Annotated in this window: 60 protein-coding genes, 1 tRNA gene and 3 pseudogenes (1 of these 64 cut by a window edge); 15 read left to right on the top strand and 49 right to left on the bottom strand. The window is 62.9% G+C overall.

The genetic code is table 11. The annotated features are described in order from the left end of the window. The 14 genes from NOV21_RS02435 to NOV21_RS02370 form a co-directional block, all read right to left on the bottom strand. Positions 1-102: the 5' portion of a MarR family winged helix-turn-helix transcriptional regulator gene (locus NOV21_RS02435; protein WP_283171185.1), read on the bottom strand. 351 nt of this gene lie to the left of the window's left edge; the window shows 102 of its 453 coding nt (coding positions 1-102); it begins with the start codon at positions 100-102; the stop codon falls past the left edge of the window. A 369-nt stretch (positions 103-471) separates the two neighbouring features. After that, positions 472-1,755, bottom strand: coding sequence for a glutamate-1-semialdehyde 2,1-aminomutase (hemL, locus tag NOV21_RS02430; protein ID WP_283171186.1), 1,284 nt, complete (start codon positions 1,753-1,755; stop codon positions 472-474). Then, complete coding sequence (locus NOV21_RS02425) at positions 1,745-2,827, bottom strand: hypothetical protein (protein ID WP_283171187.1); 1,083 nt, start codon at positions 2,825-2,827, stop codon at positions 1,745-1,747. The genes hemL and NOV21_RS02425 overlap by 11 nt, the downstream gene beginning before the upstream one ends. 92 nt (positions 2,828-2,919) lie before the next feature. Continuing rightward, complete coding sequence (locus tag NOV21_RS02420; protein WP_283171188.1) at positions 2,920-4,266, bottom strand: radical SAM/SPASM domain-containing protein; 1,347 nt, start codon at positions 4,264-4,266, stop codon at positions 2,920-2,922. Between the two features lie 12 nt (positions 4,267-4,278). Further along, positions 4,279-5,265, bottom strand: a complete 987-nt coding sequence (gene hemB / locus NOV21_RS02415) for a porphobilinogen synthase (protein ID WP_283171189.1) — start codon at positions 5,263-5,265, stop codon at positions 4,279-4,281. A gap of 57 nt (positions 5,266-5,322) precedes the next feature. Then, positions 5,323-6,567: a 12,18-didecarboxysiroheme deacetylase gene (gene ahbC / locus NOV21_RS02410; RefSeq protein WP_283171190.1), complete on the bottom strand. Its 1,245-nt coding sequence runs from the start codon at positions 6,565-6,567 to the stop codon at positions 5,323-5,325. A gap of 70 nt (positions 6,568-6,637) precedes the next feature. Further along, positions 6,638-8,206: a uroporphyrinogen-III C-methyltransferase gene (cobA, locus tag NOV21_RS02405; protein ID WP_283171191.1), complete on the bottom strand. Its 1,569-nt coding sequence runs from the start codon at positions 8,204-8,206 to the stop codon at positions 6,638-6,640. After that, positions 8,203-9,138: a hydroxymethylbilane synthase gene (gene hemC / locus NOV21_RS02400; protein WP_283171192.1), complete on the bottom strand. Its 936-nt coding sequence runs from the start codon at positions 9,136-9,138 to the stop codon at positions 8,203-8,205. Before hemC ends, cobA begins: the two co-directional genes overlap by 4 nt. A gap of 1 nt (position 9,139) precedes the next feature. Then, positions 9,140-10,666 (bottom strand): glutamyl-tRNA reductase, encoded by a 1,527-nt coding sequence (gene hemA, locus NOV21_RS02395; protein ID WP_283171193.1) that lies wholly within the window; start codon positions 10,664-10,666, stop codon positions 9,140-9,142. Between the two features lies 1 nt (position 10,667). Next, the gene (locus NOV21_RS02390) at positions 10,668-11,345 is read right to left on the bottom strand and encodes a precorrin-2 dehydrogenase/sirohydrochlorin ferrochelatase family protein (protein WP_283171194.1); all 678 of its coding nucleotides are present in this window, start codon (positions 11,343-11,345) and stop codon (positions 10,668-10,670) included. A 192-nt stretch (positions 11,346-11,537) separates the two neighbouring features. Continuing rightward, complete coding sequence (locus tag NOV21_RS02385; RefSeq protein ID WP_283171195.1) at positions 11,538-12,413, bottom strand: substrate-binding periplasmic protein; 876 nt, start codon at positions 12,411-12,413, stop codon at positions 11,538-11,540. A gap of 367 nt (positions 12,414-12,780) precedes the next feature. Further along, positions 12,781-13,482: a ComF family protein gene (locus tag NOV21_RS02380; protein ID WP_283171242.1), complete on the bottom strand. Its 702-nt coding sequence runs from the start codon at positions 13,480-13,482 to the stop codon at positions 12,781-12,783. Positions 13,483-13,985: 503 nt separating this feature from the next. Further along, a complete protein-coding gene (locus NOV21_RS02375; RefSeq protein ID WP_283171196.1) occupies positions 13,986-15,296 on the bottom strand; it encodes a glycosyltransferase family 2 protein in 1,311 nt (436 codons plus the stop codon). Positions 15,297-15,559: 263 nt separating this feature from the next. Beyond that, positions 15,560-16,417: an NAD(+)/NADH kinase gene (locus tag NOV21_RS02370; protein ID WP_283171197.1), complete on the bottom strand. Its 858-nt coding sequence runs from the start codon at positions 16,415-16,417 to the stop codon at positions 15,560-15,562. Positions 16,418-16,576: 159 nt separating this feature from the next. Here NOV21_RS02370 and murJ point away from each other — a divergent pair, with 159 nt between their 5' ends. Next, the gene (gene murJ, locus NOV21_RS02365) at positions 16,577-18,151 is read left to right on the top strand and encodes a murein biosynthesis integral membrane protein MurJ (protein WP_283171198.1); all 1,575 of its coding nucleotides are present in this window, start codon (positions 16,577-16,579) and stop codon (positions 18,149-18,151) included. A 129-nt stretch (positions 18,152-18,280) separates the two neighbouring features. Here the strand turns inward: murJ and map are convergent, their stop codons facing one another. Both map and ybaK read right to left on the bottom strand, forming a co-directional pair. Beyond that, positions 18,281-19,066, bottom strand: coding sequence for a type I methionyl aminopeptidase (map, locus tag NOV21_RS02360; RefSeq protein ID WP_283171199.1), 786 nt, complete (start codon positions 19,064-19,066; stop codon positions 18,281-18,283). A gap of 7 nt (positions 19,067-19,073) precedes the next feature. Further along, on the bottom strand, positions 19,074-19,529 hold the full coding sequence (gene ybaK / locus NOV21_RS02355) for a Cys-tRNA(Pro) deacylase (RefSeq protein WP_283171752.1): 456 nt from the start codon (positions 19,527-19,529) through the stop codon (positions 19,074-19,076). Between the two features lie 86 nt (positions 19,530-19,615). Here ybaK and NOV21_RS02350 point away from each other — a divergent pair. Continuing rightward, positions 19,616-19,689: transfer RNA gene (locus NOV21_RS02350), tRNA-Gln, on the top strand. A gap of 85 nt (positions 19,690-19,774) precedes the next feature. Here NOV21_RS02350 and secY read toward each other — a convergent pair. From secY to rplB, 18 genes are all read right to left on the bottom strand, one after another. Beyond that, the gene (gene secY, locus NOV21_RS02345; RefSeq protein ID WP_283171201.1) at positions 19,775-21,058 is read right to left on the bottom strand and encodes a preprotein translocase subunit SecY; all 1,284 of its coding nucleotides are present in this window, start codon (positions 21,056-21,058) and stop codon (positions 19,775-19,777) included. Next, positions 21,052-21,501: a 50S ribosomal protein L15 gene (gene rplO, locus NOV21_RS02340; protein WP_283171202.1), complete on the bottom strand. Its 450-nt coding sequence runs from the start codon at positions 21,499-21,501 to the stop codon at positions 21,052-21,054. The genes secY and rplO overlap by 7 nt, the downstream gene beginning before the upstream one ends. A gap of 111 nt (positions 21,502-21,612) precedes the next feature. After that, positions 21,613-21,801, bottom strand: coding sequence for a 50S ribosomal protein L30 (gene rpmD, locus NOV21_RS02335; protein ID WP_283171243.1), 189 nt, complete (start codon positions 21,799-21,801; stop codon positions 21,613-21,615). A gap of 2 nt (positions 21,802-21,803) precedes the next feature. Next, entirely contained in the window at positions 21,804-22,331 is a 528-nt protein-coding gene (rpsE, locus tag NOV21_RS02330) for a 30S ribosomal protein S5 (RefSeq protein WP_283171203.1), read from the bottom strand. Positions 22,332-22,343: 12 nt separating this feature from the next. Continuing rightward, a complete protein-coding gene (gene rplR, locus NOV21_RS02325; RefSeq protein ID WP_283171204.1) occupies positions 22,344-22,712 on the bottom strand; it encodes a 50S ribosomal protein L18 in 369 nt (122 codons plus the stop codon). A 23-nt stretch (positions 22,713-22,735) separates the two neighbouring features. Then, a complete protein-coding gene (gene rplF / locus NOV21_RS02320) occupies positions 22,736-23,278 on the bottom strand; it encodes a 50S ribosomal protein L6 (protein WP_283171205.1) in 543 nt (180 codons plus the stop codon). A gap of 18 nt (positions 23,279-23,296) precedes the next feature. Continuing rightward, positions 23,297-23,695, bottom strand: coding sequence for a 30S ribosomal protein S8 (gene rpsH, locus NOV21_RS02315; RefSeq protein ID WP_283171206.1), 399 nt, complete (start codon positions 23,693-23,695; stop codon positions 23,297-23,299). Positions 23,696-23,796: 101 nt separating this feature from the next. Then, the gene (locus NOV21_RS02310; RefSeq protein ID WP_066663243.1) at positions 23,797-23,982 is read right to left on the bottom strand and encodes a type Z 30S ribosomal protein S14; all 186 of its coding nucleotides are present in this window, start codon (positions 23,980-23,982) and stop codon (positions 23,797-23,799) included. A gap of 42 nt (positions 23,983-24,024) precedes the next feature. Continuing rightward, positions 24,025-24,567, bottom strand: coding sequence for a 50S ribosomal protein L5 (rplE, locus tag NOV21_RS02305; protein ID WP_283171207.1), 543 nt, complete (start codon positions 24,565-24,567; stop codon positions 24,025-24,027). A gap of 117 nt (positions 24,568-24,684) precedes the next feature. Further along, positions 24,685-24,993, bottom strand: coding sequence for a 50S ribosomal protein L24 (gene rplX, locus NOV21_RS02300; RefSeq protein WP_283171208.1), 309 nt, complete (start codon positions 24,991-24,993; stop codon positions 24,685-24,687). Between the two features lie 12 nt (positions 24,994-25,005). After that, positions 25,006-25,374, bottom strand: a complete 369-nt coding sequence (rplN, locus tag NOV21_RS02295) for a 50S ribosomal protein L14 (RefSeq protein ID WP_283171209.1) — start codon at positions 25,372-25,374, stop codon at positions 25,006-25,008. 42 nt (positions 25,375-25,416) lie between these two features. Further along, complete coding sequence (rpsQ, locus tag NOV21_RS02290) at positions 25,417-25,677, bottom strand: 30S ribosomal protein S17 (protein WP_283171210.1); 261 nt, start codon at positions 25,675-25,677, stop codon at positions 25,417-25,419. Positions 25,678-25,706: 29 nt separating this feature from the next. Next, on the bottom strand, positions 25,707-25,904 hold the full coding sequence (gene rpmC, locus NOV21_RS02285) for a 50S ribosomal protein L29 (protein ID WP_283171211.1): 198 nt from the start codon (positions 25,902-25,904) through the stop codon (positions 25,707-25,709). Next, the gene (gene rplP / locus NOV21_RS02280; RefSeq protein ID WP_283171212.1) at positions 25,904-26,326 is read right to left on the bottom strand and encodes a 50S ribosomal protein L16; all 423 of its coding nucleotides are present in this window, start codon (positions 26,324-26,326) and stop codon (positions 25,904-25,906) included. The genes rpmC and rplP overlap by 1 nt, the downstream gene beginning before the upstream one ends. Then, positions 26,326-27,048 (bottom strand): 30S ribosomal protein S3, encoded by a 723-nt coding sequence (gene rpsC / locus NOV21_RS02275; protein WP_283171213.1) that lies wholly within the window; start codon positions 27,046-27,048, stop codon positions 26,326-26,328. The genes rplP and rpsC overlap by 1 nt, the downstream gene beginning before the upstream one ends. A 3-nt stretch (positions 27,049-27,051) precedes the next feature. Beyond that, the gene (gene rplV / locus NOV21_RS02270; RefSeq protein WP_283171214.1) at positions 27,052-27,393 is read right to left on the bottom strand and encodes a 50S ribosomal protein L22; all 342 of its coding nucleotides are present in this window, start codon (positions 27,391-27,393) and stop codon (positions 27,052-27,054) included. 17 nt (positions 27,394-27,410) lie between these two features. Beyond that, on the bottom strand, positions 27,411-27,671 hold the full coding sequence (gene rpsS, locus NOV21_RS02265; protein WP_283171215.1) for a 30S ribosomal protein S19: 261 nt from the start codon (positions 27,669-27,671) through the stop codon (positions 27,411-27,413). A gap of 18 nt (positions 27,672-27,689) precedes the next feature. Continuing rightward, positions 27,690-28,520, bottom strand: a complete 831-nt coding sequence (rplB, locus tag NOV21_RS02260; RefSeq protein WP_283171216.1) for a 50S ribosomal protein L2 — start codon at positions 28,518-28,520, stop codon at positions 27,690-27,692. A gap of 1,487 nt (positions 28,521-30,007) precedes the next feature. Here rplB and NOV21_RS02255 point away from each other — a divergent pair. Beyond that, positions 30,008-30,544 (top strand): IS3 family transposase, encoded by a 537-nt coding sequence (locus tag NOV21_RS02255; RefSeq protein WP_283171217.1) that lies wholly within the window; start codon positions 30,008-30,010, stop codon positions 30,542-30,544. A 104-nt stretch (positions 30,545-30,648) separates the two neighbouring features. Here the strand turns inward: NOV21_RS02255 and NOV21_RS02250 are convergent, their stop codons facing one another. From NOV21_RS02250 to NOV21_RS02240, 3 genes are read right to left on the bottom strand one after another with little or no spacing between them, the layout of a single operon-like run. Beyond that, entirely contained in the window at positions 30,649-31,656 is a 1,008-nt protein-coding gene (locus NOV21_RS02250; protein ID WP_283171218.1) for a tyrosine-type recombinase/integrase, read from the bottom strand. After that, a complete protein-coding gene (locus tag NOV21_RS02245; protein WP_283171219.1) occupies positions 31,653-32,585 on the bottom strand; it encodes a tyrosine-type recombinase/integrase in 933 nt (310 codons plus the stop codon). The genes NOV21_RS02250 and NOV21_RS02245 overlap by 4 nt, the downstream gene beginning before the upstream one ends. Further along, complete coding sequence (locus NOV21_RS02240) at positions 32,582-33,769, bottom strand: tyrosine-type recombinase/integrase (protein WP_283171220.1); 1,188 nt, start codon at positions 33,767-33,769, stop codon at positions 32,582-32,584. Before NOV21_RS02240 ends, NOV21_RS02245 begins: the two co-directional genes overlap by 4 nt. Before the next feature lie 132 nt (positions 33,770-33,901). Between NOV21_RS02240 and NOV21_RS02235 the strand changes: the two are divergent. After that, positions 33,902-34,087 (top strand): annotated as a pseudogene (locus tag NOV21_RS02235) (IS3 family transposase); the annotation flags it as partial. A gap of 389 nt (positions 34,088-34,476) precedes the next feature. On the opposite strand, the gene NOV21_RS02230 reads toward NOV21_RS02235, so the two are convergent. The 3 genes from NOV21_RS02230 to NOV21_RS02220 all read right to left on the bottom strand — a co-directional run bounded on the left by NOV21_RS02230 (position 34,477) and on the right by NOV21_RS02220 (position 36,661). Beyond that, positions 34,477-34,794 carry a YbjQ family protein gene (locus NOV21_RS02230; protein ID WP_283171221.1) on the bottom strand — a complete coding sequence of 106 codons (318 nt, stop codon included), beginning with the start codon at positions 34,792-34,794 and terminating at the stop codon, positions 34,477-34,479. 154 nt (positions 34,795-34,948) lie between these two features. Further along, entirely contained in the window at positions 34,949-35,950 is a 1,002-nt protein-coding gene (locus tag NOV21_RS02225) for a GGGtGRT protein (protein WP_283171222.1), read from the bottom strand. An 18-nt stretch (positions 35,951-35,968) separates the two neighbouring features. Next, a complete protein-coding gene (locus NOV21_RS02220; protein ID WP_283171223.1) occupies positions 35,969-36,661 on the bottom strand; it encodes an iron-sulfur cluster assembly scaffold protein in 693 nt (230 codons plus the stop codon). A gap of 493 nt (positions 36,662-37,154) precedes the next feature. On the opposite strand from NOV21_RS02220, the gene NOV21_RS02215 reads away from it, so the two are divergent. Further along, positions 37,155-39,644, top strand: a complete 2,490-nt coding sequence (locus NOV21_RS02215) for an AfsR/SARP family transcriptional regulator (protein WP_283171224.1) — start codon at positions 37,155-37,157, stop codon at positions 39,642-39,644. A 130-nt stretch (positions 39,645-39,774) separates the two neighbouring features. Here the strand turns inward: NOV21_RS02215 and NOV21_RS02210 are convergent, their stop codons facing one another. The 4 genes from NOV21_RS02210 to NOV21_RS02195 all read right to left on the bottom strand — a co-directional run bounded on the left by NOV21_RS02210 (position 39,775) and on the right by NOV21_RS02195 (position 43,694). Beyond that, positions 39,775-41,409 (bottom strand): class I adenylate-forming enzyme family protein, encoded by a 1,635-nt coding sequence (locus tag NOV21_RS02210; RefSeq protein ID WP_283171225.1) that lies wholly within the window; start codon positions 41,407-41,409, stop codon positions 39,775-39,777. Between the two features lie 94 nt (positions 41,410-41,503). Continuing rightward, positions 41,504-41,923, bottom strand: coding sequence for a hypothetical protein (locus tag NOV21_RS02205; RefSeq protein WP_283171226.1), 420 nt, complete (start codon positions 41,921-41,923; stop codon positions 41,504-41,506). Between the two features lie 349 nt (positions 41,924-42,272). Further along, positions 42,273-42,848: a hypothetical protein gene (locus tag NOV21_RS02200; protein ID WP_283171751.1), complete on the bottom strand. Its 576-nt coding sequence runs from the start codon at positions 42,846-42,848 to the stop codon at positions 42,273-42,275. Positions 42,849-43,148: 300 nt separating this feature from the next. Further along, complete coding sequence (locus tag NOV21_RS02195; protein WP_283171228.1) at positions 43,149-43,694, bottom strand: TetR/AcrR family transcriptional regulator; 546 nt, start codon at positions 43,692-43,694, stop codon at positions 43,149-43,151. A gap of 161 nt (positions 43,695-43,855) precedes the next feature. On the opposite strand from NOV21_RS02195, the gene NOV21_RS02190 reads away from it, so the two are divergent. The 3 genes and pseudogenes from NOV21_RS02190 (at position 43,856) to NOV21_RS02180 (ending at position 45,717) form a co-directional block, all read left to right on the top strand. Beyond that, positions 43,856-44,143: a hypothetical protein gene (locus tag NOV21_RS02190; RefSeq protein WP_283171229.1), complete on the top strand. Its 288-nt coding sequence runs from the start codon at positions 43,856-43,858 to the stop codon at positions 44,141-44,143. Then, positions 44,144-44,836 (top strand): annotated as a pseudogene (locus NOV21_RS02185) (heavy metal translocating P-type ATPase); the annotation flags it as partial. 146 nt (positions 44,837-44,982) lie between these two features. Beyond that, positions 44,983-45,717, top strand: coding sequence for an HAD-IC family P-type ATPase (locus NOV21_RS02180; protein WP_346428544.1), 735 nt, complete (start codon positions 44,983-44,985; stop codon positions 45,715-45,717). A gap of 294 nt (positions 45,718-46,011) precedes the next feature. Here NOV21_RS02180 and NOV21_RS02175 read toward each other — a convergent pair. After that, positions 46,012-47,016 (bottom strand): annotated as a pseudogene (locus NOV21_RS02175) (aldo/keto reductase). Between the two features lie 69 nt (positions 47,017-47,085). Further along, a complete protein-coding gene (locus NOV21_RS02170) occupies positions 47,086-47,562 on the bottom strand; it encodes a flavodoxin (RefSeq protein WP_283171230.1) in 477 nt (158 codons plus the stop codon). On the opposite strand from NOV21_RS02170, the gene NOV21_RS02165 reads away from it, so the two are divergent. Further along, positions 47,561-47,779, top strand: a complete 219-nt coding sequence (locus tag NOV21_RS02165; RefSeq protein WP_283171231.1) for a hypothetical protein — start codon at positions 47,561-47,563, stop codon at positions 47,777-47,779. The genes NOV21_RS02170 and NOV21_RS02165 overlap by 2 nt on opposite strands. On the opposite strand, the gene NOV21_RS02160 is transcribed toward NOV21_RS02165, so the two are convergent. Further along, positions 47,758-48,315: a flavin reductase family protein gene (locus NOV21_RS02160; protein ID WP_283171232.1), complete on the bottom strand. Its 558-nt coding sequence runs from the start codon at positions 48,313-48,315 to the stop codon at positions 47,758-47,760. The genes NOV21_RS02165 and NOV21_RS02160 overlap by 22 nt on opposite strands. A 142-nt stretch (positions 48,316-48,457) precedes the next feature. Here NOV21_RS02160 and NOV21_RS02155 point away from each other — a divergent pair, with 142 nt between their 5' ends. Continuing rightward, positions 48,458-49,057, top strand: coding sequence for a MerR family transcriptional regulator (locus tag NOV21_RS02155; RefSeq protein ID WP_283171233.1), 600 nt, complete (start codon positions 48,458-48,460; stop codon positions 49,055-49,057). Between the two features lie 311 nt (positions 49,058-49,368). Here the strand turns inward: NOV21_RS02155 and NOV21_RS02150 are convergent, their stop codons facing one another. Both NOV21_RS02150 and NOV21_RS02145 read right to left on the bottom strand, forming a co-directional pair. Beyond that, positions 49,369-50,727, bottom strand: a complete 1,359-nt coding sequence (locus NOV21_RS02150) for an ATP-binding protein (protein ID WP_283171234.1) — start codon at positions 50,725-50,727, stop codon at positions 49,369-49,371. A gap of 160 nt (positions 50,728-50,887) precedes the next feature. After that, positions 50,888-51,010: a hypothetical protein gene (locus tag NOV21_RS02145; RefSeq protein ID WP_283171235.1), complete on the bottom strand. Its 123-nt coding sequence runs from the start codon at positions 51,008-51,010 to the stop codon at positions 50,888-50,890. Between the two features lie 486 nt (positions 51,011-51,496). On the opposite strand from NOV21_RS02145, the gene NOV21_RS02140 reads away from it, so the two are divergent. Genes NOV21_RS02140 through NOV21_RS02120 form a run of 5 tightly spaced genes read left to right on the top strand, consistent with a single transcriptional unit; the run spans position 51,497 to position 54,945 of the window. Continuing rightward, a complete protein-coding gene (locus NOV21_RS02140) occupies positions 51,497-52,003 on the top strand; it encodes a hypothetical protein (protein WP_283171236.1) in 507 nt (168 codons plus the stop codon). A gap of 22 nt (positions 52,004-52,025) precedes the next feature. Beyond that, positions 52,026-52,568, top strand: a complete 543-nt coding sequence (locus NOV21_RS02135; protein ID WP_283171237.1) for a hypothetical protein — start codon at positions 52,026-52,028, stop codon at positions 52,566-52,568. Then, the gene (locus NOV21_RS02130; RefSeq protein WP_283171238.1) at positions 52,519-52,953 is read left to right on the top strand and encodes a hypothetical protein; all 435 of its coding nucleotides are present in this window, start codon (positions 52,519-52,521) and stop codon (positions 52,951-52,953) included. Before NOV21_RS02135 ends, NOV21_RS02130 begins: the two co-directional genes overlap by 50 nt. 55 nt (positions 52,954-53,008) lie before the next feature. Further along, positions 53,009-53,254: a 4Fe-4S dicluster domain-containing protein gene (locus NOV21_RS02125; protein ID WP_283171239.1), complete on the top strand. Its 246-nt coding sequence runs from the start codon at positions 53,009-53,011 to the stop codon at positions 53,252-53,254. A 14-nt stretch (positions 53,255-53,268) separates the two neighbouring features. Next, positions 53,269-54,945 carry an FAD-dependent oxidoreductase gene (locus NOV21_RS02120; protein WP_283171240.1) on the top strand — a complete coding sequence of 559 codons (1,677 nt, stop codon included), beginning with the start codon at positions 53,269-53,271 and terminating at the stop codon, positions 54,943-54,945. Positions 54,946-55,141: the final 196 nt, after the last annotated feature.

The raw sequence follows: 55,141 nt of genomic DNA, 5'->3' as shown, positions 1-55,141 counted from the left end.
ATCCGAGAGGTGGAGATTGCGCGAGGCCCTGCGATACAGGGCGTCGAACTGCTTCTCCGTCGCCCCGATCTCGCTGAGAAGCCGGCTCTCCTGCCTTTCCATCTGCGGCCCTCCCTCAGTAAGTGTCCGTTTTCGGATACTTTATAGCCCGAATCGGGAATCTCGTCAACACGCGAGAGCTTGAGAGAGCGAGTTGGGGCCATATTCCGAGAGGACGCCGTCTTCTCGACGTCCGTTGCGCTTACTGCACCTTACTGAGGCCTAATGAGCAACGCCGGCAGCGATGTCCTCGCCGCCGGGGTATCCTTTACTCGTATGCACGACCACTTGGACGGCGTGGGTTGTTGTACCCAAAAGCCTAGCTCAGGCTATTCCCGCTCGATCGCTCCTGCCGGCTTGCGAGCATGCATCCTGTAGCATCCATCCAGGATATGCCGCATTCAAGCGTCCTGGCAACCTGAGCCCTCCTCGCTACAAGGACGAAAGGCTTTCTGTCGCCGCAGCGCAGAAAGAGTCGATCTCGTCTTCCGTGTGTGCGGCGCTTACGAACAGCGCTTCGAACTGGCTGGGCGCGATGAGGAGCCCACGTTCGAGCATGCCCGCGAAGTAGCGGGAGAACGCGTCAGTATCGCATGTTGCCGCATCGTCCCAATTGCGCACGGTGCGGTCGGTGAAGAACAGCGTCGCCACGCTGCCTGCACGGTTGACGGTAGCGGACGCGCCGGACTGCTCGATCGCCGCAACCAAGCCCGCTTCCAAACGCGCGCCCAGCATCTCGAGCCGGTCGTACACGCCCGGCTCCTCCAGCGCGCGAAGCTGGGCCAGGCCCGCCTCCATCGCTACCGGGTTTCCGGAAAGCGTTCCCGCCTGGTACACAGGCCCCGTCGGGGCAAGCTCATCCATGATGTCGGCACGGCCCGCGAAGCATCCCACCGGGAACCCCCCGCCGATGATCTTGCCGAACGTGCATAGATCCGGCATTACGCCGTACAGCTGCTGCGCCCCGCCCAGGGAAGCGCGGAACCCGCTGATCACCTCATCGAATATGAGCAGCGCGCCGAATTCGTCGCACAGGTCGCGCAAGCCCTGCAGGAACCCCTCCGCAGGCGGCACGACGCCCATGTTCCCTGCGATGGGCTCGACGATGATGCAAGCGATATCCCGGGGATTCGCCTCGAGCGCCGCCCGCGCCGACGCGAGGTCGTTGTAGCGCGCGACCAGCGTGTCCGCGGCGGCGCCCGCCGTGACGCCCGGCGTTCCGGGAATCGAGAACGTGGCGACCCCGCTGCCCGCCGACACCAGCAGCGCATCGGAATGGCCGTGGTAGTTCCCCTCGAACTTGATGAACTTGTCGCGGTGCGTGTATCCGCGCGCCAAGCGGATGGCGCTCATGGTCGCCTCGGTCCCGCTGGAGGTCATGCGCACCTTCTCGGCGGCGGGCACGAGCTTCACGATCTCCTCCGCAAGCGCGATTTCCGCCTCGCACGGGGCACCGAAGCTCATCCCGCGCGCCAGCTGCGCCTCGACCGCATCGATCACCGCCCGGGGCCGATGCCCCAGGATCATCGGTCCCCAGCTGCAGATGAAATCGACGTACTCGTTGCCATCGACATCCCACACGCGGCTCCCCTGCGCGCGGTCGTAGAACACCGGCGTCCGTCCCACGTTCGCGAACGCCCGCACGGGGCTGTTGACCCCGCCGGGAATCACCTGCTTCGCCGCTTCGAAATCAGCTTCCGACCTGCTAGTTGCCATAGGTACGCTCCCCTACGAAATATCTCATGGAACACTTCTTGTACTCGTGCGTCGTGTTGAGCACGAACCGCTCGTTGAAGGGCACGCCCGCTTCGTTCAGGGCCTCCTCAAGCTCGGCGATTTGCCGCGATTCCTGCTCGACGGTCTTCGCATGAATCATGGCATAGATGTTCGCGCTCCACAATCCCTGGCGCGGGCGGGCATAGCAATGGCTCACGAATACCTTCTCCTTGAGCAGCATGCCGGCACGCTCGACGTGCTCGTCGGGGATGTCCCAAGCGGTCATGCAGTTGAATCCGAATCCGATAACCTGGTGACGGACCATGGCGCCGAACCTGCGGAGGGCGCGGGCGGCGCGCAGCTGCCGCAGCCGCAGCAGCACCTGCTCCTCGGTCGCATCCTCGCGCGTTTCCGCGGATATCTGGCGGGCTCCCCGCTCGAAGGGGAAATCGAGCACCTCCCCCTCGCTCGAACGCGCCATATCGTCCTGCGCCCACCGCACCAAGGCGACGTCGAAGGGATTGCCGGAGTCGAACGGAACCGCTTCGACCTCCTTGTCCTCGCGCCGCAGTGTCGAATCGATCGAATCCGCCTTCCCGGATAGCGCGCGCTGCTGCCTACCGAAGTCCCCGTTGATCTTGAAGATCCGCAGAGCCGGCATGTCGAGCAGATCCTCGCACCCCGAATCCCGCTTGATCTCCGCAAGTATCCGCGCACGGACCTCCGGGCTTGGCGTGATCAGCGTGAACCACAGGTTGTAGCGGTTCTCGCGCCCGTAGTTGTGCGTGATGCCCGTGTACCGGTTGCACACGTCGGCGGCCGCCTGCACGCGTTCGGGGCCGCCGGGAACCGCGAGCGCGCACAGCGTGCTCGTATAGCCCAGCCGCCGGGAATCGAACGAGCCCCCGGTCCTCCGTATGCTCGCATCGGCATACAGATCGACGACCGCCCGCTTCACCTCGTCGCGGTCGAGCCCGAGTTCTGCGGCGAGCTGGCCGTATGGATCGTGGACCAGGGGGAATCGGGATTGGATGGCATCGAGCACTTCCTGTTTGGCATCATCGACGACCATTCTCGCTCCTTAGGACGAAAGGTGCAGGCCCCATGCGGTTCCATGGGCTTTTGATATTCCTTGATCGGGGCGTCGCCCGTGGAGAAAAGCTTCTAGACGGCTCCATCCGCTTCCCCGCGCGCCCTCATCGAGCGCGGCACGTAGGCGCAGTACGGCTCCTCTTCCATGTAGTCGCCGGTAGCGGAAAGGGCGCGCGCACGGCACCCGCCGCAGACGGCCTTGTACTCGCAGGCGCCGCACTTCCCCTTCAGCTTGCCGAAGTCGCGCAGGTCGTTGAACACCGGCGAGTTCGTCCAGATCTCGCTGAAGGGCGTCTCCTTCACGTTTCCCAGCTGCATATCGAAGTACCCGCAGGGCTGCACATCGCCGGTATGGCTGATGAACACGAACGTGATCCCGCCGAGGCAGCCGCGCGTCATGGCCTCGGTGCCGTATTCCTCGGCGGTAACTCGGCTGCCCTCCTCGCGCGCCTTCTGATGCGCGATGCGGTAATACTGGGGGGCGTCCGTGGGCTTGAAATGCAGCGGGCTCGTCTTCGATTTGTAGTATGCCCAGGTGAGCACCTCTTCGTATTCCTCGGGCGTCAGCTCGATATCGCGCAGGTTCTCACCGCGTCCCGTGGGCACCAAAAGGAACGGATGGAACGCAACCGCCCCCAAATCCTTGGCGAGGCCGTGCATCTCGTCGAGCACCTTGGCGTTCTGCTTGGTGACGGTCGTGTTGATCTGCACCCCCACGCCGTGCTGCTGCGCCAGCTTGATCCCCCGCACGGCGTCGTCGTAGGCGCTTTTCTGGCCACGGAACGCATCATGGCGCTCGGCGTCGGGGAAGTCCAGCGACACGCTCATACGGGTGATCCCATGCTCCTGCATGTTCCGCGCGATATCTTCGGTGATGGTGGTGGCGTTCGTGCCGATGACGGGCATGCAGCTGCGATCCCGTGCGTAGTCGATTATCTGCCAGATATCGGGCCGCATGAACGGCTCGCCGCCGGTGAGGATGAGGATGGGGTTGGTGATGCTGGCGATATCGTCGATGAGCGCTTTGCACTCATCGAGCGAGAGCTCGCCCGGATACGCCCCGAATTCCGCCGCCGCGCGGCAATGCGCGCAGGACAGGTTGCAGCTGCGCGTGATCTCCCACGCGACGATGCGGGGGGCCTTGATGCCCGTGCGCTCCTGATACGCCAGCGCCGCCGCACCGCCCCCGGGGCGGGCGCCAGCATGGCTGCCGGGATGCCCACGCGGCGGCGCAGCGTCGGACGCCCTGCGTTCGCCACCCCTTCCCTTCGTCCATTCCGGCCGCTTTCCCGATTTGGGAACCCACGAGGGGTGCCCGCCGTGCGGCCGGGACCCGTCGTCGATCTTCCCCGCGGCCTGCGCGGCATCCTTGGCATCGAGCATCATCTGCCCAAGGCGCATGTTGCGTTCCCCACTCACCGACGGCTCCTCTTATTCGGCCAGCCAGCGGGCGGCATCTTTGGCATGGTAGGTGATGATCATGTCGGCACCTGCCCGCTTGATGCCGCAGAGCAACTCGAGCACCACGCGCCTCTCGTCGATCCATCCGTTACGCGCGGCCGCCTTGACCATCGAGTATTCGCCGCTCACATTGTAGGCAGCCGTGGGGAAGCCGGTTTCCGCCTTCACGCGCTGGAGCACGTCCAGGTATGGCAGCGCGGGCTTCACCATCACCATATCGGCGCCCTCGGCGATGTCGTAGAGCGCCTCGCGCACGCCTTCCTGGGAGTTCGCGGGGTCCATCTGGTAGGCGCGCCGGTCGCCGAACGACGGCGTGCTGTCGGCGGCGTCGCGGAACGGCCCGTAGAATCCGCTGGCGTATTTGGTCGAGTAGCTCATGATGGGCACGCGCTCGAATCCGGCTTCGTCGAGGGCCCGCCGCATAAAGCCGATGCGACCGTCCATCATGTCGCTCGGGGCCACCATGTGCGTCCCTGCTTTCGCCATGCTCACGGCCTCGTTGGCCAGCAGCTGAAGCGTGTCGTCGTTGTTCACGTAGCCGTCTGCGTCGAGCTTGCCGCAATGGCCGTGGCTCGTGTATTCGCACATGCACACGTCGCAGATGATGTACATCTCGGGAGCCTCAGCGCGGATGATGCGGCACGCCTCCTGCACGATGCCGTGCTCGTCCCACGCCGATGACCCGAGCTCGTCCTTGCTCGCCGGGATCCCGAAGAGCAGCACGTAATGGATGCCCAGCTCGAGCAGCTCGCGGATCTCATCCATCAGCATGTCCAACGACACCTGGAACACGCCCGGCATGGAGGCGATCTCGTCGCGCCTGCCCTCGCCCGGCTTCACGAACAGCGGATAGATGAAATCATCCGCCGAAAGCACCGTCTCGCGGATCATGTTTCGCGCCAGCTCGCCATCGCGCATGCGGCGCGGGCGGTAGGCGGGGAATTTGCCGTACTCCATCGAACCCATCTTCCTTCCAACAACGCGCCGGCAGTCCAGCCGCCGGCGCGGACGAACCTAGTTTTCGTATGCGGGCGCCTCGACGACGCGCTTCTCGGGGTCGTCGGCGTGCTTCGCGATCTCCTCATCGGTCAGGTAGCATGCGGGATCGGGAGCCCACAGATCGCCCGTGGCCGCCTCCGCCCGCACGCGGAAATTGCCGCCGCAGATGTCGAGCCAGCGGCACCCGGCGCAGCGGCCTTTCACCCAGGGGCGCTTGTCCTTCAGGCGGAACATCAACTCGCTTCCCTCGGTGGCACGGCTCACGTCGCTCCAAATCTCGCTGAAGGGGCGCTCCTTCACGTTGCCGAAGCTGAAATGCCGCCAAAACTGGTCGGCATACACCTCGCCGTCCCAGCTGACGCACCCGATTCCGTTGCCGCTGCTGTTCCCCTGGTTCCATTGCAGCAACTGCATGACCTTGGCCGCACGCTCGGGATCCTCCTTCAGAAGCTCCATGTACACGAACGGGGCGTCGGCGTGGTTGTCCACCGTCAGGATCTCGGGCGTCCCGCCGGCGTCGAACCACTGCTTCGTGCGGTCCATGATCAGGCGGACCGCCTGGCGCGTCTCCCCGTGGTCCAGATCCTCGTCCATCATCTCGGTGCCTCGACCGGAATACACCAGATGGTAGAAGCAGGCGCGGTTGATGTTCTCGCGCTGCATCAGGTCGAAGATGTCGTTGATCTCGCGCCAGTTGTGCTTGTTGATGGTGAAGCGCAGCCCCACCTTGATGCCGGCTTCCTGGCTGTTCTTCAGCCCGCGCAGCGCCATGTCGAAGGCGCCGTCGACGCCGCGGAACCTATCGTGCGTGGCCGGATCGCCGTCGAAGGAGACCCCCACGTACGAAAGACCCACCTCGGCGAACTTCTCGGCCATGTCCTTGCTGATGAGCGTGCCATTGGTGGAGATCACCACGCGCATCCCCTGCTTCTTCGCATGATGCATGAGCTCGAGCAGGTCGGGACACACGGTGGGCTCACCGCCGCTGAACAGCAGCACAGGGGCGCCGAATGCTGCCAAGTCATCGATCATCGCCTTCGCCTCGTCGGTCGAGAGCTGGTCGTAGGCCTGCGCATCGGATTGCGCGTAGCAATGCTCGCACTTCAGATTGCAGGTGCGCGTGCAGTTCCACACCACCACGGGCTTCTTGTCCTTGCTGAACTGCAGCAGGCCGCTGGGCAGCTCCTTGGACATGCGGCGGTAGCGCAGCACGTCCGCCGGCTCCACGGCACCGCAATAGAGTTTGGAAATACCGATCAACTTGCTTCTCCTTCTCGGTCATCGGGCACGCGGGCAGACCCCTCGGATGCGAATCCGCCCGATGCGCAATCTATTCGTCGGCGAGCGCCTCTTCGACGGTTCGCGCGAGGGCGGGGATGGTGTATTCGGGCGCCTCTGCCGAAACAGGCAGGCCGAGGCTGCGCATCGTCTCACTCGTGACGGGGCCGATGCTCGCGCCCACGACTCCCTCGACGAGGTTCGCACGCTCGCCCGGCGCCGCCCGGTCGAGCAGCGCGGCGAAATTGCGCGCGGTCGAGGAACTCGTGAACGTGACGGCATCGACCGATCCGGCACGCAGGCGATCAACCAAATCGGAGGCCTGATCGGACTCGGCGGGCATGACCGTGTCGTATACGGGCAGCACGTCCACCCGGACGCGCGCCCCCTCCAACAGCCGGGGCAGGGCGTCGCGGGCGGCTGCCGCGTGGGGAATGAGCACGCTGGCCCCCCCGCCCACACCGCTCGCGCGAAGCGCCTCGACGACGCTTTCCGCAACGAAACGAGGTGGGACGAGGTCGGCGGCGATGCCATGCGATGCGAGCGCCGCCGCCGTGGCGGGACCGATGGCGGCAACTTTCACGCCGCCGAACACGCGGGCGTCGCTTTCTGCCTCCTTCAGCATGTCGAAGAAGCACGACACGCCGTTGACGCTGGTGAACACCACCCAATCGTAGGCCTCCCGAACCGCTGCGGCATCGCTTGCAAGGCGGGCGATGGCCTCCCTGGCCCGCGCATCGAGAGGCCGCGGCGCAATCTCGATCGTGGGGAACTCAACCACCTCGGCACCCGCGTCCCGCAGGCGGGCGGACAGCGCGCTCGCCTGCTCGCGCGAGCGGGTGACCACGACAGTTTTGCCGAACAGCGGCTTCTTCTCGAACCAGTTCAGCCGGTCGCGCAGCGCGACGACTTCGCCCACCACGATGATTGCCGGCGCCTTGAATCGGGCGCGCTCCGCCGATTCCACCACGGAGTCCAGCGTGGCGACCAGCGTCTCCTGCCGCACCGTGGTGCCCCAGCGGACCAGGGCGACCGGCGTGCTTCCCGCCCGTCCCGCCTCGGTCAGGCGGCGCACGATGAGGGGGAGGTCCCGGATGCCCATGTAGAAACACAGGGTATCCGCGCCTTTGGCGAGGCTCTCCCAATCGATGGCGGATTCGTTCTTCTCGGGCGTCTCGTGCCCCGTGATCAGCGCGACGCTGCTCGCCACATGACGATGGGTTACGGGGATGCCCGCATACGCCGGCGCGGCAACGCCCGCGGTCACACCCGGGACGACCTCGAAGGGGATGCCCTCCGCGCGCAGGGCGAGCGCCTCTTCCCCACCGCGTCCGAACACGAAGGGATCTCCGCCCTTCAGCCGGACGATGGAGCCCTTTTCCATCCGCGCGAGCTCGACCAGAAGATCGTTGATCTCCGGTTGGGTCACATGCCGGGAGAAGCCCTTTTTCCCCACGAAATGCCGTTCCGCGGCGGGCGACGCGAACCTGATGACGGCATCGCTTGCCAGGTAATCGTAGACGATCGCGTCCGCCCGCTGCAGCAGCTCCTTCGCGCGAAGGGTCAGCAGGCCCGGGTCGCCCGGTCCGGCTCCGACAAGGTACACGCACGTATCGCTCATCGCAGTTCCTCCAGAATCTCCTCGGCGCCTTGCGCGACCAAATCGTCCGTGATGCGACTCGCGACATCCAGCCAGCCGTCGCACGCCCCCTGGCCCGCGGCTTGCAGGAAGCGCGATCCGTCGAGCGAGCTCACGAACGCGGTCATGGCGAAGACGGCACGGTCCCCTTCGCCCGCGATGCCCGCATGGGCACCCATGGGAACCTGGCATCCGCCCTCCAGCTCGCGCAGGACGTAGCGCTCCGCGGACACGCATCGCAGGGTGGAATCATTCGTGATCGCCGCGCATAGCCGACGAACCTCGTCGTCGCCCTCGCGGGCCTCGACGGCGATGGCCCCCTGGCCAACGGCGGGAATCATGGTGGCAGCGGGCAGGACCTGCGCGATGTTCTCATGCAGCCCCAAACGGTGCAGGCCGGCGGCGGCGAGGATGGCCGCGTCGAACTCGCCCGCCATCACGCGGCCGATGCGCGTGTCGATGTTGCCGCGCATCTCGCACGTTTGGATATCGGGGCGCAGGCGCTTCAGCTGGGCGATGCGGCGCAGCGACCCCGTCGCCACGCGCGCTCCGGCTGGCAGGCCCTCAAGCGCGATGCCCGCAGGTCCCACCAGGGCATCGAAGGGGACGGCGCGCTCCGGCACGCCGAGGATCGCCAGGCCGTCGGGCAGCTGCGTGGGCATGTCCTTCATCGAATGCACGCACAGATCGACGCCGCCGCGCATGAGCTCGCGTTCGAGCTCCTTGGTGAACAGTCCCTTGTCCCCTATCTTCGACAGGGCGACATCCAGGATTTTGTCGCCCTTGGTATGGATGACGCGGATGTCATACTCATACTCGGGCGCTCGCTCCGCAAGCAGGTCGCGCACGTGGCTCGCCTGCCAGAGCGCCAGCTTGCTGCCGCGGCTCCCCAGGACGATCTTCCTCTTCGTCAACCTATTCCTCCTTCGCCTTCGCAACCTGCTGCGCGTACGCCTGCACGCGCGCCAGGGGAATCCGGTCGGTCGGCATGCCGCCCTCGGCGTCAAGCGAATCCAATATATGGCGGCACATGGCGATCATGTCCTTGCGGCTCAAGCTCCCGTTCAGTCCCGCGATATGGGTATTGCGGGGAATCGGATGGGGCGGCATACCGCCCTTCGGCGAGCGGGGGCCGCCGATCGCGGCCATGTCATCCGAGATGGAAGCGGCATGCTCCACCATCTCGCCAGGATTCGAATAGCCATACAGGTAGCGCACCGCCTCGACGCATTCGAAATCGCGATTGTGCGCGGCGCTCTGCTTCATGCGCACCGTCGGCTCGTGCAGCATCTTCTTCACGATGGCGCGCGTTGCCGCATCAAGGGAGGCGCGATCGTCGTCGCTCAGGTCCACCGTGAGCTTGCGCACCAGATGGTCCACCTCGGACACGCGCATGGTTTCCGCATCCGCGCGCATCCGTTTGATGGTCGGCGTCACCGCATGCTCGGCGACCCACAAAAGGAAGTTCCGGGTCTCGTTCTCGACGATAGCGCGGGCGGCATCGGCGGCTTTGCGGCGCTTCCGCTGGTTTTCGCTGATGATGCGACCCAGGTTGTCGAGGTCGTACAATGTCACGCCCGGAACGCCGGCGCAGGCGGGATCGACATCGCGGGGCAGCGCGATGTCCAGGATGAGCAGATGTTCCTTGCATCGTTGCAGCATGGCGGGTTCGATGATCGTGCGGGGCGCCGCCGTGGACGAGATGACGATATCCGCATGGCTCAGCAACTCGGGAAGATTCTCGTACGGCTGCGCATCGCCGCCCAGTTCCTGGGCGAGGGTGCAGGCGTGGGCGAACGTGCGGCTGCTGACGATGAAGGATCGCACGCCCAGTTCGCGCAGGTAACGCGCCGCAAGCTCGCTCATCTCCCCCGATCCGACGACCAAGACGGTCTTATCGTCGAAGATGTCGAATTCATCGCGCGCGACATCGATCGCGACCGTCGACAGGGAGATGTGGTTCTCGCTGATCGCAGTTTCGTTTCGGACGCGCTTGCCGCAGGACAGCGCTTGGCGGAACAGCCGCGCGAGGACCATGGTGCAGGTACCGGCCTGCATGCTCTTCTTGAAGGCCTCGCGCACCTGCCCGGTGATCTGCTGCTCGCCTAGCACCATGGATTCCAGCGAGGATACCACGCTGAACAGATGGTGCACCGCCTCGAACCCGTTGCGCTTGTACAGATGGCCTTCGAACACGCTGCGGTCGATGGAGTTGAACGATGCGATGAAATCGCAGATCTGCTCGTGGGCGGCACGGGAATCGTCGGTATCGACGTAGATTTCAGTCCGGTTGCATGTGGACAGGATGACGGCGCCGCGGATCGCGGGCTGCTGGGCGAGCACGCGGTCGGCGCTCTCGCACCTCACATGCGTGATGGACACGGCCTCGCGCACGTCCACTTCGGCGGTCTTATGGGATAGGCCGACCATATACACTTGCATGCTAATCCTCCCGAGCTGCGCGGACCGCTTCAGCATAGGCGTCTTCGGCCGTGATATCCTCGCCTGCGGCCAACCGCTGCCGGAATCCGACGCGGGTCGCGGCTTCGAAGATGGGCTTCCGATGCTCCTCTTGGCCTTCGATGCGCTGCTTCACCAATTGGCGCATCTCATAGAGCAGGTCGAGGTACGCCTCCCAGCTCTCATCGTACTCCTCCTCGAGGTGGCGCCGGATGTTCTTCGCCTCCGTGCAAGCCGACCCGTTGGTGGACACCGCGATCTGCAACCTGCCGCGGCTCATGAACGACGGGAGGATGAAATCGCACTCCGATGGAACATCGGCAACGTTGAGCAGGCAATTCCGCCGACGGGCCTCGTCGTGGACGCGGGCATCCTCCTCGGGCTTGCCGCACGTGCATATGGCCAGGAAAGCGCCCTCCAGATCGCCGGGCTCGTACACGCGTTTTCGCAGCTCGATCCCGCCTTCCGCAGCGAGCCGGGCAATGGGATCGGTGACCTCGGGGGACACCACGCGCACGTCCGCCCCGAACTCGAGCAACGTGGCTATTTTGCGTTCGGCGACCGATCCGCCGCCTATGACGACGACCCGGCGCTGGTTCAAATCGACAAAAATCGGATATCCCGCACCCGTGCGGGAGCCTTCCCCTCGCTTGCTTTGCATGGCGCTCCTCCGCTCTTCCTCCTGCGCTGCAAAAAGCAACATGAGCGTAGAGTATGCCGTCCGTCCGCCCGCGCCTGCCGGAGGGGCTTCGAATGATGCACAGACTACGATACTCCACGGGGGGTAGCAGCGCAGAAGGGATAACCCACCGATGGTAGACGCCCGAATGGGCGTGTCCTCTCTCTCCCGTGCTTACGCGCCTGCGGCGGTCGTCTTGGAATCGGAGGCCTTCTGGGCCGCGACCGACAAGGCGACGTTGGACAGGTCAATCTCCTTGCCCAGCCACTTGGTTTCGATCACGCCGATCACGCCGTTGGACGAAATCGTATCGAGAGCATTGGAAACGGCCGTCTTCAGCTGGTCGTTCGAAGTGGACAGGCCGATGCTGTAGCCGCCGACCTTCTGAAGGGAGCCGACGATGACCGCCGACGAGCCCGAGGTGTGGGCGACGTACGAGCCGATGACGGCATCCGAGGCGACGTACTTCACCTTTCCGGACTCGAGGTCGGAGAAGGCCGTCTTCAAATCGGACACGCTTTGCACCGTCGCAGCCGTGAACTGGTTCGTCGCCTCCCAGGAGCTCAACGACGTGGCCTGGGCCTCGATGGTGGTCTTCGAATCGGAGATGGGCATGCCGGCGTCCGCGGACTGGGCGAACAGGACCACGGCCGTGGGGATGTACGTATCGGAAAGCCACGCGGTGGCCGAGGTGTCGGACTGGCTCATGTTCATGACCACGTCCACCGTTCCGTCGGTGAGGGCGCCTCGAGAATCACTCCCCACGTCCACCAGCTCGAGATCGAGCCCCATCTCGGTCGCAAGCGCCGCGGCGATGTCGACGTCGATTCCCACGAGCCTGCCGGAAACCTGGGTGGAGAATGGCGCGTTCGATGAGTTGACTCCGACGCGGAGCACGCCATCCTTGCCCAAAGCGGGAGATGACACCGTCGCCTGCTTCTTTTCGGGCGAATAGGCAGACGAGCTTGCCAGCACCTGGCAGCCGCATAAGCCGAACGCTATCACGCACATGGCCGCAGCAGCGGCAATTGCCATTAACCGGCGCTTCATAAGCAAGATCCTCCTTGACCCTCACCGTCGTAGTTTCGCGGCTGACCTAGTCTTTGCCCCCACACTCGCGCACCGGGGCTGAGCTTGCACCATCACCCTCTCGCCCGCGCGGCACCGTGCCGCATGATGTAAACGGGCGGTGCGACTTACCTCTAGAATGCGCCATGCTCACGGTTGCCCGCTTACGTGGATCCTTTCGGCCGCATCTGCCATGGAATTGAGATGCGACGAGCGCATCTCGCAACTACAGCCCGCGAAAAACTCTTGAGATTGTATCAGAAGGAACTGCACCGTTGCCGAATTGCCGTATAAATCCTTCCACCCGCGTGAGCGGTGGAAGAGTAAGGGGTGGAAGGCGGCGGAAAAGCTAGCAGACGCGTGCGAAGGCCGCTCCGTACACGCAGCCGACCCCCGCATCCAGCAGGGCCCGAGAGGCCGCCGATATCGTCGCGCCCGTCGTGACCACATCGTCCACCACGATGACCCGCTGCGGCGGAGCTAGATGGACGGCGCGCCGTGCCCGGACCGCCGCGCCCAGGTTGGCGAACCGCTCCTTGCGGGAAAGGGCGCGCTGGTCATGGGCATCCGGGGGAAGGAGCAATTGAACAAGGGGCGCCTTGAGCAAACCGGCCGTATGGCGGGCGATCTCCTCCGCATGGTCGAACCCGCGTCTGCGGTGCGCTTTGCGGGTTGCAGGCACGAAGGTGATGGCGGCCCCCTCCAGCCAACCCGGGGGTATCGCACTCGCGATGAAGTAGGCGATATCCGCGGCAAGCCGCCGCTCCCCCGCATCCTTGTAGACGCGAACCACCTGTGCGCTGCGGTCGTCGAAATGGACCGCGCATGCCAATCCCCGGTAGGGAACGCGGACGTAGCCTGCCTCTTGCAGGACCAGGGCGTTGCATTCCGTGCATTGGTACATCCCCCATGGAGCGCCGCACCGCGGGCAGGATTTCCAGTAGTCCACGAAAGCGAGCTCTCCTTTGCACCGTTCGCAGAGCACTTCGCCCGGGGCGTCGCATATCGCGCATCTCGTCGGCCAGAGCACCTCGGCAAAACTGAGGGCCATCGCCTTCGCATACGCGACGGCTCCCTCGTCCCGCAGTGGCGAAAGGGCGGGGGAACCTGCATCCCTCTTGAATCTATCCCCCTGATCCAAGCTCCCCCTTTCGCCTGTAGACAGGATACCGCCGCGGCGTCACCCCAGAAGCCTCCGCCCCCGGGCGCAAGCACCCCGCGCCGATCCCGTCCGCATCACCGGAACATCCCCGCCCCGACCGCATCCTGCACTCTGCGACAAAAGGACAGGCGACAGGTGACAGGCAACCGTATTGTTTGTCACACGGAATCGCGTGACAAACAATACGGTTGCCTGTCACCCGCGGTTGCCTGTCACCCGGGAGAAGCTCGCTGTCATTCAGCGGGGGTCGAATGTCCGCTCTTCGGAGTCCACATCAAAATGTGACAAACAATACGGTTGCCTGTCACCCAATCTGCGCATGCAGCGATAAAAGCCTCTCGAGATGAAGGGGCAGAGGCGGTTCGATGGAAGCGGGATCCGCCAGCGCTGCGCTAGCGCTGCTGGAGCTGCGCGGTCGAAAACTCGTTCACGTTCACGGAGACGCTGTGCTTGATGGGCTTCCATTCGGGCTTCATGAACAGCGCTGCGATCGCAATGGGGATGTAGGTGATCATGAAGAACGGGAAGGTGAACAGATAGCGCACCTTCTTGGCCGTGCTGGTGTGGATGTTGTCCCATTCAGTGAATATGGTGAGGACGCCGTTCAGGAACATGAACAGCATGTAGCTTGCCAAGCAGAAGACAATCGACGACAGGCTGGATGCGATCATCTGGCCGGTGGACATGAGCCCCATGAACGACAGCGCGATGATGATTGCGTTGAAGATGATCATGACGATGGTGAGCAGCATGCCGGGGGCGATGGTCATCAGCATGTCGTAGCAGGCGAATCGGCGGCCCTTGCCGTTCCTGAAGATGCCGCGCACCAACCCGGCACCGTAGTTGCCGAACACCTGGTAGAAACCCTTCGCCCAACGTTCGCGCTGGTTCCACGAATCGCGGAACGTCGTGGGTTGCTCATCGTAGAGCACGGCCGTGGGACAATAGGCGATGCGCCCGCCGTCGCAGATGGTGCTCGTGGAGAACTCGATATCCTCCGTCAGCAGATGCCATTTCCAACCGCCTGCGCGCTCGAGCACGTCGGCGCGGATGAAGAAGCCCGTCCCGGACACCGCGCAGCTGGTCTGCAGTGTCAAGCGGCTCTGGTTGATGTACTTCCCCTCGCGCAGGAACCACACGCCGTAGCCCGCGGAAATCCAGTTGCTGGCGAAGTTCTTCGAATTGCGGTAGCTGGTGCTTGCTATGGCACCGGAATCGAACGTGTTGTTCATCTCGCGGAAATAGTTGACGTCGAGCACGTTGTCGGCATCGAACACGAAGTACGCCTCGTAGCCTTCATCGCCGTAATATTGCTGGATACGCTTATAACCGTAATCGAGCGCGTATCCCTTGCCCTTCTGCTGAAGGTTCTCGCGCTCGAACACGTTCGCCCCCGCCAAACGCGCGACCTCCGCGGTGTTGTCCGTGCAGTTGTCCGCGATGACGAATACGTCGATCTTGTCGCTCGGGTAATTCTGCACGCGGATGCTGTGGATGAGGTCCCCGATGACGGCGCTTTCGTTACGCGCGGAGATGAGGACCGCAAACTTATGATCGACTTGGGAGATGTGCTTCGGCGGACGGCGCGTCAACGTGACGAACACGTAGAACAGCTGATATGCGTAGCAGCACGTGAAAACGATGAACACGCAGAAGTTGAAGACGTCGACGAACGACACCTGCGCGAACATGAGGTCTATCACATTGCCTCCTTTGCCGGACCGAAGCGCCGGCGGCCGTGCCGCCGAGCGTGTCCGCGGTCATTCCTTCCACGGGAACGCCAAGACGCGCATGTGGGGAATCCCAAACCGCAAACGTATGAAGTATAGAGGGATTCGGCGCCCCATGCGGCGTCATTCATCGATTTTCACCATACCGTGGCTCGCAAGCAGGGTGATTCCAGGTGCAGTGCATACCCACCCCATACCCTCTCCACAATATTCGGGTCGGGGAATGCGGCGAACCTTTAGAAGAACACGCTCGCCGCATGAGCGTAGAAGCCATCGGAGCTGTATCGGAGCAGCGTGGTGGGAACGGAGCCGCGGACGACCCGGACGCGCTTGGCCGGGTTCTCCAAATCCTCGAGAAGACCGTCCACGAACAGCACCGCCTCCCTATCTCCGTCATCATCGCCCATGGCGACTTCGACGACGTCGTTGGGGTCGGTGAGAATCGCCCGCGACATCAACGAGTGCGGCGCGATGGGCACGACGATGAGGCCCTTATAGCCCGGCGCAACCAGCGGCCCACCCGCCGACAGGGCATAGGCGGTCGACCCCGTTGCGCTGGAGACGACGACCCCGTCTCCCCTCACCCGTCCCATCTCGAATCCGTTGAAAAACATCTCGAAATGGACGATGCGCCCTGCGGGCCCACGCGCGATGGCGACCTCGTTCAGGGCGAAGTACGAACGATGCCACGCTCCCGCCGCCCCGGCGCCCTCGAAAGCATCCTCGTCGTCGCCTTCGCAGAGCACGTCGATCCGCAGGTTCGCGCGCTCATCGCGGGCGATGTCGCCCGACAGCGCCGACGCGATCGCCGCGATGACGCCCTGCTCCACGCGATTGGCCAGAAAGCCCAGATGACCGTAGTTGATGCCCAGGATCGGGGTGCCTTCGGCGCTCGCCAGATGCGCCGCGCGCAGCATGGTACCGTCGCCGCCCAGGGCGACCACCAGATCGCACCCGCGCACCGGCTCGCGGCCGCCTTGCAGGCTGGACACGAGCACGCAATCGAACCCCTGCGACGCGCAGTAGGCGGAGACCAGCATCGAGGAATCGACCGCCATCGCGTTCGACGCGTTATAGACCACCACGATGCGCATACCGGCCCCTTCCCTCGGCCCCGTCCAATCCGAGAAGTATACCAGCATTGGAAATTGTGGGGGCATCGCGAAAGCAGCCCGTGCCGGGCGGCGCGCGCTGCTACCATGCACCTTATGCCTGAAGAGGAACAACATCCATCCCACCCGACAGATGCGAGCGTGGTGAAGAACACCGGTCTGATGACCGTGGGCACGTTGCTCTCGCGCATCACGGGCCTGGCGCGCACCTGGGCGATGGCCTTCGCGCTAGGGAACACGCTGCTCACCAGCGCCTACCAGGTCGCCAACAACCTCCCCAACGTGCTGTACGACCTGGTCGCCGGTGGCTTTTTGGCGACGGCGTTCCTCCCCGTGCTGCTACTGGAGAAGGAGAGGTACGGCAAGCGCGGCGCCAACCGCTACACGTCGAATATCCTCAACATCACGCTCATACTGCTGGGAGCGCTCTCGATCCTCTCGTGCGTATTCGCCGATGCGGTGGTCACCACGCAGACGTTCACCGTGGGCGAAGGCGCCGAAGTCCATCGGCGCACCGTGCAGTTCTTCCAGGTTTTCGCGTTCCAAATCGTATTCTACGGCCTAGGCGGCGTGATCACGGGCGTGCTCAACGCGGAGCGCTCGTTCTTCCTCACCTCCATCGCGCCGGCGCTCAACAATTTCGTCGTCATCGCAGCGTTCATCGCCTTCGCCCTCATCCCCGACCAGGAGCTGGGCATCGTCGTGCTCGCCATCGGCACCACGGCGGGCGTCGCCGTGCAGTTCCTCATCCAGATCCCTGCCTTGATCAAGACCGGGTACCGATGGGAACCGTATCTGAAGCTGAAGGATCCGGCGATCATCGAGACCATCAAGATCGCCCTCCCCTCCCTCATATACATCGTCGCGAACCTGGTCGCATACACGTTCCGCAACGCCTTCAGCCTCTCCGCGGCGGATAACGGGCCCTCGGCCCTCGCATATGCCTGGATGTGGTATCAGCTGCCGTACGGCATCGTCGCGGTCTCGCTGTCGAGCACCATGTTCACCGAGATGAGCGACGATGTGGCCCGCGGCGACATCGCATCCTTCCGCAACCACGTGCACCGCGGGCTCGCCGGCACGCTCTTCCTCATCATCCCGCTCACCGGCATGCTGTTCGCCCTGTCCGAGCCGCTTTTCCAGCTGTTCCACGCGGGCGCGTTCGGCGGCTCAGACGTGACGCAAGTATCCAACCTTCTGCGCGTATGGGTCCTGAGCCTGCCCATCTACTCCGTGGGCATGTACATGTACAAAGCATTCGCCAGCCTACGCAAGCTCATGACGTTTGCGGTCGTCAACTGCGCCATCGTGGTCCTCCAGCTCATCCTGTACGCGGTGCTATGCCAGCCCGGCGTGCTGGGGCTCTACGGCGTGCCGGTGTCCGACATGATCTACTACACGCTGCGATGCGCTGCCAGCATCGTGCTCTTGCGGCACTATGTGGGCAAGGGCGGCGCCAACGCCGTCTGGCGCACCGCCTTCCTCACGGTAGCGGCCACCGCCGTCGCCGTCGTGGCGGATATCGCCCTGCTCGCCGGCGACCCCCTGCTCTCCGCGACCATCGGAGCGGCAATCGGCCATATCGGCGTCGCCGTCGTGGAGATCGCGATCTGCGGCATCGTCGGGCTGGGCATCGCCTTCGGCTTGACGAAGGTGTTCAATGTCGGGGAATTCGCCACCCTCGCCCGCATAGCCTCCCGCCTGCGCCGCCGCTAAACAGCGTACGTGGCCCCGGAGGCCCGCCGCATTCCGATTTCATCGCATTCCAAAGACGGCGCCTCCGCCTTTTCACTCTGAACGCCATCGCATTTAGGATTTCATCCGAAGGCAGCCCGGCGGTCCGTCTTACCCGTTCGGCTCGGTGACCGGGCGCTTGTAGCCCGGTTCGACGCTGATCAATTCGGGGCCGTCGGGCGTGATGGCGACCGTCTTCTCGAAATGCGCGGCGGGTTTGCCGTCGGCGGTGCAGACCAGCCAGCCGTCGGCGCCTTGCACGGTCGAGCATGTCCCCATCGCGACCATCGGCTCGATCGCCAACACCATGCCGGCCTTCAGCTTCTTCCCCCAATGCCGGTGCCCGAAATTCGGCACCGGGGGGCTCTCGTGCATGTCGTGGCCGATGCCGTGCCCGGTGTATTCCCTGATAACTCCAAACCCCGCGCTTTCGGCGACCCTCTGGCAGGCATGCCCGATATCCCCGATGCAGCGCCCCTCCCGGGCGGCCGCGATCGCGGCCCACATGCTCTGCTCCGTCACATCGAGCAGCCGCTGCACCTCCGGGGACACCTCCCCCACGGGGAACGTCCAGGCATTATCCCCCGCCCATGAACCGACGGAGGCTCCCACGTCGATGGAGACGATATCCCCCTCCTTGAGCACGGTCTGGGAACTGGGGATCCCATGGACGATCTGCTCGTTCACGGAAGCGCAGATGCTGCCGGGAAATCCCCCGTACCCTTTGAAGGTGGGCACGCCGCCGTTGCCCCGTATGAACCTCTCCGCGAATCGGTCGAGTTCGAGCGTGGTGATGCCCGGCTCGACGCGCATGCCCACCTCGCGCAGCACGGCGGCGGACAGCCATCCTGCCTCCTTCATCTGGGCAACCTCCGCCCGCGTCTTCAATGCGATCATGGAAACCTCACTCGGCGATCAAATCGACGAGCTGCGCGCCGATGAGCTCGGCAAGCGCCTCGCCGTTCACGATGATCTGCTCGCCACGTTCGCCCGCGCTCACGTATATCTCGTCATAGAGGATAGCGGTCTCATCGATGAACGTGGGGAACCGCTTCTTCATCGCGAGGGGGCTGCAACCGCCACGCACGTACCCGGTTACGGCGGTCAGCTTCCTCAGGGGGAGCATCTCGACTTTCTTGTCGCCAGCGGCGCGTGCGGCCTTCTTCAAGTCGAGGTCGGCGTTCGTAGGTATGCAGCAAACCAGGTAACCGGTGCGCTCGCCGCTGAGCACCAACGTCTTGAAAAGCATGTTGGGGTCTTGCCCGAGCTGCAGCGCCACATGCATCCCCGAAAGGTCGCGCTCGTCCACCTCGTAGGCTGCGCTGCGGTACGGAACGTCTGCGGATTCCAGTTCTCGCATCGCATTTGTCTTGTGAATCTTAGCCATGGAACCAGTTTAGCCCAATTGACGGATCCCGCCCACCACGATAGACTCGTGCAACGCACTGGGCCATCGTCCAACGGCAGGACTCTGGTTTTTGGTACCAGCTATGTAGGTTCGAATCCTGCTGGCCCAGCCACGGAACGTCGAAGGGGGCGGCGGATTTTCCGCTGCCCCCTTTCATGCGTACGTTTGGGAATCCGCATGCCGCCTTGCGACTGCGCCTACTTGAAGAAGCCGTCGTAGTTGTACATCTTCAGCTGGCTTTCCACCTTGCTCATGGTATCGAGCGCAACGCCGATCATGATGAGGATGGACGTGCCCCCGAACGCCTGGATCAGGTAGTTGTTCGTGAAGGCGAACAGGATCGACGGCACCACCGCCACCGCGCCGATGTACATCGCACCCGGCAGCGTCACATGGTTGATCACGTTCTTGATGTAGTTGACCGTCGCCGTGCCGGGACGGATCCCGGGCACGAACCCGCCCTGCTTCTGCAGGTTGTCGGAAAGCTCCTGGGGATTGAACACCATCGACGTGTAGAAATACGCGAAGAAGATGATCAAGCCGAACGTCAGGATCCAGTTCAGCCAGCCGGAGCTGATCGCGTTTGCGAACGCGTCGAGCCAGCCCACGTTGAACAGGGCGGCGATCTGCGCCGGGAAGTAGATCAGACAGCTTGCGAAGATGATGGGGATGACGCCCGCGGCATTCACCTTCAGGGGGATGTAGGTGGACTGGCCACCCATCATCTTGCGCCCCTGCACGCGCTTGGCGTAGCTGACGGGGATGCGCCGCTGCGCGCGTTCCATGAAGATGATCGCCGGGATGCATGCCACAATGACCGCGAGGATGAGCAGGGTGACCGCGATGTTCATGCCCGCATCATCGGTGCTGGTGCCGCTCGAGAAAATCGCGGAGGGCACCCGCGAGATGATGCTGGTGAAGATGATCAGCGACATGCCGTTGCCGACGCCGCGCTGGGTGATGAGCTCGCCCATCCACATGATGAAGGCGGTGCCCGCAACCAGCGTGAACACGACGAGGACGCTCGTCAGCCAATAGGGCATCTCGGTGGTGAACGTGAGCCCGTAGCGGTCGGACTGGAACAGCAGCAGGTAGCCGACGGCGTTGATCAGGCCGAGGCCCAGCGTCAGCCAACGCGTGGTCTGCGTTATCTTCTTGCGGCCGGTTTCGCCCTCGCGCGCCCAGCGGCCCACGGCGGGGATGACGCTCTGCATCAGCTGCATGATGATCGATGCGGTGATATAGGGCATGATGCCCAGGGCGAAGACGCTGAAATTCGAGAGCGCGCCGCCGCTGAAGACATCGATCATCGTCATCGCAGCGCCGCCGGCTTCCGAATAGGCGTCAGCGAACGCCTTGAACGGGATGCCGGGCACTGGAATGAAAGATCCCAAGCGATACAGGGCGAGGATGGCCAGCGTGAACAGGATCTTGTTCCGCAGCTCCTTGACCTTGAAAGCTTCGACGATGGATCTTAGCAAGGCAGTTCTACCTTTCCTCCGGCGGCCTCGATCTTCTGGGCCGCAGTGGCGGAAACCTTGTCGACCTTGACGGTCAGCGCCTTGGTCAGCTCGCCGTCGCCCAGGACCTTCACCAGGGCGTCATCATGCTTGATGATGCCCTTGGCCTTCAGGCTCGCACCGTCGACGACCTCGCCGGACTCGAACTTCTCCTCGAGGCGGGACACGTTGACCGGGAGGTACTCCACACGGTTGATGTTGGTGAAGCCGGGAAGCTTCGGAAGACGGCGCGCCAGCGGGGTCTGGCCGCCCTCGAAGCCGGCGCGCTTGCCGCCGCCCGCGCGGGACAGCTGGCCGTTCATGCCGCGGCCGGCGGTTTTGCCGTTGCCGGATGCGGGGCCGCGGCCCTTGCGCTTCCGATTCTGACGGGAGCCCTCGGCGGGCTTCAAGTCCTTGAGTTCCATGGTGGTTCTCCTTTGTTTTCGCTTGCGGGAAATTCCTTCCCGCTGCCGGCAGCTCGCCGCCGGCCAACTTCCAAAACGATGGCGAAGCGCTCGCGCGCTCCGCCATCAAAATTACCTCTCGGTGACCTCGACCAGGTGCTTCACTTTGAAGATCTGGCCGCGGACGCTCTCGTTGTCCACGAGGTCGCGCTCCTTGCCGATGCGCCCCAGGCCGAGCGCGCGCAGCGTGCGGCGCTGGGTTTCCGGCGTTCCGTTGGCGCTGCGGACCTGCTTCACGTGCAGGGTCTTAGCTTCTGCCATCATTAATCACGTTCCTTCCAGCCGTAGATCTTCGCGACGGAAAGGCCGCGGCGCTCTGATACGGCTTCGGGGCTCTGCATCTCCTGCAGGCCGGCAGCCGTCGCCTTGACGACGTTCATGACGTTGTCGGTGCCCAGGGACTTGGCGAACACGTCCTTGACCCCCGCCAGCTCCATGACGGCACGTGCTGCGCCGCCGGCGATAACGCCGGTGCCGGGGCTAGCCGGCTTGATGAGCACGCGACCGGCGCCGTAGACGCCTTCGATCTCATGGGGGAGCGTTCCCTCCGGGGTCAGAGGAACGGTGAACATGTTCTTCTTCGCGTCCTCCACGCCCTTCTTGATGGCGATGGGCACTTCCTGGGACTTGCCCATGCCCACGCCGACCTTGCCGTTGCCATCGCCGACGACCACCAAGGCGGTGAGGCCGAAACGACGGCCGCCTTTGACGACCTTCGACACGCGGTTGATGTAGACGACGCGTTCCTGAAGCTCGGGCACGTCGGACTGATGTTCTTGCTTACGAGGCATTCAAACCCTCCCTTAGAATTTCAGGCCAGCTTCGCGCGCACTTTCGGCAACAGCCTTGATGCGCCCGTGGTACAGATTTCCGCCGCGGTCGAACACGACGGCGGTGATGCCGGCTTCCAAGGCCTTCTTGCCGATGATCTCGCCAAGCGCGGAAGCGCCCTCGACGGTCGCACCGCTCTTGCCGGTTGCCTTGAAGTCGGGACCGAGGGTGGAGACGCCGCACAGGGTCTTGCCCGCGACATCGTCGATAACCTGAGCATACATGTTGGAATTGCTGCGCGTCACGCACAGACGCGGACGCTCGGACGTGCCGCTGACCTTGCCGCGAACGCGACGATGGCGACGAGCCAGGCCTGCTTGCTTTTTCTGAAGCTTGTTCATAACGTAAAATCCCTTCGCCTTCACTACTCGGACTTGGCGGCTTTGCCGAGCTTGCGGCGCACGTATTCGCCGTCGTAGCGAATGCCCTTGCCCTTGTAGGGCTCGGGCTTGCGCCATGCGCGGACGTTGGCTGCAACCTGCCCGACTTCCTCCTTGCTGGGGCCCTTGACGACGATCTCGGTCGCGGTGGGCACCTCGAAGGTGATGCCGGCGGGGGGTGCGATGATCACGGGGTGGGAATAGCCGAGCTGCAGCTCGAGGTCCTTGCCCTTGAGCGCAGCACGGTAGCCGACGCCCACCAGCTGGAGCTTCTTGGAGAATCCCTCGGACACGCCGACCATCATGTTGTGGACGAGCGTGCGGGTGAGGCCGTGGAGGCTCTTTGCCTCGCGGCTGTCATCGGGGCGCTCGACGACGATGGCGTCGCCGTCCTGCTTGATGGACATCATGGGGTTGAAGGCACGGGTGAGCTCGCCCTGCTTGCCCTTCACGGTGACGGTATGACCGTCGATCTTGACTTCGACGTCCGCGGGAATGGCGACAGGTTGTTTACCGATACGAGACATATCTATCCTATCTCCCTTCTACCACACGTACGCGATGACTTCGCCGCCGATGCCCTTCTTGCGGGCATCGCGGTCGGCCATGACGCCTTGGCTCGTCGAGATGATGGCCGTGCCCAGGCCGCCCAAGACGCGGGGCAGCTCGTCTTTGCCGGCGTAGATGCGCAGGCCGGGCTTGCTGATGCGCTTGATGCCGCGGATGGTGCGGGCCTTCTTGACGCCGTACTTCAGCGTGATCTCAAGCGTGTCGCGGGGGTTGCTCGGCTCGATCTCGTAGCCGGCGATGTAGCCCTCTTCCTGCATGATGCGCGCGATTTCCACCAGTTTCTTGCTGGAGGGCATCGACACCGTATCGTGGCCCGCGGAATTGGCGTTACGCACACGCGTAAGCATATCCGCGATGGGGTCGTTCATGCTCATTGTTACTCCTTTGGTCCGTGATGAGCCGGAGATCCGGTTCGTGCGAACCCGTAGCCCGCACGCCTGCTATCCTCGGCACACCCTGCGTGATGAATCTTGTCTTACCAGGAAGATTTCGTTACGCCGGGAAGTTCGCCCTTGTTAGCGAGCTCGCGCAGGCACACGCGGCACAGGCCGAACTTGCGGTAGTACGCGCGAGGACGCCCGCAACGGCTGCAGCGATTGTGCTGACGAGTCGAGAATTTCGGCTCGCGCTTCGCTTTGGCGATCATCGATTTCTTAGCCATTAATTCCTTCTTTCTTTGCTTCACTCGATTGAGTGCAGTTGCTTAATCCTTGAACGGGAACCCGAGGGCGTCCAGAAGCGCCTTCGAGGTCGCGTCATCTTCAGCGGTGGTGACGAAGGTGATATCCATACCACGGGTACGGTCGATCTTGTCGTACTCGATCTCGGGGAAGATCAGCTGCTCGGTGACGCCCAGCGTGTAGTTGCCGCGGCCGTCGAAGCTCTTCGGGGAGATGCCGCGGAAGTCGCGGACACGGGGAAGAGCGGTGGCGAGCAGGCGGTCCATGAACTCCCACATGCGATCGCCGCGCAGCGTCACCTTGCAGCCGATCGCCTGGCCTTCGCGCAGGTGGAAGTTGGCGATGGACTTGCGCGCGCGGCAGATCTTGGGCTGCTGGCCGGTGATGGTGCGCATGTCGGCGATAGCGCCCTCGATGAGCTTGGAGTCGCCGGCGGCCTCGCCGACGCCCATGTTCACGACGATCTTCTCGATCTTGGGGATCTGGTTCACGTTGGTGATGCCCAGATCCTTCTCGAGTTGCGGAGCAATCTCGCTGATGTACTTTTCCTTCAAACGAGGAGCCATTGTCTGTACCCTTTCCGATGATTTGAACACAGGATTACCGACCCTGCGTCCCTGGCATTTTGCCAGGGTCATGGCAAAAACCTGCCCAGGCGGGCAGGTCTCGCAAACCGTATCAATTTAATCGATATCGGCGCCGCATTTCTTGCAAACGCGAATCTTCTTACCATCTACGCGTTTGATCGCGACGCGCGTGGGCTGGCCGCATTTGGGGCAAACCAGCGCGACGTTGCTCACGTGGATGGGGGCCTCCTTGTGGGTGAGGCCGCCCTGCGGGTTCGCCTGCGTGGGGCGCTGGGCCTTGGTGATCATGTTCACCTTCTCCACGACGACGCGTTCCTTGCGCGGCAACGAGCGGATGACGGTGCCCTGGGCCCCCTTGTCCTTGCCGGCGAGAACCTGCACCTTGTCGTTCTTCTTGATCTTCATGCTATCCCTCCCCTACAGCGTCTCGGGTGCCAGGGACACGATCTTCATGTACTTCTTATCGCGTAGCTCGCGGGCGACGGGCCCGAAGATGCGCGTGCCGCGGGGGGCGCCGGAAGCATCGATGAGAACGCAGGCGTTCTGGTCGAATTTGATGTAGCTGCCGTCGGAGCGGCGCATTTCCTTCTTCTGGCGGACGATGACGCAGCGCACGACTTCGCCCTTCTTGACCTGGCCGTTGGGCAGGGCTTCCTTGACGGCGCAGATGATCACGTCGCCGACGCCGGCATAGCGGCGCTTGCTGCCTCCCAGGACCTTGATGCACTGCACCTTGCGAGCGCCGGAGTTGTCGGCCACCGCGAGCATGGTTTGCATCTGAATCATTTCAAACCAACCTTTCGTGATTGAGTAGGGCGCGTGCGCGCTCTACTTGGCCTTCTCGACGATTTCGATCAAGCGCCAGCGCTTGGTCTTGGACAGCGGACGGGTTTCCATGACGCGGACGATATCGCCCCTGCCGCACTCGTTGTTCTCGTCATGCGCATGGAGCTTCTTCGTCGTGGTCATCATCTTCCCGTATACGGGATGCGGCTTGCGGTCGGTGATCTCGACCACGATGCTCTTGTCGCCAGCGGTGCTTACCACGGTGCCCTGGCGAACCTTGCGAGAGTTACGCTCTTCAGTCATTCTCTCCGATTCCTTTCAGTTCGCTTTACCTATGAGGCGGAAAGCTCGCGGGCGCGCATCTCGGTCAAGATGCGGGCGATATCCTTCTTCACCTGTTTGACGCGAGCCGTGTTGTCAAGCTGGCTCGTCGCCATCTGGAAGCGCAGATTGAAGAGTTCTTCGCGCGCCTCCTTCAGTTTCGACTGCAAATCGTCAGCCGAAAGTTCACGAATCTCTGCTGCCTTCATTATTCCCGGCCCTCCGTCTCGCGCGATACGATCTTGCACTTGATGGGAAGCTTGTTGATGGCCAAACGCAGAGCTTCCTTGGCGGTCGCTTCGTCGGTTCCGCCGATTTCGAACATGATCCGACCGGGCTTGACCACGGCCACCCACTCCTCCGGGGCGCCCTTGCCCTTGCCCATGCGGGTTTCAGCGGGCTTCTTGGAGATGGGCTTATCGGGGAAGATGGTGATCCAGACATGGCCGCCGCGCTTCATCTCACGCGTCATGGCGACACGGGCCGCCTCGATCTGACGGTTCGTGATCCAATGGCGCTCAAGGGCCTGGATGCCGTACTCGCCGTGGTTCAGACGGGTGCCGCCCTTGGCGTTGCCCTTCATGGAACCACGCTGCACCTTGCGGTGCTTGACACGCTTGGGTATCAGCATTAACGGTTCCCCCTCTCGTTGCGATCATTGCGGTCGCCGCGACGGCGGCCGGGACGAGAGCTCGTGCCCTCGAGAGCAGGCTGCGGGGCCTTCTGGCCCGGCATGACCTCGCCGTGGTAGACCCATACCTGCACGCCGATGGAACCCATCTGGGTGTGGGCGGTGCAGAAACCGTAGTCGATCTTGGCACGCAGGGTGTGCAGGGGCACGCGGCCCTCGCGGTACCATTCGCGACGGCTCATCTCGGCGCCGCCCAGGCGGCCGGCGCACTGGATGCGGATACCCTTGGCACCGCTCTTGCGGGCGGACTGGACCGCCTTGCGCATGGCGCGGCGGAAGGCGACGCGGCCTTCCAGCTGCTCGGCGACGGACTGCGCGATCAGGACAGCGTCGAGCTCGGGGCGCTTGACCTCGACCACCTCGACGTTGACCGGGCCGTTGGCGACCTTGCCCAGCTTTTTGCGCAGGGCGTCGATCTCGGCGCCCTTCTTGCCGATGACGACACCGGGGCGGGCAGTGGTGATGATGATCTTGATCTTGTCGCCGGCACGTTCGATTTCCACCTTGGAAACCGCCGCACGGGCAAGCTGCTTGTCCAGGAACTTGCGGATCGCGATGTCGTTCTCCAGCGATTCCGCGTAGTTCTTATCTGCATACCAGCGGCTGCGCCAGTCTTCGATCACGCCGATGCGGAAGCCGGTGGGGCTTACTTTCTGACCCATGCTCTATGCCTCCTCTCGGGTGGAAACGATGATGGTGATGTGGCTCATGCGCTTGCGGATGCGCGATGCCGAGCCTTTGGCGCGGGGACGGATGCGCTTCATCGTGGGGCCCTCGTCAACGAAGCAGGCCTTCACGAACAGCTGGTTCGCGTTGGCACCGTCTTTGCTCTCGGCGTTCGCAACGGCGGAGTTGAGCGTCTTCTCGACGGTCTCCGCGATCGCACGGTTGGTGAATGCGAGAATCTCGCGCGCTTGCACGACGGACTTGCCGCGGATCTGGTCTACGACGATGCGTGCCTTGCGGGGCGAGACGCGCACGTAGCGAGCAATTGCTTTTGCTTCCATGTTCTACCTTCCCCTGCCTATTTGGCCGCATGGCCGCGGAACGTGCGCGTGGGCGCGAACTCGCCCAGCTTGTGTCCGACCATGGATTCGGTTACGTATACGGGCACGTGCTTGCGGCCATCGTGCACGGCGATGGTGTGGCCCACCATTTCCGGGAAGATGGTGCTCGAACGAGACCATGTCTTGATGACGTCCTTCGTGCCTGCAGCGTTCATCGCATCGATGCGGCTCAAGAGACGCGGCTCCACAAAGGGGCCTTTTTTCATACTTCTGCTCACAGTATCTCCTAGCTAGCTCTACTTCTTGCGACGGCGGATGATCAGGCGGCTCGACGCCTTCTTCGGGTTGCGAGTACGATGGCCTTTGGTGGGAACGCCCCACGGAGAAACAGGATGACGGCCGGCGGTCTTGTTCTTGCCCTCGCCGCCGCCGTGCGGGTGGTCGACGGGGTTCATGACGGTGCCGCGGACGGTGGGACGGACGCCCATCCAGCGCGCGCGGCCGGCTTTGCCGATCTTGATGTTGCCATGCTCTGCGTTGCCGACCTCGCCGATGGTGGCGCGGCAGGTGAGCAGCACGCGGCGCATCTCGCTGGAGGGCATGCGCAGGATGGCGTAGTTGCCTTCCTTGCCCATCAGCTGGATGCTGGTGCCGGCGCTGCGGGCGAGCGCGGCGCCCTTGCCGGGCTGCAGCTCGACCGCGTGGACCAAGGTGCCCACGGGGATCGCGGACAGCGGCATGGCGTTGCCGGGCTTGATGTCCGCTTCGGGGCCGCTGACGATCATGTCGCCCACCATGAGGCCCTTCGGGTGCAGGATGTAGCGCTTCTCGCCGTCCACGTAGTGGAGCAGCGCGATGCGGGCGCTGCGGTTGGGATCGTACTCGATCGTGGTGACCTTGGCGGGCACGCCGTCCTTGTTGCGCTTGAAGTCGATCATGCGGTAACGGCGTTTGTGGCCGCCACCCTGATGACGGGTGGTGATGCGACCGTAGTTGTTACGACCGGCCTTCTTCGGCAGCGGGCGCAGCAGGCTTTTTTCCGGCTTGTCCGTCGTGATCTCCGCGAAGTCGGAGACCGTCTGGAAGCGCCTACCGGGACTGGTCGGCTTGAATTGCTTGACTCCCATTCGTATTCCTTTCTATCTCCGTGGTTCTCCGATTGCCGCCAACACGCAGAATGGGGAACTGCGCTGCACGACTCCGGTTTAACCACGCGTCCGGGTGTGTCCATCCACTCCGCGACGCAAAGATGTATTCTAGCGGCGGGGCGTTATCCGGGCAAGCGGCCCATGAAACAGCCACAAACCCTCGAAAGGCGCCCCCTTCGCCCCCTTCGCCCCCTTCGCCCCCTTCGCCCCCTTCGCCCCCTTCGCCCCCTTCGGGGCGCCCTTGGCCATCGTGCTCCAGGTCGGTAGCCGTCTCGCTCGCCCCGCGTTGGCATTCGCCCTTGCATCCCATGCGCTGGAGCAAGCCGGATCCATCGTAGCCACACGTATCGGTGAATGTCGAAGGGCCCTGTTTCCGTATCCTCTGGGGAAGCTTGCGGTCGGAATCGTAGACGAAGCTGATGCCGTTAGCGGTTTTGCCTCCCACCGTGCTGGTCGCCTTCGTCAGCAGCCCGTCGTCGCTCCAACCGAGCTTGTAGTTGAACCGCGTGCCATCGCCAACGCCACCGCGAACGGACGCCTGAACCCAATGCTCCTCGAGCTGACTGGACTCAAGGCCGGCAATGTTCACGTCGTCGTTACAGGAAAGACCGGAGAGCTGCGCGTTGCCGGACACATCCAGATCAACCAGGCCGTCGCAGCCTCCTTGGACTTCATAGGACGATTTGTTGATTACACCCCCTGCAATGAGCTTTTTGCAAGGGCCAAAACCTTCGCTGTTATGAGCGAATGGGCTCCGGACAAAAACCCGGACACTTCAACGTGTCCAGATTGGAGGCTGGAGTGTACAGCGAAGCAGACGGGGAATGGGCGCTCTACGTCCTCGGCGAGTGCGGCGGCAACGCCGCGGAAGCGGCCCGCGTGACCGGCTCCTCCAAGAGTTCGGTTGCCAGCTGGAGGGACCAGGCGGCCGAAGGAAGGCCCTTCGGGAAGAAACCTCCCGATACTTGCCCTACGAGGAGAAGCGCATGCTCGCGGGCAGGCTCGCCGCCGGCGAGGACGCCGCCGCGCTCGCCGAGGAGTCGGGCGTGCGGAAGCGCACGATCTTCAACTGGCGCAGGAGGCTCCTCGGGGAAGGAGAGCTGTCGCTCATAAACGAGGGGGGACATCGAGGGCACGGCCGACCCGCGGCCCGGTCGCGGGGACGGCGAAGGCGAGGACGAGCTGCGCAGCCGCGCCTGCGAGCTGGAGCTGAAGAACACCATCCTCGAGCAGACGATCGAGGTGCTAAAAAAAGACCCAGGCGCCGACACCTCGAACCTAACCAACAGGGAGAAGACGACGATAGCCAGGGCGCTGGGGGATAAATCCTGGCTGGGCGCGCTGCTCGGGGAGCTCGGGCTTGCGCGCTCCACGTACTACGAGCGGGTCAAGGCGATGGACCGCCCGGACAAATACGCCGGGCTGCGCGTGCGCGTCGCGGAGATATTCCGGCGCGAAGGCGCCGCGTGGGGCTCCGAGCGCATATGGGCGGAGCTCAGGAGCCCGCACGACGGGGCGCGCCCGTCATCGTCTCGAAGAAGGTCGTGCGCCGCATCATGCGCGAGGAGGGGCTCGCCGTGATCTACAGCAAGCATAAGCGGGCTTACAGCTCCCACAAGGGCGGGGTAAGCGAGCATCCGAGGGACAAGGTCAACCGCGACTTCCACGCCGCCGCGCCCGACGTGCTGCGGCTTACCGACATCACGCAGTTCGCCCTGCCGCCGTTCAAATGCCACCTCTCGCCGGTCATCGATTGCTTCGACGGCAAGGTCGTCGCGCACAGGATGCCGACGTCGCCCAACGCCGAACCCGCGAACTCGATGCTGCTGGACGCCATCGGCACGCTCGGGGAAGGCGAGCACCCGGCCGGGCACTCGAACCACAGCTGCCATTGCCGCTGGCCGGGGTGGATATCCTCATGCGATGAACACGGGGTGGAGCGCTCCATGCCGAAGAAGGGCTGCTCCCCGGACAACTCGGCGTGCGAGGGATTATGTGCCTAAGCACATAAGCCCTCTCATGTGCCGGGCAACGTTATGTGCCGGTAGGAAGCTGGGCCGCAGGTCACACGTTTATAATTCCCGCAGCCCAGCACATAAGAAGCCTTCTACAGCGACATCAGGAAGTCCAGGACATCGCCCTTCGGGGAATAACGTTTGGGCCGTTCCCCGCTGCCGCTGCTTCCGGGATGGACCTTCAGGAGCGCGGCTTCCTTGCGGGCCATGTCCGCGACCATATATTTATGCGTTGTCTGCACGTTCTCGTGACCAAGCCAGATGGCGATTGTCGAGAGGTCGACCCCGGACTCGAGCATCGCCATCGCGCATGAATGCCTGAAGACGTGCGCCGAGATGCGCTTGCCGGCAAGTTGGGGGTGGAAGCTGGCCGCGCGGTCGACGATGGCGTCTATCCTGCTCCTCGCCCCCGAGCGCGACAGATGTCTAACGTTGCGCCCGGCGAAGACGGAGTCTCCGTCTTCCAGGTGGCGATCGTCCGCGAAGTCCGCCAGCTCCTGCGCTACCTCGGGCCACATGGGTAGCGAGCGCTCCTTGCGACCCTTGCCCAGGATGTGCACGACGTTCCTGCCGCCGCGAAGCTCGAAGTCGGCCATGCGCAGGCACACGAGCTCGCTGATCCGCATGCCGATGCTGAACAGCATCGATATCATGAGATGGTCCTCCCGGCCCCGCCCGGTCGTGAGGTCGCATGCGGCCAGGAGCCAGCCCACCTCCTCCCGCGTGAGGTAGTCCACCTCTCGCCTCTTCTCCGTCCGGCGCGGTATATCAGACACGCGCTTCAACTCCGCAAGGCGCTCGGGCGCCCGGTAGGCGGCGTACGAGCAGAACGCCTTCAGGGCGGCGAGCCTGCAGTTCACGGTGGCCGCCGAGTTGCCTCGCTTCTCGGCCAGGAACAGGAGGAAGGCGTCAATGTTCTCGGCGGTGAAGTCGCCCACGCCCACATCGGACGCCGGGATTCCGCGCTCGTCGCGGAACCAGCGCAGCAGCAGGGAGAAAGCGTCGCGGTACGACGCTATGGTCTGGGCGGACAGGCGCCTGCCCGCACCCATCCACTGGAGGAAGAACCCCTCGACCAGCTGCGGGAATTCGTCCTTCATGTCGCATCGCCCCCGAGCCCCATCGCGCGGAACGAGTCGGCGGCGACCGACATCAGATCCGGAACGCCGGTGAGGTACCAGTAGGTGTCGGACAGCTTGCGGTGTCCGAGATACGCCGACAGGAACGGCATCATGGCGTTGACATCCTCGCCTTCGGCATGCCACCGCAATATGGCCCTCACGCTGAACGCGTGGCGAAGGTCGTGCAGGCGCGGCTTGCGCCCGCCGAAGTACTCGCCCCTGCCCAGGAGCGACCACCTGATCTCGGAGAACATGTTCTCGGCCGAATCCCTCGTCAGCGGCTTGCCACCCGTCGAGACGATCATCCTGGGCGCATGGTGGGTGGGTCCCGCGCCATCGCGCGATTCCATGTAGGCGGCGATATGTCCGGCGACATCGTCGGCCACCGGGATCAGCCTCGATGCCCCGAACTTGGAATCCCTGATCGCCAGCGTGCCATCCGCGCCGTCGAAGTCGGAATCGGCGAGGCCCAGCGCCTCGCCCACGCGCAGACCGCACGCCCACATGAGGCCGATCAGGAATGACAGCCCCATGCCGCGCAGCCCGTCGGGGGACTTCAGCGTGAGGGCAGCCCGCATGAGGATGGCCGCGTCTTCCTCGGAGTAGATGTAGGGCACAACCCGGTCGGACGTGCTGCCGAGGAGGCCGGGACGCATCGCCGGGAAGACGGGGTCGAGGGCATGCGCGAACTCGGAGAACCGCCTCACGGTCTCGTATCTCTGGGCATGGTAGGATCTGGGATGCCCCGGTCCGCTGCATGCCCAGGACAGAGCCGCCTCCTCGGTCGCGGGATCCCCTCCGAGGTAAGCGGTGAAGGCACGCAGCCGTTGGGCCTCGCCCGCGAAGTCGAACCCCAGGGCCTGCTTGTACTCGATGAACCCGTTCACCATCGTCTCGATCCCGTTCATGATCTTGCCTCCCGGGGCCAGTGGGCAGCTGCCTTGCGCAAGTTGGGCAGGCTCACCTTCATGTACCCCATCGTCGTGTCGATGCGCTCGTGACCGAGCACGTCGGCGATGGTCTTGGCGTCGACGCCCGCGTTCACCATGTTGGTCGCGACCATGCGGCGCAGCCCATGGGTGCCGTGGTACGCCTCTATCCCGGCGCGCCCCGCCGCGAGCGACATCGCGGTCTGCACCTGGCACGACTCTATGGGCGAGCCCGCCGTGTTCAGGAAGAGCGCCCGCGTGGATGCCGACTTGCCGCGCATCACGGCATAGCTCTCTATAGCCGAGCCCGTGCGCTCGTCGAGGGGCAGGACCCTGGCGGTCTTGCTCTTCGAGTCGTGCACGGTGACGGTGCCGTCCGCCCATGCGATGTCGTCGACGGTGAGCCTTGCGACGTCGCACGCGCGAAGCCCCAGGTTGCCCATGCACAGGGTCATGGCGACGTCGCGGGCGCCGCGCTCGGTGCCGGTGTCGCAAGACGCCAGCAGCGCCTCGTAGTCCCCCTCGTCGAGCCGTCCGGGGATCGTGTGGTCGCGCCGCGTGGGACCGCTCAGGGACACCGCGTCGAGCGGGATGTCGTCCACGCCCTCCCAGCGCAGGAACCGTATGTAGGAGCGAAGGTCGCTTCCCTGCAGGGCGCGCATGCTGGGCCCCTCGCCGGTCGCGGTCGAGGTGTGGTAGCCGACGACGTCCTGCAGCGTTATCGCCCTGCGCTCGAAGTCGCCGTCCGGGAACGTCGCGCAGAGGAAGAGCTTTAAGGCGGCAACTCTGTTGCGGATGGTGACCGGCTTGATGTTGGCGTGCGCCACGAGGTAGCGCTCGAATTCCGCGAGCTCCGCGGCGATTGATTCGCTCGCCTCGATCTTCGACGGGACGATGCGGTCGCGGTACGGCTTGCCGAACCGGAACGCCCACCATCTCCTCACCGCCGCAGCCGGTATCGTGGAAGCCGTGTTGCTAGGAAGGCCGGAGATGTAGTCTTCCACGATCTCTCTAGCGTCGGATTCGCCGGCATCGAGCGCCTCGGGCCTCTGCTTCAGGAAGGTGCTGGCCCTGAACCGGTAGTTCTTGGATGCCGATTCGGAGTAGCCGTTCTCCAGCAGGTGGGCGTGGAAATAGCCGAGATGCTCCTGTATCTTTTCCATTGCGTCTCCCCTCGGTAGGATGCCAATCCCGATAGGGAGACGTTACCTCGTTATGTGCCCAATCTCGTTCATCGGGCGGGGGCGACCTGCGGCCCAGCTTCCTACCGGCACATAACGTTGCCCGGCACATGAGAGGGGTTCTTCGGACGGCTGAAGAACGAGATGCTCTACTACCGCGACTGGGAGGGCGTGACCTTCGAGGAGTTCGTCACCGCCGTGAACGGGCACATCGAGGCATGTAATGAGACGCGCATCAAGAAGCCTCTCGGCTGGATGAGCCCGAACGAGTACCGCAGGAGCAAGGGGATAGCCGCTTAGACTGTCCGGAAAACGCCCGGAGCCCCGGATGGAAATGTTCCAGTCGGCTCGGAGAAAAACAGCGATTATCTGAGCGCTTTTCGGACTTAGGAGCCATGCTTTTCGGAAATGCGGGCAAACCAGACCCGGCCGAGAAACCCCGACCTGGGGGAATGCGGAAGCAACGCATGCAACCCCGCCGTTCCGAGCCGATCCATGGGGATGGACGGCTCCTAAGTCCGAAAAGCGCTCAGGATTTATCGGATTTTCTCCGAGATGCGATTGCTTGACGCCCTTTCGTTGTATCCGCAACAGGCCCATGGCATCTCCGCGAGCGGCGGAAGCGCATTGCATGCAAAGGCGACAACCGCTCCGGCCCGTACCCCATCTTATGGCTGCACGGAGTCCCGTTACCCCTGGATCAACTTGACGGCGGTGCCGTAGCACAGCATCTCGATGGTGCCGTCCAGAACGCTGTCGCCGGAGAAACGCGTCCCCACCACGCCGTCGGCGCCGAGCGCCTCCGCTGCCGCGATCATGCGATCCTCCGCGATCTGCCGGGCCTCGTTGGTCATGTCGGTATAGGATTTGATCTCGCCGCCGGCCATGGACTTGAACCCCGCCATCATGTCGCGGCCGATGTTCTTCGATGTCACGATGTTACCGCGCACCATGCCGAGGATCTGATACTGGTAGCCGGGGATGTAGTCGGTGGTTGAGACAAACATGGGAAGCCCTTTCGGTCGGTTTTCCATACGGGGCGATTATCGCATAATCCCGCCCTTGGGGCACTGGGAGCCGGCACTTGGACGAAAACGCCCCGGACCCGCGCAACCATGGCGAACGGGGTCCGGGGCGCATAGCGGCGGCTTGGAGGCGATGCTACTTGAGCGCCTCGTTCACGGCGACGGCGCACGCCACGGTGGCGCCGACCATGGGGTTGTTGCCCATGCCGATGAGGCCCATCATGTCCACGTGGGCCGGGACCGAGCTCGAGCCGGCGAATTGCGCGTCGGAGTGCATACGGCCCATGGTGTCGGTCATGCCGTAGCTGGCGGGGCCGGCGCCCATGTTGTCGGGATGCAGCGTACGGCCCGTGCCGCCGCCGCTGGCAACGCTGAAGTACTTCTTCCCCGCCTCCAGGCTCTCCTTCTTGTACGTCCCCGCGACCGGATGCTGGAAGCGCGTGGGGTTGGTGGAATTGCCCGTGATGGAGATGTCCACGTTCTCGCGCCACATGATGGCGACGCCCTCGCGCACATCGTCCGCGCCGTAGCAGTTGACATTGGAGCGCGGGCCCTGGGAGTACGGGATGGTATCCACGACCCCGAGCTCACCCGAGTAGTAGTCGAACTTCGTCTTCACGTAGGTGAAGCCGTTGATGCGCGCGATGATCTGCGCAGCGTCCTTGCCCAAGCCGTTGAGGATGACGCGCAGCGGCGTCTTGCGGGCCTTGTTCGCGTTGTTGGCGATGCCGATGGCGCCCTCCGCCGCGGCGAAGGACTCGTGCCCCGCTAGGAAGGCGAAGCATTCGGTGTCCTCGCCCAGCAGCATGGCGCCCAGGTTGCCGTGGCCCAAGCCGACCTTGCGATCGTCGGCCACGCTTCCCGGCACGCAGAACGCCTGCAGGCCCTCGCCGATGGCGGACGCCGCTTCGGAAGCGGTCTCGGCACCCTTCTTCACCGCGATGGCGCATCCGAGCGTGTAAGCCCAGGCGGCGTTCTCGAATGCGATCGACTGGACGCCCATGACGATCTCGCGCGGATTGAATCCCAGGTCCGTGCATATCTTCTCGGCATCTTCGAGCGAGGCGATTCCGTACTGTTCGAGCGCCTTGTTGATCCCGTCGATGCGGCGTTCGTAGCCTTCGAATGTCACAGCCATGTCTTCAGACCTCCCTCTCTACTCTTTGCGCGGGTCGATGACCTTGGCGGGATTGTCCCACTGGCCGAATTTGCCGGAAGCATCGGCGAGCGCCTTGTTGGCGTCCACGCCTTCCTTGACCGCGTCCATGAATTTGCCCATGTTCACGTACTCGAACCCGATGATCTCGTCCTTGTCGTTCAAGGCGAGATGGGTAACGTAGCCCTGGGTGAGCTCCAGGTAGCGTGCACCCTTCGCCTTGGTCCCGTACGTGGTGCCGATCATGGAGCGCAAGCCCTTGCCCAGGTCGTCCAGGCCGGTGCCGACGGGCAGGCCGCCTTCGCTGAAGGCCGTCTGGGTGCGCCCGTACACGATCTGCAGGAACAGCTCGCGCATTGCCACGTTGATCGCGTCGCAGACCAGGTCCGTGTTCAGCGCCTCCAGAATCGTCTTGCCGGGCAGGATCTCGCTCGCCATGGCGGCGGAGTGCGTCATGCCCGAGCATCCGACCGTCTCGATCAGGCATTCCTCGATGATGCCGTCCTTTACGTTCAAGCTCAGCTTGCACGCGCCCTGCTGCGGCGCGCACCATCCGACGCCGTGCGTGTAACCGGAGATGTCTGAAATCTCCTTCGCCTGAATCCACTTACCCTCTTCGGGAATGGGAGCGGGTCCGTGATACGCGCCCTTTGCGATGGGGCACATATTCTCAACTTCCGCGGAATAGATCATGCCAACCCTTTCTGTCTGTCGGTCTTCCCCAATGAATTCAAGATACCACGCAATGCGCCCTCCCAGACGGGAACAATTCATTCCCGAGAAGTCCCGGGAATAGCCCCCTCCCCCGGCGCCGGGGGCAGAGGGACGCAGTGCGCGGCCGGGCATCCGCAGCCGCATCGAACGGGGTGCCCGCCCACCCCGCGGCGCATCGCGAGCAGCCCCCGCCGAGTCCCGATGCGGCGTTCCGCAGCAGGCGGGACTCGGGAGAAGGCACCGTGCCGCATGGCCGCTGACGGGGCATTTGGACTCGCTCGCGGTTCGGGGAATCGCAACGGCTCCGGAAAGCACCGCGCGGAAACAGGGGATAACGTGGACGGATGCAGGACGTCTGGGCAGAACCCGCCGCTTTGGGACGTATCCGCGTCCTTGCTTTCCCCGCAGGGCGTGGTAGAGTCGATGGCCCCTCCTGGATCTATCTCCTTTGTCGAGAGCGAAGGAGTGCGTTGTGAAGTCGTTCCTTGCGGCGAGCATCTGCGACGGCATGCGTCCGAAAACGGCGGCGGGCGAATCCTATTTCACCCGTAACGCCCTGCTTACGAAATTGATGAGCGACCGCACCCGCGTGCGGTACCTGCTGGCGCCCACTTGCTTCGGCAAGACGGCGCTCGCGTGCACGTACGCCGAGCTGAACTTCGAATTCCATGACACCAGCTGGATATCGGCGCAAAGCCCGTGCTTTCTTCGCGACCTGGATGCGGGGATCATCGCCGAGGGCCTCATGGAGCTGGTTGCGGAGAGGGGCCTCATCGTATTGGACGACGTCCCCCCACTGAACCCGCGACGCGCGGCGGCGCTGTGGAAATGCTGCTCGCGGCTCGTGAGATCCGGGCGGGAGGTGCTCGTCTCGTCCACCCCGGGCGCCAACCCCTTGAGGCGCAACGCGGCCTCGTGCGTGGTCGTCGAGCCGCGTTCGTTCCTTCTGACCGATGAGGAGCTGGCCCTCATCGCGCAATCGGATCCCGCCTTGGATGCGGGGAAGCTCGCTTCGAACGGCATCAGGCGGATACCCGGACTCGTCTTCGCCGACGAACGGGACCAGGAGCGCTTCCTCGTCAGCGCGATCGCCGACGGCACGGATTGGCAGAATGCGCTGCTCTTCCTCATGCTGGTGCTGCAAGACGGGACGTTCGCCGACCTCGCCAGGCTCGCAGGAGGGGAAACACCCCTCCGATCCGACCGTCCGGGAGGAGCGTTTCCGTATCTGGCGATCGACACCCACTGCCGCGAATTCTCGGCGCGCGGGTTCTCCCTGCATGCGGTGCTGCGCGCATTCCAACCGAGGCTGCGCTGCATCGCCCACGCCTGCTCCGCCGCCAGCGGGTCGCAGCTTGCCCTGCGACTGGCGGACGAGCTGGCCGCAAAACGCCTATTCGAGCGTGCCGCCCATATCGTCAACCGGCTCTGCCCCGCCGAAAAGCGGGCGCAATGGCTCGGGGCGGTCCAAGAAGACCTGATGGAGGAAGGCGGCATCCTCCCCTTGGAAGACGTGTTCGCAAGCCTCGCGGGAAGACGGGAGAGCATGTATACGGCGCTGAAACTCGGCTCGGCGATCAGGCGCGCGCTTTTGAACGGCGGGGGCAACCCGCTCAAGGACCTGTCCCGCATCGCCCGATCAGCCGGCGCGGCGCGGCGGCATCGTCTGATCGCCGCATCATTCGCGCTGCTGCTCGCCGATGACGCGGCGAAGGTCCTCGACCAGATCGGCAAACGCCGCGAAACGGGGGAGGTCGAGTACGTGCGCGAGCATGACGAGGCACCCCCCGCCCTGCTTGCCGCATGGTCTCTCGGGGAATGCCCGGGCGACGCGCTCCCCCGCGTGCTCGACGCGCTTCCGCCATCCCCGCAGCGCGACGACGCCCTCGCATTGGCATGCGCGCTGCGCCTGTCGGGCGCTATCGACGGGCCGGTTATGGACCGTGCACGGGCGGCATGCCAATCCTTTCTCGGCAGGAGCCACGTAGGCGCGCGCATCACCTTGTCCGATGCGCTCCTGGCGAAGCAGGCCGAGGCCGCGGGGATCGTGCTCGATGTCGACCGGACCGCGCGCGGGGTTGCGGAATGCTATCTCGCCGAGCAGCGGGCGGCGCTGCGGCGCCGGCAAGCCGAAGCGCCGCCCGCCCCCTCCGCCCTGTCGCCCTTCCCCTTGCCCGACCAGCAGCCTCCCGCTGCCGCCCCGCCGATCTACGTGCAGCTGTTCGGCCGCTTCCGCGTCACACGCGGCGCCGAGGCAATCGACGAGGGCCGCTTCTCCCGCCAGAAGACCCGGCAGCTCCTCTCGCTGCTCATCATCGAGCGGGGGCGCGATGTGGCATGCTCCCGTCTGGCGGCCGCCCTCTGGCCCGACAGCTCCCCCGACCGGGCTAACCATAATTTTTCGAACATACTCTGCAAGCTCAAGCGGGCGCTTGCGCTTCCCAACGGGGACTGCCCGTACATCGTGCGCGCGCAGGGCATCGTCCGACTCGACACAAGCTTGGTCGAATCCGATGTCGGCGAGCTGTTCGACCTGTGCCGCACGCTTTCCCGCAAAGGATCCGCGCCCGAGGGCATGGTCGGCATCCTCGAGCGGCTGCGCGGCCTCTACGTGGGCGAGTTGCTTCCCGGATCAGCCGACGACCTTCCCATCACGCACGCGCGCATCAGATGCCGCGACGCCGCCGTCGATGCGGTGCTGGGCGCAGCGGGAAGGCTGAGGGAGCAGGGCGACGTCCGCACGGCGCTCGACTTCGGCAGGCAGGCGTTGGAATGGGGCCCGGACCGCGAGGATTGCTACCAGGAGCTCATGGTGCTGCAGAGCCAGGCGGGGCAGCGCCCGGCAGCCATCGAAACATGGACCCGGTACGTCGAGCGCATGCGCAGCTTGGGGATGGATCCCTCCGCGCGGCTCCATCGACTCTACCTGCGCATCATCGGAGGCGATGACATCGACGATTGACGGGATCGCGCCCCCGCGATGGCCGCGCCCCCGAGAAGGGGACGGACGGCGATCTGCCGGCAGCCGTGATGCTGGAGCCGGGCGCGCTCCGGCCGGAAGAACCCAGCGGCGCGCGCTCGGCCGCAGCGGGCTACGACCGGTTCTCCTCGAGCACCAGATGCTCGACCCCGTACTTCTGGCGAAGCTTCGGCTTCTCGATCTTGCCGGTGGGGTTGCGGGGCACCGGGGCGAAGATGACCCGGCGAGGACGCTTGTAGCGGGGCAGCTTCAGGCAGAAGTCGTTGAACTCCTCCTCGGTCAGGCGGGCGCCCGGTTTCAGCTCGACCACGGCGCAGGTGATCTCCCCGAGACGCTCGTCGGGAAGGCCGATGACAGCCACGTCCTTCACCGCCGGGTGCGTGGAGATGTAATCCTCGACCTGCACGGGATAGATGTTCTCCCCGCCGCTGATGACGACGTCCTTCTTGCGGTCGACGAGCCACAGGAACCCCTCGCTGTCGCAACGTGCCATATCGCCGGTGAACAGCCACCCGTCGCGGATGGTCTTGGCGGTCTCCTCCGGGTCGCCGTAGTAGCACGTCATGACGCCGGGGCCTTTGACGGCGAGCTCGCCGACCTCTCCCTGGGCCACCTCATCTCCCGCCTCGTCGACGACGCGGGCCTCCCAGCCGTATCCGGGCACGCCGATGGCGCCCACGTGGTCGATGTTCGCCACGCCCAGATGCACGCAGCCCGGCCCGGTCGACTCCGAAAGGCCGTAATTGGTGTCGTACTCATGATGCGGGAACCGCTTCCTCCAGCGGTCGATGAGGCTTTTGGGAACCGGCTGCGCTCCGATGTGCATGAGGCGCCACTGGTCGAGATGGTAGTCGGCGGCATTCAGCTCGCCCGACTCGAGCGCGACGAGGATGTCCTGCGCCCAGGGGACGAGCAGCCACACGATGGTGCAGCACTCCTCGCTCACCGCGTCGAAGATCGCCCGGGGCTTCACACCGCGCAGTATGACGGCGGAGCTGCCCGACACCAGGCTGCCGAACCAGTGCATCTTCGCACCCGTGTGGTAGAGCGGCGGGATGAGCAGGAACCTGTCATCGTGCGTCTGCCCGTGATGGTTTTGCTCCATGACCGCGGCCTGGGTGAGGGAACGATGCGGATGGAGGATCGCCTTGGGAAAGCCCGTGGTGCCGCTGCTGAAGTAAATCGCCGCGTTGTCGTCCTCCGTCAGGGGGATCATGGGATCGGCGCTCGAGCAGTTGTTCGCCAGGACCCCGTAATCCTCCGCGAAGGTCGGGCAATCGTCGCCCACGTAGTACAGCAGGCGCCCCTTCACGTGCTGGGGCACGATGTCCTCGACGCGGCCGATGAACTCGGGACCGAATACCAGCACGTCGACCTCCGCCTTGTCCATGCAGTAGGCGATCTCGTCGGAGGTGTACCGGAAGTTCAGGGGCACGACCACGGCGCCGCTTTTCAGGACGCCGAAGTAGATGGGGAGCCATTCCAGGCAGTTCATGAGCAGGATGGCGACCTTGTCGCCCGATCCCACCCCGCGGGAGATGAGGAGGTTGGCGAAGCGATTCGCCTTCTCGTCGAACACCCGCCATGTGATCTCGCGGCGATACGGCTGCGTTTCCGTGGATTGGATCAGGTCGTAGTCGCGCCATGTGATGCGCAACGGCTCCTGAATCGCCGGATTGCGTTCGATGAGCGCCACTTCGTCGCCGTACTTCACGGCGTTGCGACGCAGGAAATCGGTGATGGGCATATCTTTTCGCGTCCTCTCGTGCGGATAAGTTGCCCTATGGTAGCGCAACGGCGCCGCGGAGTGCGGTCCTCTCGGCAAGGTCACCTTTAAACAGCTACATATCCCGCGCGGGAGGCGCGGCATTGAACGGCGAGCCCTTTTCCGGCGGAGAGGAAGGAGTTGGCGCGACCGCCCCGTGCAGATGCGTCTTCCGCAATGTTGGCGCGACGGGCCGTCGCTCCCCGTCCATCTCGAAGAGATCGTCGGCGGCGCGATCGAGCCTCACGTTCCTGAAATACACCCACCAGTTGGCGCAGAGGAACAGCAGGTTGATAAAGTACACGGCGAGCACCCAGCTCACGTCCCCGGAGGCGAACTTGGCGCCGATTCCGGCGAAATACCCCACGGTGATCAACGCGATGAATTGCCAACTAGAACCGGCAGCCGTGGCGGCCTTGTAGCTTTTATACGCGTTGAGAGGCCATGAAAGGCCGAAGCAGAGAAGCATGGCGGCTTCGAGTATCTGCGCGAGCATCCGAACATCTCCTGACTGCGCCTGCGATGGGGCAGGCATCGTGCATGGCAACATGCTTATTGCTATAACACCAGTTGAGACGCTTGCCAAACGATTCAAAGGATCATCACGCCGCCGTCAAAAACCCTCTGTGCCGCATAAGGGCAAACAGGGCCGGAACCATCCCGCGCATACCGGGAAGGGAGATCCCTCCCCCGCACCGACATCCTGGGCGATCCTCTTTCTTCGGCAATCCCATGGGGTGCGGCAGGCCTCCGATATCAAGCGCCCGGAACCTTCGAGTGAGGCTGCATGCGAAAAACGGCCGGCGGGCGCGAACGCAATGGCCGAGCCGAACGAGACACCCGTTCTAATCGATGCCCAGCAGCGCGGTCAGGGGGCGGGCGACGCGTTGCACTTCGGCTAGCACGCTGTCGGCCTTGCGGTTCCCGATGCGCTTGGCGTAGATGGTCTTCACGATGGGCCCGACCACGAAATAGTTGACGCAGAGAGCGACCGGAAGTGAGACGGCGACCGACTGCACATAGTAGCCGAGGAAGTTCTGCCCCTCCAATATGAGGCTCACGGCCAAGCTGACCATGGGGCACATGACCATGACGTTCGCCAGCGTCTTGGCGAACGCGGCTTTCACGCCGGAGAGGCGGGGCTCGATAAACTGGGGGATCAGAAAGCCCATGATCTTGTTCGCGACCGTGCGGCGCAGCGCGAACGCCGTGCAGAACATGACGGGGTAGAACCAGTGGGAATACTCCAAGAAGCCGATGCCGTCGTGGCGCACGCCATTGAACGTGACCATGAATGAGATCATGCCGCCCACCATGAGCAGCTGGAACAAGAAGAAACCCGTCTTGTCCTCGGGCACGGGCACATTGCCGCGCAGGCAGTCGAGGTACATTGCCTTCAGGGATGTCGTCGATTTCTTCATGCGCCTAGGGTAACGCAGTCGAACGACGCTCACGATTTCCCTACTTTGCATTCACAGGATGCCGCGAAATGCGGGAAGGCGGGCGCGCATCGAAGCACCGTCGGCAGGCAATTCCGCTTCCGCGACTTCGACACGCACGGGGTCCCCCAGATGGAAGTACATACAGGCCGCCTGGGGCGATTCGTGGACCGCACCGCCTCGGAAGGCGGCACGGCGCCGCATAGGCAAGCGGCAAGACGGCATGCACGCACCTCCACATCGACAAAGTGGCCGCATCGGGATATCCGACGGCGCCCCAGGCTAGACGAGGCTTGCGAACAGCGCATCCACCTCGGCGGGCGATTGCACGAGTCCCCGTGCGAACCACCAGCGCGCTACCTCGACGAACGTGGTGGCAACATGCGCCGCGAGTAAGTCGCCGGGCACCAGGGCGTTGCGATCATTGCGCCAGTGAGCGAGGTTCCTCTCCACCAGCGGCAGAAGCTGGGAGCGGAAGGCCGACCAGAACAGTTCTGCGCTCGTGCCCTCGAACAGCGGCGCCAGACGCTTCTGTTGGTCGTGCAGGTGGAGGAGCACGTGGGTGAGCTGCGAGTCCACGCCCTCCTCACCGGCGAAGTCGTGGCCCTCCTCGGGAGCATCGACCTCGGTCACGTGGTGGAACACATCGGCGAGCATTTCGGAGAGCAGGGCATCCTTCGTACCGAAGTGGGCGTAGAAGGTGGAGCGGCCCACGTCGGCCTCGCGCAGTATCTCCTCGACGGTGATTTCCGAGGGGCGCCTCGTCGCCAGCAGCGTTTCATACGCACCCAGGATCGCCCTCCTGGTCCTCGCCTGCCTCCTATCCATTGCGCATTCCCTCCGAACAATCCGCCCGAAAAGTCCGTTAGCGGACTCCCGGTGCCATCTGGTTGTTGAACTGCTTCTGACGTTACGAAACAATATGTTCGATATCAGATGAAATGTACGGCCTCCTGAGCGATCAGTCAAGGAAGGGGGCGGAGGCGGAGATGGCCATCGAGGACTGGTTGGACAACGAGCCCAAGGTGACGGGGGCATGCGCGGGGGCGTCCGCGGTATGTCTCGTCTTGTCACTCGCAGGGGTGAGCGCAACGTGGCCGGTAGACGTGGCATGGGCGGCGATCGTGCTATGCGGCGCGCCGATCCTGGTTGGCGCCGTCGTAGGGCTCATGCGCGATCATGACGTGACCGCCGACGTGCTCGTGTCGATGGCGCTCGTGGCCTCCGTCTACGCCGGAGAGTGGTTTGCCGCCGGCGAGGTGGCTCTTATCATGTAGATCGGCTCGCTTCTGGAGGACTATACGGCGAATCGCGCGCGCAAGGGCATCGAGTCGCTCGTGGAGCTCACGCCTAGGACTGCCCGCGTGGTACGCGACGGGGAGGAGTCCGTCGTGCCCGTGGAGCAGATCGTAGAGGGCGACATCCTGCGCGTGCACGCTGGCGAAACCATCCCCGTGGACGGTCTGCTCACGCTCGGGTCCACCACCGTGGACCAGTCGATCATGACCGGCGAGTCGCTGTCGGTGGACAAGGTCAAGGGCGACGAGCTCGTAAGCGGAACGGTGAGCCGGACCGGCGCCTTCGAGATGCGCGCCACCAAGCCCGCCGGTGACAGTTCGCTGCAGCGCATGGTCGCGCTCGCCGAGGCGGCCGACGCAAACAAGGCGCCCGTGGTGAGGCTCGCAGACAGGTGGGCAGGCTGGCTCGTCGGCGTGGCTCTGGCCTGTGCCATAGCGGTGTGGGCAGCGACCGGCGAGTTCATCCGCGGCGTCACCGTACTCGTGGTGTTCTGCCCTTGCGCCTTCGTGCTGGCAACCCCGACCGCCGTGGCTGCAGCCATCGGCAACCTCACGAAGTATGGGGTGCTCGTGCGCACGGGCAACGCGCTGCAGCGGCTAGCCGAGGCCGATGCTGTCGCCTTCGACAAGACCGGCACACTCACGCATGGCAGGCCCCGCGTGGTTGGTGTGGAATCGCTTTCCGGCGACGCCACGACGGAGCAGCTCGCCTCGCTCGCCGCGTCTGCTGAGAGCCGCTCCGAGCATCCGCTGGGCAAGGCATCGTCGCCTGGTGCAAGGAGAGGGGCATTCCCTTCGAGCCCGCGGCGACCGCGGAGGTGCGCGCAGGTTTGGGTATCGTCGCCGAGGTGGGCGGAAGCGATGTCGAGGTGGGCAAGCCTGCCATGCTCGGCATCATGGGAGTCGACCGCGCAGCCGTGGACGCCTCCGCCGCGCACTACCTCGAAAAGGGTGCGACCGTCGTGTGCGTCGTCGCCAACGGCAAGCTCTGCGGCATTGTCGCCTTGGCGGACACCGTGCGCAGCGAGGCCCCGCGCGCCGTGGCGCGTCTGAAGGAGATGGGCGTGGAACCCGTGCTCCTCACCGGCGATAACGCTCAGGCAGCCGGCACCATCGCCGCCTCCGTGGGCATAGGCGAGGTATGCTCCGACATGGCCCCCGAGGGCAAGGCCGAGGCCGTCAGCGAGATGGGCGGGATCGGTCGCAGGGTGTGCATGGTGGGCGACGGCGTGAACGACGCGCTCGCCCTGCGCGCTGCCCATGCGGGCGTTGCCATGGGCGGCATCGGGAGCGACGTCGCAGTGGAGTCGGCTGACGCCGTGCTCGTGAGCGACGACATCGAGCGGGTCCCGTACCTTCTGCACGTTGCCCGCCGCTCGATGCACAAGGTGCGGCAGAACATCGGGGCATCGCTCGTCATCAACTTCAGCGCCATCCTGCTGTCCGCCTTCGGCGTTCTCGATCCCGTGACAGGAGCGCTCTGGCACAATTTCGGCTCGGTGTTCGTCATCGTGAACGCGGCGCTGCTGCTGCGCGAGCAGGACCGGGGATAGGCACCTCAGGCGAGAACCGGGACGAACGGCATAGCCGCATGGTGTTCCGGCGATCCGCGTCGCGATCCGGTTGATCGTCAAAAGATAGGCATCTAGGCGCCCCCTTCAGCTTCCATGCAGAGCGAGTCGATCACATCGTTGCACTCGAATGGCGGTTCGTATGACATGGGGCATCCTGTCATTACCGCCAAAATTATACCGCCACTGGCGATAATCGGGACGTTATACCTGGAAAGGGTCGATCCTTCGGTTTCGCACGCCGCTTTCCGTCCGGATCAAGCCAAGGTCCGGCTGCTACCTGCTTGCATCCCTTTCCGCATACTTTCCGTTCTTAACCCACACGTGCTCAATGTTCCTCGCCGCAAGGGTGTTCTGCGCCATGACCCCCGCGAGAGCGTGCGGAACGTAGGGTTCCTCAAGGTAGGCGGCCTCGTCCTTGGAAAGATCGAGGTCGATCGCACGAGCCGCGCCCTCGATATGCGAGACCTTGGTCGCGCCGACGACGGGGGCGGCCACATTGCCGAGCAGCCAGGCGAGCAAAACCTCAGTCATTGTGACACCGTGCTTGGCGGCGACCTCGGCAACCCTCTCAACGATGGCACGATCCTGCTCGGCGCTTGAATCGTACTTGAATCTCGCGTATGCGTCCTCGTCAAGGCGCTTGGTCCTCGTGCCCGGCATGCGCGACAGGCGGCCGGCGGCGAGCGCGGAGTATGACATCATCGCGATCCCGCGCTCGTCGCAGTACATCTTCATCTCGCGCTCCTCCTCGCGGAAGAGCAGGTTGTAGTGGCTCTGGACGGAGACGAACTGCGGCCAGCCCATCTCGCGGGCGATGGCGTTCGCCTCCGCGAGCTGTCAGGCGAAGCAGTTGGAGATCCCGACGGCGCGTACCTTGCCCGCCTTCACAGCGGCGTCGAGCCCCTCGAGGTATTCCCCGATCGGGGTATTCCAGTCCCACATGTGGTAGATGTACAGGTCGATGTAGTCCATACCCAGGTGTCGCAGACTCAGGTCGAGCTGGCGGGAAACGTGCTCGGCGCCGCTCACTCCTTCCGCGATCTCATCGGGCGTACGCGGGAGGAACTTCGTGGCCACCACGACATCTTCGCGCTTCGCGTAATCACGCAATGCTCTCCCAAGATACTCCTCGCTCGTGCCGCCCTGGTAGGCGATGGCGGGGTCGAAGAAGTTCACCCCCAGGTCGAGCCCGCGTTTCACTATCTCGCGCGTCGCGTCCTCGCGCACGGTCCAGCTATGCTGGCCGGTCGCGGGATCGCCGAACCCCATGCACCCCATGCAGATGCGCGATACCTCGATGCCGCTGTTGCCGAGTTGCGTGTATTTCATGCCAAGAGCCTCTGTTGGCTATCCGATTCCGAACCCGAGGGAGCGCGCCCACGCCGCCGCCTCGACGCCGCCGGTGCCTATCTCGAAGCGGTGGCCTTCGCTCCATGCGGCGTTTGGCGCGATGCCCTTGAGCTCCGCGGCCGCTTGGCCGATGCCGCTGCTGCCGGACGTGCAGAAATCGGCGACTTGCTTGCCCGTCAGCGAGTCCGCGTTCTGCTCGAGCAGCGTGCACATGATGCGCGGCGCCTTTCCCCACCAGATGGGGTGTCCGAGCAGGATGGTGTCGTAATTGCCCCAGTCCGGCATGGCGGATGCGATCTCGGGCCGCGCCGTGCCCTCGTTCTGCTCGACCGTGGCGCGCGTGGTCTCGTCGTTGTAGTCCAGGTCCTGCGTGGAGTAGGGCCGGGCGGGCTCGATCTCCAGGCAGTCCGCCCCGATCTCGCCGGCGAGCCCCTGCGCCACGGCGCGCGTGTTGCCCGTTCCGGAGAAGCACATGACCAAAACCTTGCCCTTCGGCGGGGCGGAGCTTGCGGACGGCGAATGGCTGCTCGCCATTGAGCTAGACTGCGGGGTTGAGCTTGCCGCCGCAGAGGCTGAGGAGGAAGTCTCAGCGCCAGTAGAGCATCCGCCCAACAAGACCGAACCACCCGCAACGACCGCAGCGATCAGGAACGCCCTCCTCGAGATCATCTACCTCTCCCCTTTCGCGTAGCTCAGACAGGGGGCCAGAACGCCGTTCGATCTGATGTAGTTGTAGTTGGGCATCTCGAAGAGCACCGGTTTGAACGCATCGTAGTCCGGCTTGCCCTTATCGTTGAGTATCGCCTCGTCGGCGTACGTGTTGGCGATGGCGCAGATGAAGTTGTCGAAGCCCTTGGTGCCGTAGACGTCCTCAACGCTGCACTCCATGACGAGCTTCGCGTCGTCGATGACGGGCGCGCCCGCAATGCCCGCGGTCCAGGAGAAGAAGTCCGCCTTGCTCTGCTTGTTGCCGCTCACCATGCCGCAAAGGTCGGCTTTAGCAACCCAGCCTTCGTCGACGACGTTGATGGATAGAACCCCGTTCTCTTTGATGAAGGAGTTGATGTAGTGGGGCTGCGCCAGACTCACCATCACGTGGTCGTGCCCCATGACGCCCATGTGGGCGACCAGCGTCCAGGTGGGCTTGCCGTCTTCCGCCATGGCTCCGATCACCGCGACGGGGCAGGGATATAGCGCCAGCTTGCTTCCGATGTTCTTCTTGCCCACAGTGTGTCTCCTTCTCGGGGTTCGACGTCGCCGTCGGGCTTTCGCAACCGATCGATAACTCTGTAAAAGATTCTTGACCCTGGACCATGGTCCAAGTCAATAATGTTTCTCGAAAAAGTTTTCAGGTTTCGAAAGGGCGGGAATGGAGAAGATATACACCATCGGCGAGGCGTCGGAAGAGCTCGGGATGCCCGCCAGCACGCTGCGCTACTATGACAAGAGGGGCCTGTTCCCCGACGTGGCGCGCAGCCGGGGCGGCATGCGCGTGTACACCGAGGACGACCTGGAGTGGGCGCGCTTCATCGAGCGCCTGAAGGCGTCCGGCATGCCCATCGCCGAGATCAAGGAGTACATCAACCTGTACCGCGCGGGTGACTCCACCATCGAGCGGCACCGCGAGATCGTTCACGAGCGCAGAAACGAGATCGACGGGCAGGTCAAGGAGCTGAAGAACGCGCGCGACTTCATCGACTACAAGTGCTGGTTCTACGACGTGGCCGCCGAGTCGGGCACCTGCGACACGCCGAGGAACATGCCCCGGAGGACCTTCCGCCGAAGATCGCGCGCATCAAGAAGAGGTGCCGCATCAACCGGTACTAGAGACACAGGAAACGAAACGCTACGAGAATCACCCAGACCGCAGGGAGAGACCAGCCCGGCGATTTCGCCCCGGATTTCGCACGCTTGCAGTTTCACCATCGCCAAAATCAAGCAAACAGAATGGCATCTGGGCAATGGTTGACTACTCTGCTTCAGCGCACCACGAATCAACTTGATCACTACCGATTAAAAAAACGGCATCGTTCGAAGATAGCATGGGAACTCCGAAGCGTATCTCCTGGTCCCCTCTCGTGCCGGCGCTTGCCAAAGGCCCGGCTGAACTCCTGCGAGTTCATCTTACTATGCGCCTGGCAGAGAGGTTGGCATTCTGACAAGGGGCCGCTTGCATTCGGCGCATCGGCCGTTGGCTTCGTAGCCGGCATATCGGCAACCCGCCTGGATGCCCGGTGCTCGACATTCCCGAAGGATCGGCCAAGACGGCTATGACCAACTTCAGACGCAGAAGAACATGTATGTCGGCAGGCGCAATCCTCGTTCGTCATACGAAAGCGCCTTCGGATGCACGATCATCGATTCTCCGATGCGGTTGCCGAAGCGTTTCTTGAAGGCATCGTACGAGGTGGTGGTGTAATTCTTCGAGGACTTGACTTCCACAGGGGCAACGCGCGGGTTCGTCTTGCTCTCGTTTGACAGAAGGAAATCGACCTCTATATCGCTTCTGTGCTTCTCCTCGGAGTAGTGCGTATAGAAGTACAGCGCGCGTCCCGAGGCCGCAAGCGTCTGGGCGATGAGGTTTTCGTGCAGCATGCCCTCATTGAGCGACAGCCTGCCCGCCATGATCTTTCGGTACAGTTCCATCGACGAAAGCTCGTTTTCCGAAAACGACAAGCTGACCAGCAGGCCCGTGTCTCCCAAGTAGCACTTGACCGCCGAGTCGTCGCGCGAGAGTGCGAGCCCCATGTGCGGGTCGGCGCATCGGTAGCAGAGGTTGCACATCATCGAATCCCCGAGCCAGAAGAGCGGATCGTCGTAGTCTTCGAACTCACCATGCGCGTTCACGCGTGCAAGCACGACCTTCTTCTCGTGGGTCGAGAGATAGCCCGGTATGTATTCGAACAGCGAGGACACCTTCGACTTGTAGCGACGAGAGGCTTTCTTGATATCGTCTCGATACAGATCGAGAATCTGACGCTTCGCAATGTCGGCGGCAGCGAAATCCTTGCCGCCCTCCAAGTACGCGACCACGCTCTGCGGCATGCCGCCTACGAGCATGTACTCCCTGATGAGGTATGATGCGCGCTTGTGGAACGCATCTTGGAGCGGCTGGCGCTTTTCGTAGCATTGACGGATGTAATCGAGCAGGGGCTCCTCGTCTGTCGCCATGAGGAATTCGGGGAACGTGAGCGGATACATCTTGAGCTTGCGCTCTTCTGATGGCACGACGATGCCCTCCACGCTTTCGCGAATCGAGATGAGCGAACCGGTTTCGAGGAAGTCGTAGCGACCGTCGGCAACAAGGTACTTGATCGCCTCGCGCGCACGCGGGAAACGCTGTATCTCGTCGAATATGATGAGTGAATCGCGTGGGTAGAGGCGCGTCCCGTACTGCAGGGACAGCACTTGGAAAAAGCGATCGAGGTCGTTTAGATTATCCTTAAAATTTTCCTTGATGATTCGCGGCGCCACTGCGAAGTCGATCAGAATGTGGGAGCGATAGTTTTCACGTCCGAACTTCTCGGCTATGGTGGACTTGCCGATGCGACGTGCGCCCTCGATGAGAAGCGCGGTGCTGCCCCTGGACTGGACCTTCCACTCCATTAGCTTGCCGTATATGTCCCTCTTCAGTTCCACGCACATGCTCCTCAATTGCGGTAAACCGTCTATACGCAAGGTATGTTTATTATAATATACCGTCAATACGCAATGTTTTTCTATATATAAATACCGTCAATGCGCATGGTAGATGACAACGGTTGATTGCCAATTATAATGCAATTCCCGCATCGCAATGTCACATCTCGACATACTCGTCCCGATAGAATGTCGGATAGCGCTCTGCGCACAGCTTCCTTCCATAGAGCGGGGCAAGCATGGTTTCTTGGACACCGCCTTCTTCGATGTGGACCTTATTCATGCTGTTGCGCCTCCTAAAAAAGAACGTCTTATCATTATTAGCTATATCTAACAATGATAAGCCATGTATGCGCGAATCGACAGCATGTGGGTGCCGTTAACTGGGAGCGGGGCCCAGCGAGTCGAAAAGAGAGAGCCTTTCTCAATTACTAAGTCGATAAAAGCACCAACCGTTAGGACCACAGTCCAGCCGGTTACGAAAAATGATCGCACCCGCAGAATCCGGACACATTTCTGACCGTGTTGATTTCGACCCCACATTCTTGTCCGTGCCTATTTCGGCCACAGAGCGAAATAGCTGGTAATGGGCTTCCATCACTTCGTTTGTTATACCCATAAGTAACCCGGAAATCGTAAATGCAAATCGCAAGGCAAGAGTTTGGGGGCCGCATATTACGGTTTCTGAGGGGGAGTCGCGACTCTGAGCGCCGTTTTTCGAAATGCTCGGAGAATCGCAAGGATCGTTGTCTGTTTAGGGGAGGTTGTAATGGCGACGGGAGAAGCGAGATCAAGTAAATCGATTGCGTATTGGGTGAATTCGGCAATCTGCCTCACCATCATGTTCGGATTCGGGCAATTGCCTGCAATCGCTCCTCTTACGCCTCTCGGCATGAACGTGCTTGGAATCTTCTTCGGCTTGTTATACGGCTGGATCACCGTGGGAATCGTATGGCCGAGCATCTTCGGCCTCATGGCGCTTATGCTGGTAGGCGGCATGAGGCCGAAAGCGCTGTTCAATGCGAGCTTCGGCGATCCCATCGTAGTAATGATGTTCTTTATCTTCATATTCTGCGCAACTATCAGCTATTACGGATTATCCCGGTTCATTTCGCTTAGATGTATCACCATCAAGGCCGTTTCTGGCAAGCCGTGGGCGTTTACCTTCGTCTTCCTTCTTTCCATCTTCCTCTTAGGGGGGTCTTACCAGCTCATCGCCCGCCGTGCTCATTGGCTGGAGCATTTTGTATGCGGTATGCGATCTGTGCGGATATAAAAAGGGCGAAGCGTATCCGACGATGATGGTGTTCGGCGTGGCGTTCGCCGCTCAGATCGGCATGTCTATGATTCCGTTCAAGCAGGTGCCGCTTACCGTCATCGGAGCGTTCGAGAACATGTCCGGTATGGCTATCGATTATGCAACGTATATGCTGATTGCCGTTCTGTGCTGCATCGCCTGCGCGTTTGTTTTCGTACTCGTTGGCAAACTCGTATTCAAGCCCGATATGAGCAAGCTTCAGTCGCTTGATACGGAGCAGCTTAAACGAAATCAAGATCTTGCGCTGAACAAGACGCAGCGAATCGTGCTTGGTTTTCTGATCGCCCTCGTTGTTTTGCTGCTTTTGCCGAGTTTTCTCCCAGAGGGCTCTTGCCTCAAGGCTTTCCTGGGCGCAATAGGAAGCACCGGCGTCTGCGTATTGCTGGTAGGCGCCATGTGTCTGCTGCGTGTGGATGGAAAGGCCCTATTGCCGTTCAAGAAAATGGTCGACAGGCGTGGCATGGGGCATCATATTGCTGCTTGCCGTCATCCAACCTCTGTCGGGCTTGATGACTTCGGCTGATAGCGGCATTACGCCGATGCTCATGTCGCTGCTCACCCCAATTTTCAACAGTGGATCCCCGATCTTCTTCTTGATAGTCATCGGCCTTATCGCTACCGTCATTACTAACTTCATGAACAACGGCGCTCTCGGTGTGGCTTTGATGCCCGTTGTGTACACCTATTGCACCGCCGCCAATCTTGATCCGCAACTCGCTGTAATCATCGTCGTGATGTGCGTTCACCTGGCGTTTTTCACACCTGCTGCGAGTGCAAGCTCCGCCTTGCTTCATGGTAATGACTGGTGCAGCACAAAGATCATCATGAAGACTTCCCCGCTGTTCATCTTGGGATCGTGGCTTGTGATTACCGTAATCGCCCTTCTAATCGGCAGTCAGGCGCTGTAACTGATTGGTCGTAGCTTTAGCAAGTTCATAACAGCCCGTCGAAAGGAGCACAGTCATGCCGCCCATCATTGAGAAGAGCAAATGTACCGAATGCGGAACCTGCGTTGAGATATGCCCGCTTGATGTTTTTCGCTATACGGTCGATGAGCGGGGAAAGAAGCATCCTTGCGTGAAGTATCCCTACGAATGTTGGCATTGCCGTGCATGTATGAAGGACTGTCCGCAGGGCGCCATTAGTATTCGTTATCCGCTTTCGCACATGATGTTCACGATGGATGTTCCGGAAGATTCCGAGAAATAAGGACGGGTTGAACCATGGATGTAGTAATTCGCAAAGACATCGTCAAGACCGAGTACCTTATCGTCGGAGGCGGCATCGCCGGTCTGCAGTCGGCGATCACCGCGGCGGCAAAAGGCGTGGATGTGCTCGTGGCGGAGAAAGCCAACACATTGCGATCGGGCTCTGGCTGCGGCGGCAACGACCATTTCATGTGCTATATTCCCGAATGCCACGGTGATGATTTCGAAAAGGTGATCAGCGAGATCAACGAGGGCATGGAGGGCGGCCCCTGGCAGGATCCCGCGATGTTGCGCAAGATGATGCTTCGCACCAAGAGCATCATCGATAGATGGGAATCCTATGGCATCAACATGCGTCCTACCGGGGAATATCATTTCGAAGGGCATACCATGCCGGGACGCCAGTGCTACCATCTGAAGTACGACGGCAGCAATCAGAAGAAACGCCTTACACGCGAGGCACGCAAGAACGGTGCGCGTATCATAAACAAGGTGTTTATCAACGATATCCTGACAAACGAGGAGGGTAAGGCGGTAGGCGCCATAGGATTCAGCCTTGCGAAGGATACGCCCGAAATCATCGTGTTCCAGGCCAAGGCCGTGCTGGTGGCGACGGCTCAAGCGATGAGGATGTATCCGAATGTGAATCCCGCTTATATCTTCAACACGCACAGCTGCCCTGCGTCGGCTGGTGGAGCGGCGATCGCGTATCGTGCGGGTGCAGCGTTGGTGAACATCGATGTGCCGTATAGGCATGCGGGCGTTAAGGGTTTCGCGCGGTCCGGCAAAGCGACATGGTTCGGCGTCCTTTCAGACATCAACGGCAAATCCATCGGTCCTTTCACTGATAAGCCCGATCGTAAGCGCGGGGATGCCCTTATGGACATATACCCTGGAATTTTCGGCGATCGGCTCGAGCATGGTACCGGCCCTACCTACATGAACTGCACCGGTTACTCGGAAGAAGACCATGCCTATCAACATAGGCAGTTCAAATGCGAGGGAATAGATTCGATTACCGATTATTTGAACCAGCGCGGGATTAACCTGCATAAGAGCATGGTGGAATTCGGTACCTACGATTATTCCCTCTCGCAGCGAGGAATCGATATCGGCCAGGGTGCTGAAACGAACGTACCAGGCGTCTATGCTGCCGGCATCTGCTGCGGCAATGTGCGGGGAAACATTACGAGTGCCTCGGTATGGGGCGATGTTGCCGGCGAATCCGCAGCGCAATACGTGATGACGGTGGACGAATGCGACGTAAGCAGTCACCCCTTGATCCAGCAACGCGTAGACTTCTACAACAAGCTCATGAATCGCGAAAACGGAGCCAATTGGCTTGAAGCGAACTCCACGCTTCAGGTGATTATGCAAGACTATATTAGCCTGCATGTCCGCTCCGACGACATGATGCGCGCTGGTATGAAGTATCTGAATGATTTGCGTTCGTATGCAAGGAGCGATATTGGATGCGCAGACGCTCATGAGCTCATGCGTACGATGGAGCTGTTTGATTTGATTGATCTCGCAGAGGCTGTTGCCATTACGTCACGCAATCGCAAGGAATCGCGCGGCATGCATCGTAGGGTCGATTACGCTTATACGAACCCGTTGCTAAACAATATGTTCCAGACGATTCGTCTTTCGGAAGATGGCGTGAAGCTGGAATGGCGCAAACGTAGGAAGTAGAGCTTACGGCACGACAGCGGGGCCGCCTTCGGGTTGCCCCGCTGCATTTAGCTGCGATGCTGGCTTGCGCCCGAGTTTTGCAGTTAGATAGACTCCCCCGATTTCGCTTCACCCAGGTCAGGCCCCGCACGGGCCTTCTTTTTTGTCAAATCAGCATGACTGTTTATGCCTGTTACTGCATGTTACCATGGTGCAA

Source organism: Curtanaerobium respiraculi, from assembly GCF_024609215.1.
Taxonomy (GTDB): domain Bacteria; phylum Actinomycetota; class Coriobacteriia; order Coriobacteriales; family Eggerthellaceae; genus Curtanaerobium; species Curtanaerobium respiraculi.
This window is presented reverse-complemented; position numbering and strand designations above follow the sequence as displayed.

Excerpts from the sequence above, each read along its gene's own strand:
- hemL (WP_283171186.1), bottom strand. The coding sequence starts at position 1,755 with ATGGCAACTAGCAGGTCGGAAGCTGATTTCGAAGCGGCGAAGCAGGTG.
- NOV21_RS02425 (WP_283171187.1), bottom strand. The coding sequence starts at position 2,827 with ATGGTCGTCGATGATGCCAAACAGGAAGTGCTCGATGCCATCCAATCC.
- hemB (WP_283171189.1), bottom strand. The coding sequence starts at position 5,265 with ATGGAGTACGGCAAATTCCCCGCCTACCGCCCGCGCCGCATGCGCGAT.
- cobA (WP_283171191.1), bottom strand. The coding sequence starts at position 8,206 with ATGAGCGATACGTGCGTGTACCTTGTCGGAGCCGGACCGGGCGACCCG.
- hemA (WP_283171193.1), bottom strand. The coding sequence starts at position 10,666 with ATGCAAGTGTATATGGTCGGCCTATCCCATAAGACCGCCGAAGTGGAC.
- NOV21_RS02390 (WP_283171194.1), bottom strand. The coding sequence starts at position 11,345 with ATGCAAAGCAAGCGAGGGGAAGGCTCCCGCACGGGTGCGGGATATCCG.
- NOV21_RS02385 (WP_283171195.1), bottom strand. The coding sequence starts at position 12,413 with ATGAAGCGCCGGTTAATGGCAATTGCCGCTGCTGCGGCCATGTGCGTG.
- NOV21_RS02380 (WP_283171242.1), bottom strand. The coding sequence starts at position 13,482 with ATGGCCCTCAGTTTTGCCGAGGTGCTCTGGCCGACGAGATGCGCGATA.
- NOV21_RS02370 (WP_283171197.1), bottom strand. The coding sequence starts at position 16,417 with ATGCGCATCGTGGTGGTCTATAACGCGTCGAACGCGATGGCGGTCGAT.
- map (WP_283171199.1), bottom strand. The coding sequence starts at position 19,066 with ATGATCGCATTGAAGACGCGGGCGGAGGTTGCCCAGATGAAGGAGGCA.
- ybaK (WP_283171752.1), bottom strand. The coding sequence starts at position 19,529 with ATGCGAGAACTGGAATCCGCAGACGTTCCGTACCGCAGCGCAGCCTAC.
- rplO (WP_283171202.1), bottom strand. The coding sequence starts at position 21,501 with ATGGAACTCAAGGACTTGAAGCCCGCCGAGGGCTCCCGTCAGAATCGG.
- rpmD (WP_283171243.1), bottom strand. The coding sequence starts at position 21,801 with ATGGCAGAAGCTAAGACCCTGCACGTGAAGCAGGTCCGCAGCGCCAAC.
- rpsE (WP_283171203.1), bottom strand. The coding sequence starts at position 22,331 with ATGCCTCGTAAGCAAGAACATCAGTCCGACGTGCCCGAGCTTCAGGAA.
- rplR (WP_283171204.1), bottom strand. The coding sequence starts at position 22,712 with ATGAACAAGCTTCAGAAAAAGCAAGCAGGCCTGGCTCGTCGCCATCGT.
- rplF (WP_283171205.1), bottom strand. The coding sequence starts at position 23,278 with ATGTCTCGTATCGGTAAACAACCTGTCGCCATTCCCGCGGACGTCGAA.
- rpsH (WP_283171206.1), bottom strand. The coding sequence starts at position 23,695 with ATGAGCATGAACGACCCCATCGCGGATATGCTTACGCGTGTGCGTAAC.
- NOV21_RS02310 (WP_066663243.1), bottom strand. The coding sequence starts at position 23,982 with ATGGCTAAGAAATCGATGATCGCCAAAGCGAAGCGCGAGCCGAAATTC.
- rplE (WP_283171207.1), bottom strand. The coding sequence starts at position 24,567 with ATGGCTCCTCGTTTGAAGGAAAAGTACATCAGCGAGATTGCTCCGCAA.
- rplX (WP_283171208.1), bottom strand. The coding sequence starts at position 24,993 with ATGAAGATCAAGAAGAACGACAAGGTGCAGGTTCTCGCCGGCAAGGAC.
- rplN (WP_283171209.1), bottom strand. The coding sequence starts at position 25,374 with ATGATTCAGATGCAAACCATGCTCGCGGTGGCCGACAACTCCGGCGCT.
- rpsQ (WP_283171210.1), bottom strand. The coding sequence starts at position 25,677 with ATGACTGAAGAGCGTAACTCTCGCAAGGTTCGCCAGGGCACCGTGGTA.
- rpmC (WP_283171211.1), bottom strand. The coding sequence starts at position 25,904 with ATGAAGGCAGCAGAGATTCGTGAACTTTCGGCTGACGATTTGCAGTCG.
- rplP (WP_283171212.1), bottom strand. The coding sequence starts at position 26,326 with ATGCTGATACCCAAGCGTGTCAAGCACCGCAAGGTGCAGCGTGGTTCC.
- rpsC (WP_283171213.1), bottom strand. The coding sequence starts at position 27,048 with ATGGGTCAGAAAGTAAGCCCCACCGGCTTCCGCATCGGCGTGATCGAA.
- rplV (WP_283171214.1), bottom strand. The coding sequence starts at position 27,393 with ATGGAAGCAAAAGCAATTGCTCGCTACGTGCGCGTCTCGCCCCGCAAG.
- rplB (WP_283171216.1), bottom strand. The coding sequence starts at position 28,520 with ATGGGAGTCAAGCAATTCAAGCCGACCAGTCCCGGTAGGCGCTTCCAG.
- NOV21_RS02250 (WP_283171218.1), bottom strand. The coding sequence starts at position 31,656 with ATGAAGGACGAATTCCCGCAGCTGGTCGAGGGGTTCTTCCTCCAGTGG.
- NOV21_RS02245 (WP_283171219.1), bottom strand. The coding sequence starts at position 32,585 with ATGAACGGGATCGAGACGATGGTGAACGGGTTCATCGAGTACAAGCAG.
- NOV21_RS02240 (WP_283171220.1), bottom strand. The coding sequence starts at position 33,769 with ATGGAAAAGATACAGGAGCATCTCGGCTATTTCCACGCCCACCTGCTG.
- NOV21_RS02230 (WP_283171221.1), bottom strand. The coding sequence starts at position 34,794 with ATGTTTGTCTCAACCACCGACTACATCCCCGGCTACCAGTATCAGATC.
- NOV21_RS02225 (WP_283171222.1), bottom strand. The coding sequence starts at position 35,950 with ATGGCTGTGACATTCGAAGGCTACGAACGCCGCATCGACGGGATCAAC.
- NOV21_RS02220 (WP_283171223.1), bottom strand. The coding sequence starts at position 36,661 with ATGATCTATTCCGCGGAAGTTGAGAATATGTGCCCCATCGCAAAGGGC.
- NOV21_RS02210 (WP_283171225.1), bottom strand. The coding sequence starts at position 41,409 with ATGCCCATCACCGATTTCCTGCGTCGCAACGCCGTGAAGTACGGCGAC.
- NOV21_RS02205 (WP_283171226.1), bottom strand. The coding sequence starts at position 41,923 with ATGCTCGCGCAGATACTCGAAGCCGCCATGCTTCTCTGCTTCGGCCTT.
- NOV21_RS02200 (WP_283171751.1), bottom strand. The coding sequence starts at position 42,848 with ATGAAGAAATCGACGACATCCCTGAAGGCAATGTACCTCGACTGCCTG.
- NOV21_RS02195 (WP_283171228.1), bottom strand. The coding sequence starts at position 43,694 with ATGGATAGGAGGCAGGCGAGGACCAGGAGGGCGATCCTGGGTGCGTAT.
- NOV21_RS02190 (WP_283171229.1), top strand. The coding sequence starts at position 43,856 with ATGGCCATCGAGGACTGGTTGGACAACGAGCCCAAGGTGACGGGGGCA.
- NOV21_RS02165 (WP_283171231.1), top strand. The coding sequence starts at position 47,561 with ATGACCAAAACCTTGCCCTTCGGCGGGGCGGAGCTTGCGGACGGCGAA.
- NOV21_RS02170 (WP_283171230.1), bottom strand. The coding sequence starts at position 47,562 with ATGTGCTTCTCCGGAACGGGCAACACGCGCGCCGTGGCGCAGGGGCTC.
- NOV21_RS02155 (WP_283171233.1), top strand. The coding sequence starts at position 48,458 with ATGGAGAAGATATACACCATCGGCGAGGCGTCGGAAGAGCTCGGGATG.
- NOV21_RS02145 (WP_283171235.1), bottom strand. The coding sequence starts at position 51,010 with ATGAATAAGGTCCACATCGAAGAAGGCGGTGTCCAAGAAACCATGCTT.
- NOV21_RS02140 (WP_283171236.1), top strand. The coding sequence starts at position 51,497 with ATGGCGACGGGAGAAGCGAGATCAAGTAAATCGATTGCGTATTGGGTG.
- NOV21_RS02135 (WP_283171237.1), top strand. The coding sequence starts at position 52,026 with ATGATGGTGTTCGGCGTGGCGTTCGCCGCTCAGATCGGCATGTCTATG.
- NOV21_RS02125 (WP_283171239.1), top strand. The coding sequence starts at position 53,009 with ATGCCGCCCATCATTGAGAAGAGCAAATGTACCGAATGCGGAACCTGC.
- NOV21_RS02120 (WP_283171240.1), top strand. The coding sequence starts at position 53,269 with ATGGATGTAGTAATTCGCAAAGACATCGTCAAGACCGAGTACCTTATC.